The sequence below is a fragment of the Chryseobacterium arachidis genome (assembly GCF_900129245.1).
Lineage (GTDB): Bacteria > Bacteroidota > Bacteroidia > Flavobacteriales > Weeksellaceae > Chryseobacterium > Chryseobacterium arachidis.
Genome location: NZ_FQUT01000002.1, coordinates 227932 through 285602 on the forward strand (window position 1 = coordinate 227932; position 57671 = coordinate 285602).

At 36.7% G+C, this 57671-nt stretch carries 55 protein-coding genes, 3 tRNA genes and 2 riboswitches (2 of these 60 only partly in view); of the genes, 29 read left to right on the forward strand and 29 right to left on the reverse strand.

Annotation, left to right across the window (positions count from 1 at the left end):
* The 6 genes from pncB to BUA89_RS04830 form a co-directional block, all read left to right on the forward strand.
* Positions 1 to 570, forward strand: partial view of a nicotinate phosphoribosyltransferase gene (gene pncB, locus BUA89_RS04800; protein ID WP_072953610.1) — the 3' portion only. It extends 609 nt beyond the left edge of the window; the window shows 570 of its 1179 coding nt (coding positions 610-1179); its start codon lies off the left edge, out of view; its stop codon occupies positions 568 to 570.
* 4 nt (positions 571 to 574) lie between these two features.
* Positions 575 to 1039 carry a YciI family protein gene (locus tag BUA89_RS04805; protein WP_072953611.1) on the forward strand — a complete coding sequence of 155 codons (465 nt, stop codon included), beginning with the start codon at positions 575 to 577 and terminating at the stop codon, positions 1037 to 1039.
* A 323-nt stretch (positions 1040 to 1362) separates the two neighbouring features.
* Positions 1363 to 1773: a hypothetical protein gene (locus BUA89_RS04815; protein WP_072953616.1), complete on the forward strand. Its 411-nt coding sequence runs from the start codon at positions 1363 to 1365 to the stop codon at positions 1771 to 1773.
* Between the two features lie 59 nt (positions 1774 to 1832).
* Entirely contained in the window at positions 1833 to 2588 is a 756-nt protein-coding gene (locus BUA89_RS04820; RefSeq protein WP_072953618.1) for a DUF5995 family protein, read from the forward strand.
* Between the two features lie 74 nt (positions 2589 to 2662).
* Positions 2663 to 4171, forward strand: a complete 1509-nt coding sequence (gene rmuC / locus BUA89_RS04825; protein ID WP_072953620.1) for a DNA recombination protein RmuC — start codon at positions 2663 to 2665, stop codon at positions 4169 to 4171.
* A gap of 103 nt (positions 4172 to 4274) precedes the next feature.
* Positions 4275 to 5042 (forward strand): TrmH family RNA methyltransferase, encoded by a 768-nt coding sequence (locus BUA89_RS04830; RefSeq protein WP_072953622.1) that lies wholly within the window; start codon positions 4275 to 4277, stop codon positions 5040 to 5042.
* 109 nt (positions 5043 to 5151) lie between these two features.
* Here the strand turns inward: BUA89_RS04830 and BUA89_RS04835 are convergent, their stop codons facing one another.
* On the reverse strand, positions 5152 to 5403 hold the full coding sequence (locus BUA89_RS04835) for a hypothetical protein (RefSeq protein ID WP_072953624.1): 252 nt from the start codon (positions 5401 to 5403) through the stop codon (positions 5152 to 5154).
* Positions 5404 to 5588: 185 nt separating this feature from the next.
* On the opposite strand from BUA89_RS04835, the gene BUA89_RS04840 reads away from it, so the two are divergent.
* The gene (locus tag BUA89_RS04840) at positions 5589 to 6758 is read left to right on the forward strand and encodes a hypothetical protein (protein ID WP_072953626.1); all 1170 of its coding nucleotides are present in this window, start codon (positions 5589 to 5591) and stop codon (positions 6756 to 6758) included.
* Positions 6742 to 7323, forward strand: a complete 582-nt coding sequence (locus BUA89_RS04845) for a hypothetical protein (protein ID WP_072953628.1) — start codon at positions 6742 to 6744, stop codon at positions 7321 to 7323. The genes BUA89_RS04840 and BUA89_RS04845 overlap by 17 nt, the downstream gene beginning before the upstream one ends.
* Here the strand turns inward: BUA89_RS04845 and BUA89_RS04850 are convergent.
* Together BUA89_RS04850 and trhO are read right to left on the reverse strand one after the other, a co-directional pair.
* Complete coding sequence (locus BUA89_RS04850) at positions 7272 to 7847, reverse strand: 5-formyltetrahydrofolate cyclo-ligase (RefSeq protein WP_072953630.1); 576 nt, start codon at positions 7845 to 7847, stop codon at positions 7272 to 7274. The genes BUA89_RS04845 and BUA89_RS04850 overlap by 52 nt on opposite strands.
* Before the next feature lie 15 nt (positions 7848 to 7862).
* A complete protein-coding gene (gene trhO / locus BUA89_RS04855) occupies positions 7863 to 9230 on the reverse strand; it encodes an oxygen-dependent tRNA uridine(34) hydroxylase TrhO (protein ID WP_072953632.1) in 1368 nt (455 codons plus the stop codon).
* 681 nt (positions 9231 to 9911) lie between these two features.
* Between trhO and BUA89_RS04860 the strand changes: the two genes are divergently transcribed.
* Positions 9912 to 11438 carry a trypsin-like peptidase domain-containing protein gene (locus BUA89_RS04860; protein ID WP_072953634.1) on the forward strand — a complete coding sequence of 509 codons (1527 nt, stop codon included), beginning with the start codon at positions 9912 to 9914 and terminating at the stop codon, positions 11436 to 11438.
* A 64-nt stretch (positions 11439 to 11502) separates the two neighbouring features.
* Here the strand turns inward: BUA89_RS04860 and BUA89_RS04865 are convergent, their stop codons facing one another.
* From BUA89_RS04865 to BUA89_RS04875, 3 genes are all read right to left on the reverse strand, one after another.
* A complete protein-coding gene (locus tag BUA89_RS04865; protein WP_072953636.1) occupies positions 11503 to 11955 on the reverse strand; it encodes a hypothetical protein in 453 nt (150 codons plus the stop codon).
* Positions 11955 to 12335, reverse strand: a complete 381-nt coding sequence (locus BUA89_RS04870) for a RidA family protein (RefSeq protein ID WP_072953638.1) — start codon at positions 12333 to 12335, stop codon at positions 11955 to 11957. The genes BUA89_RS04865 and BUA89_RS04870 overlap by 1 nt, the downstream gene beginning before the upstream one ends.
* Before the next feature lie 68 nt (positions 12336 to 12403).
* Entirely contained in the window at positions 12404 to 14992 is a 2589-nt protein-coding gene (locus BUA89_RS04875) for a putative LPS assembly protein LptD (RefSeq protein ID WP_083531619.1), read from the reverse strand.
* A 65-nt stretch (positions 14993 to 15057) separates the two neighbouring features.
* On the opposite strand from BUA89_RS04875, the gene BUA89_RS04880 reads away from it, so the two are divergent.
* The gene (locus BUA89_RS04880) at positions 15058 to 16344 is read left to right on the forward strand and encodes an N-acetylmuramoyl-L-alanine amidase family protein (RefSeq protein WP_143152265.1); all 1287 of its coding nucleotides are present in this window, start codon (positions 15058 to 15060) and stop codon (positions 16342 to 16344) included.
* Positions 16345 to 16401: 57 nt separating this feature from the next.
* Positions 16402 to 16476 (forward strand) — tRNA-Glu (locus BUA89_RS04885).
* A gap of 130 nt (positions 16477 to 16606) precedes the next feature.
* On the opposite strand, the gene BUA89_RS04890 is transcribed toward BUA89_RS04885, so the two are convergent.
* Positions 16607 to 17056: a PA2169 family four-helix-bundle protein gene (locus tag BUA89_RS04890; protein WP_072953640.1), complete on the reverse strand. Its 450-nt coding sequence runs from the start codon at positions 17054 to 17056 to the stop codon at positions 16607 to 16609.
* A 364-nt stretch (positions 17057 to 17420) separates the two neighbouring features.
* Between BUA89_RS04890 and BUA89_RS04895 the strand changes: the two genes are divergently transcribed.
* The 17 genes from BUA89_RS04895 to BUA89_RS04965 all read left to right on the forward strand — a co-directional run bounded on the left by BUA89_RS04895 (position 17421) and on the right by BUA89_RS04965 (position 30478).
* The gene (locus tag BUA89_RS04895; protein WP_072953642.1) at positions 17421 to 18017 is read left to right on the forward strand and encodes a Crp/Fnr family transcriptional regulator; all 597 of its coding nucleotides are present in this window, start codon (positions 17421 to 17423) and stop codon (positions 18015 to 18017) included.
* A gap of 154 nt (positions 18018 to 18171) precedes the next feature.
* The gene (locus BUA89_RS23065; RefSeq protein ID WP_178362429.1) at positions 18172 to 18321 is read left to right on the forward strand and encodes a hypothetical protein; all 150 of its coding nucleotides are present in this window, start codon (positions 18172 to 18174) and stop codon (positions 18319 to 18321) included.
* Between the two features lie 230 nt (positions 18322 to 18551).
* Positions 18552 to 19400 carry a KGG domain-containing protein gene (locus BUA89_RS04900; protein ID WP_178362430.1) on the forward strand — a complete coding sequence of 283 codons (849 nt, stop codon included), beginning with the start codon at positions 18552 to 18554 and terminating at the stop codon, positions 19398 to 19400.
* Between the two features lie 79 nt (positions 19401 to 19479).
* Positions 19480 to 20121, forward strand: coding sequence for a ferritin-like domain-containing protein (locus BUA89_RS04905; protein ID WP_072953646.1), 642 nt, complete (start codon positions 19480 to 19482; stop codon positions 20119 to 20121).
* A 66-nt stretch (positions 20122 to 20187) separates the two neighbouring features.
* A complete protein-coding gene (locus tag BUA89_RS04910) occupies positions 20188 to 20505 on the forward strand; it encodes a hypothetical protein (protein ID WP_072953648.1) in 318 nt (105 codons plus the stop codon).
* Between the two features lie 71 nt (positions 20506 to 20576).
* Positions 20577 to 22712, forward strand: coding sequence for a catalase (locus BUA89_RS04915; protein WP_072953650.1), 2136 nt, complete (start codon positions 20577 to 20579; stop codon positions 22710 to 22712).
* Between the two features lie 32 nt (positions 22713 to 22744).
* Positions 22745 to 23923, forward strand: a complete 1179-nt coding sequence (locus BUA89_RS04920; RefSeq protein ID WP_072953652.1) for a zinc-dependent alcohol dehydrogenase — start codon at positions 22745 to 22747, stop codon at positions 23921 to 23923.
* 24 nt (positions 23924 to 23947) lie between these two features.
* On the forward strand, positions 23948 to 24745 hold the full coding sequence (locus BUA89_RS04925; protein ID WP_072953654.1) for an SDR family NAD(P)-dependent oxidoreductase: 798 nt from the start codon (positions 23948 to 23950) through the stop codon (positions 24743 to 24745).
* Between the two features lie 31 nt (positions 24746 to 24776).
* A complete protein-coding gene (locus BUA89_RS23070) occupies positions 24777 to 24950 on the forward strand; it encodes a hypothetical protein (protein ID WP_178362431.1) in 174 nt (57 codons plus the stop codon).
* Positions 24951 to 25002: 52 nt separating this feature from the next.
* Entirely contained in the window at positions 25003 to 26526 is a 1524-nt protein-coding gene (locus BUA89_RS04930) for an FAD-dependent oxidoreductase (protein ID WP_072953656.1), read from the forward strand.
* Between the two features lie 10 nt (positions 26527 to 26536).
* On the forward strand, positions 26537 to 27193 hold the full coding sequence (locus tag BUA89_RS04935) for a DUF6766 family protein (protein WP_072953658.1): 657 nt from the start codon (positions 26537 to 26539) through the stop codon (positions 27191 to 27193).
* A 390-nt stretch (positions 27194 to 27583) separates the two neighbouring features.
* Complete coding sequence (locus BUA89_RS04940; protein WP_072953659.1) at positions 27584 to 27904, forward strand: hypothetical protein; 321 nt, start codon at positions 27584 to 27586, stop codon at positions 27902 to 27904.
* Between the two features lie 67 nt (positions 27905 to 27971).
* A complete protein-coding gene (gene rpsT / locus BUA89_RS04945) occupies positions 27972 to 28226 on the forward strand; it encodes a 30S ribosomal protein S20 (RefSeq protein ID WP_072953661.1) in 255 nt (84 codons plus the stop codon).
* A 10-nt stretch (positions 28227 to 28236) separates the two neighbouring features.
* A tRNA-Glu gene (locus BUA89_RS04950) sits at positions 28237 to 28308 on the forward strand.
* A 69-nt stretch (positions 28309 to 28377) separates the two neighbouring features.
* A tRNA-Glu gene (locus BUA89_RS04955) sits at positions 28378 to 28449 on the forward strand.
* A 126-nt stretch (positions 28450 to 28575) separates the two neighbouring features.
* A complete protein-coding gene (locus BUA89_RS04960) occupies positions 28576 to 29229 on the forward strand; it encodes a FadR/GntR family transcriptional regulator (RefSeq protein ID WP_072953663.1) in 654 nt (217 codons plus the stop codon).
* A 52-nt stretch (positions 29230 to 29281) separates the two neighbouring features.
* Complete coding sequence (locus tag BUA89_RS04965) at positions 29282 to 30478, forward strand: MFS transporter (RefSeq protein WP_083531601.1); 1197 nt, start codon at positions 29282 to 29284, stop codon at positions 30476 to 30478.
* Between the two features lie 52 nt (positions 30479 to 30530).
* Here the strand turns inward: BUA89_RS04965 and BUA89_RS04970 are convergent, their stop codons facing one another.
* The 18 genes from BUA89_RS04970 to BUA89_RS05055 form a co-directional block, all read right to left on the reverse strand.
* Entirely contained in the window at positions 30531 to 31286 is a 756-nt protein-coding gene (locus tag BUA89_RS04970) for an NADPH-dependent F420 reductase (protein ID WP_072954267.1), read from the reverse strand.
* A 106-nt stretch (positions 31287 to 31392) separates the two neighbouring features.
* The gene (locus BUA89_RS04975) at positions 31393 to 32319 is read right to left on the reverse strand and encodes a helix-turn-helix domain-containing protein (RefSeq protein ID WP_083531603.1); all 927 of its coding nucleotides are present in this window, start codon (positions 32317 to 32319) and stop codon (positions 31393 to 31395) included.
* A gap of 177 nt (positions 32320 to 32496) precedes the next feature.
* On the reverse strand, positions 32497 to 34116 hold the full coding sequence (locus BUA89_RS04980) for a DUF5074 domain-containing protein (protein WP_083531604.1): 1620 nt from the start codon (positions 34114 to 34116) through the stop codon (positions 32497 to 32499).
* 35 nt (positions 34117 to 34151) lie between these two features.
* Positions 34152 to 35348 carry a cell surface protein gene (locus tag BUA89_RS04985; protein ID WP_083531605.1) on the reverse strand — a complete coding sequence of 399 codons (1197 nt, stop codon included), beginning with the start codon at positions 35346 to 35348 and terminating at the stop codon, positions 34152 to 34154.
* A gap of 12 nt (positions 35349 to 35360) precedes the next feature.
* The gene (locus BUA89_RS04990; protein ID WP_072953667.1) at positions 35361 to 36497 is read right to left on the reverse strand and encodes a YncE family protein; all 1137 of its coding nucleotides are present in this window, start codon (positions 36495 to 36497) and stop codon (positions 35361 to 35363) included.
* A complete protein-coding gene (locus tag BUA89_RS04995; protein ID WP_072953669.1) occupies positions 36494 to 38524 on the reverse strand; it encodes a TonB-dependent receptor plug domain-containing protein in 2031 nt (676 codons plus the stop codon). Before BUA89_RS04995 ends, BUA89_RS04990 begins: the two co-directional genes overlap by 4 nt.
* Before the next feature lie 111 nt (positions 38525 to 38635).
* A riboswitch (cobalamin riboswitch) is annotated at positions 38636 to 38819 on the reverse strand.
* Between the two features lie 276 nt (positions 38820 to 39095).
* The gene (locus BUA89_RS05000; protein ID WP_072953671.1) at positions 39096 to 40040 is read right to left on the reverse strand and encodes a transporter family protein; all 945 of its coding nucleotides are present in this window, start codon (positions 40038 to 40040) and stop codon (positions 39096 to 39098) included.
* Positions 40041 to 40051: 11 nt separating this feature from the next.
* A complete protein-coding gene (locus BUA89_RS05005; protein WP_083531606.1) occupies positions 40052 to 41098 on the reverse strand; it encodes a cytochrome-c peroxidase in 1047 nt (348 codons plus the stop codon).
* The gene (locus tag BUA89_RS05010) at positions 41091 to 41918 is read right to left on the reverse strand and encodes an MbnP family protein (RefSeq protein ID WP_083531620.1); all 828 of its coding nucleotides are present in this window, start codon (positions 41916 to 41918) and stop codon (positions 41091 to 41093) included. Before BUA89_RS05010 ends, BUA89_RS05005 begins: the two co-directional genes overlap by 8 nt.
* 252 nt (positions 41919 to 42170) lie before the next feature.
* Complete coding sequence (locus BUA89_RS05015) at positions 42171 to 42539, reverse strand: hypothetical protein (RefSeq protein ID WP_072953673.1); 369 nt, start codon at positions 42537 to 42539, stop codon at positions 42171 to 42173.
* A 4-nt stretch (positions 42540 to 42543) separates the two neighbouring features.
* On the reverse strand, positions 42544 to 43218 hold the full coding sequence (locus BUA89_RS05020) for a superoxide dismutase (protein ID WP_072953675.1): 675 nt from the start codon (positions 43216 to 43218) through the stop codon (positions 42544 to 42546).
* A gap of 116 nt (positions 43219 to 43334) precedes the next feature.
* Positions 43335 to 44015, reverse strand: a complete 681-nt coding sequence (locus BUA89_RS05025) for an SCO family protein (protein ID WP_178362432.1) — start codon at positions 44013 to 44015, stop codon at positions 43335 to 43337.
* Positions 44002 to 44277, reverse strand: a complete 276-nt coding sequence (locus BUA89_RS22690) for a YHS domain-containing protein (RefSeq protein ID WP_083531607.1) — start codon at positions 44275 to 44277, stop codon at positions 44002 to 44004. Before BUA89_RS22690 ends, BUA89_RS05025 begins: the two co-directional genes overlap by 14 nt.
* 224 nt (positions 44278 to 44501) lie before the next feature.
* Positions 44502 to 44864: a hypothetical protein gene (locus BUA89_RS05035; RefSeq protein ID WP_072953677.1), complete on the reverse strand. Its 363-nt coding sequence runs from the start codon at positions 44862 to 44864 to the stop codon at positions 44502 to 44504.
* A gap of 339 nt (positions 44865 to 45203) precedes the next feature.
* Entirely contained in the window at positions 45204 to 47156 is a 1953-nt protein-coding gene (locus BUA89_RS05040) for a heavy metal translocating P-type ATPase (protein ID WP_072953678.1), read from the reverse strand.
* A gap of 43 nt (positions 47157 to 47199) precedes the next feature.
* Complete coding sequence (locus BUA89_RS05045; protein ID WP_072953680.1) at positions 47200 to 47619, reverse strand: Fur family transcriptional regulator; 420 nt, start codon at positions 47617 to 47619, stop codon at positions 47200 to 47202.
* Between the two features lie 128 nt (positions 47620 to 47747).
* The gene (locus BUA89_RS05050) at positions 47748 to 49241 is read right to left on the reverse strand and encodes a RagB/SusD family nutrient uptake outer membrane protein (RefSeq protein ID WP_072953682.1); all 1494 of its coding nucleotides are present in this window, start codon (positions 49239 to 49241) and stop codon (positions 47748 to 47750) included.
* A 16-nt stretch (positions 49242 to 49257) separates the two neighbouring features.
* A complete protein-coding gene (locus tag BUA89_RS05055) occupies positions 49258 to 52167 on the reverse strand; it encodes a SusC/RagA family TonB-linked outer membrane protein (RefSeq protein WP_072953683.1) in 2910 nt (969 codons plus the stop codon).
* A gap of 83 nt (positions 52168 to 52250) precedes the next feature.
* A riboswitch (SAM riboswitch) is annotated at positions 52251 to 52349 on the reverse strand.
* A 320-nt stretch (positions 52350 to 52669) separates the two neighbouring features.
* Here BUA89_RS05055 and BUA89_RS05060 point away from each other — a divergent pair.
* Positions 52670 to 53080 (forward strand): type II 3-dehydroquinate dehydratase, encoded by a 411-nt coding sequence (locus BUA89_RS05060; protein ID WP_072953684.1) that lies wholly within the window; start codon positions 52670 to 52672, stop codon positions 53078 to 53080.
* 138 nt (positions 53081 to 53218) lie between these two features.
* Here BUA89_RS05060 and pckA read toward each other — a convergent pair whose 3' ends face one another.
* The 4 genes from pckA to BUA89_RS05080 all read right to left on the reverse strand — a co-directional run.
* On the reverse strand, positions 53219 to 54835 hold the full coding sequence (pckA, locus tag BUA89_RS05065; RefSeq protein ID WP_072953686.1) for a phosphoenolpyruvate carboxykinase (ATP): 1617 nt from the start codon (positions 54833 to 54835) through the stop codon (positions 53219 to 53221).
* A 128-nt stretch (positions 54836 to 54963) separates the two neighbouring features.
* Positions 54964 to 55869 carry a GYDIA family GHMP kinase gene (locus BUA89_RS05070; protein WP_072953688.1) on the reverse strand — a complete coding sequence of 302 codons (906 nt, stop codon included), beginning with the start codon at positions 55867 to 55869 and terminating at the stop codon, positions 54964 to 54966.
* A gap of 16 nt (positions 55870 to 55885) precedes the next feature.
* Positions 55886 to 56761: an ACP S-malonyltransferase gene (fabD, locus tag BUA89_RS05075; protein ID WP_072953690.1), complete on the reverse strand. Its 876-nt coding sequence runs from the start codon at positions 56759 to 56761 to the stop codon at positions 55886 to 55888.
* Between the two features lie 72 nt (positions 56762 to 56833).
* Positions 56834 to 57671: the 3' end of a LysM peptidoglycan-binding domain-containing protein gene (locus tag BUA89_RS05080; RefSeq protein ID WP_072953692.1), read on the reverse strand. Its footprint extends 1094 nt past the window's final position; only the last 838 of its 1932 coding nucleotides appear in the window; the start codon falls outside the window, past its right edge; it ends in the stop codon at positions 56834 to 56836.

Genomic DNA, 57671 nt, shown 5'->3' on the forward strand with positions numbered 1-57671 from the left:
AAATATGGAGTAAAGCCAATTGGGACACACGCCCATGAATGGTTCATGTTCCACGCTGCAGAATATGGTTTTAAAATGGCAAATGAATTAGCACTGGAACATTGGGTAGATGTTTACCGTGGAGACCTGGGAGTCGCTCTATCCGATACATATACTACAGATGTTTTTTTCCGACAGTTTGACAAAAAGTTTGCAAAATTGTTTGACGGAGTTCGACATGACAGTGGAGATGCGCTGGAATTTGCCGATAAAACAATTGCTCATTATCAGCGCCATGGAATCAATCCTTTATTTAAATATATTATTTTTTCTGATGCTTTAAATCTTGAAAAAGTAGAAGAAATCACCAATTACTGCCGAGGAAAAATCGGAATCTCATTTGGAATCGGAACCAACCTTACGAATGACGTGGGTTTAAAACCAATGAATATCGTGATGAAATTAATAGGAGTTCAGGCTCCAAACAAAGAATGGATTCCAACCGTAAAATTATCTGATGAACACGGAAAATATACCGGAGATCCAAAAATGATTGAACTGGCAAAAGAATTTTTAGCAATAAAAAATTAACACCATGAAAAAGAAATTTATCTTAACAGCTTCCCTTTTTGCAGCATTTTTTTCATTTGCTCAAAAAACAGAAAAACCGAAATTCAATCAGGAATTAGCCACAAAGTTAGGCGCTGATAAATATGGCATGAAACCTTACGTCATCATCATGCTGACAGCCGGAACCACAAAAATTGAAGATAAAGCCAAGATGAGCGAAATCATGAAAGGACATATGGCAAATATTCAAAAATTGGCCGATGAAGGTAAAATTGTTGTTGCCGGACCTTTTATGGGAGATAATAAACAAAATTTTGAGGGCATGTTTATTTTCAACACAAAATCAAAAGAAGAAGCTGAACAATGGGTAAAGACAGACCCGTCCGTTAAGGCTGGAGTTTTCAATTATGAAATTTTCCCATGGTATGGCTCGGCGGCATTACCTTTATATTTGAAACATCATGAAGAAATTTCAAAGGAGAATCCTTAAGTATGAGAATCTCCCCTATCCTCTTATTATTTTTTGCCTTAAATAGTTGCAATAAACAATCATCAATTTTTAAAATTGAAACAGAAAATGTCGATAAAAATCTTGTTGATGACGAATTAAAACAAATCAAATATTTTGATCCCCCAGGATTTCTTTACAAAGATGAAAAATATGAGGTTTGGAAAAGTTGTTCCGGAGAATAGGGAGGAACAATCTATTTTAAAAATAAACAAACCGGAATTATCCATTATGCTATTGCAACCTGCCCCGTTTCTGTAAATAAGATTGGTGGAAAATATTATGTCTCAAGCTCTTTTAACCATATGATTGGAAGTTCTAGTATTTTAGAAATTGTTGATCCAGAAAAAATGGAGACAACAAATAAAATTCCAACTTTTCATCCAGACATTATCACCAGAGAGTACGAAGCAAAATCTCACTTAGGAACAAGAACATTGCTTGATTCAAGCGGAATAGAGATTGCAACAAGTTTCGTTTATAATAAAAAATTATATTCAATTGTTTCAAATAGGGATGCTTCGGAAACAACCATATCCGAATTGAAAAATAATAAACTTTATTCTGTCGCCAAACTTCCTGAGAAGTTATTTTACTCTGAACCCATCATTATAAAAGAATCTGAAAATCATCAAAAATTATATTTTCAAAACACCAAAAGTGGAATTTTAGAAATAAAAGATGATACGATCAAAATAACTTATTACAAGGAATAATTTAAGCCTCACAAAATTATGTGAGGTTTTTTATTATCTTTAATTAAAACTAAAACCCAATGAAAACCATAGAAGAAGTTCTAAAAAAATTAGATGAAATTATTATCTGGGCTAAAGAAAACCAAAGCCCCATCGGATATTTTGCCTGCACTTACAGAATCATGACCGCACAGGTTTTGAAAGGTATTCAGCAGAAAAAATTTGAAGATAATCCAAGAATGACCCAATTGGATATTGCTTTTGCCACACGTTATCTCGAAGCTTGGGAAGCCTATTCGAAAGGAAAAAAATGCACAAATTCCTGGTATATTGCTTTTGAAGCGACAAAAAATAAAAATTATCTAATCTTACAGCATATCTTTCTGGGGATGAATGCACACATCAACTTAGATTTAGGAATCTCCGCAGCATCGATCATGCCTTACCGCAAAATCACTCCTTTAAAAAAGGATTTTGAAAATATCAATAATGTTATTGCATCCATTAACCAAAAAGTTCAGGATTCATTAAATAAAATCTGCTATCCGGTTGAACTAATTGACAAAATTTCCAATGGAAAAGATAATGCAGTATTGGATTTCGCCATTTCAAAAGCCAGAGACACTTCTTGGGCAACAGCAGTTATTGCCTCTAATACCCCTAATTTTCTAAGAGAATCCGTTATTGGGATTGTAGATTACGCCGCTGCAAAAGTCGCTACTCAAATTTTAAACCCTAAAATTCTGACACCAGCTTTATTGAAAGAATTAAAAAAATGTGAAAGCAATAATGTAGTGAAAAATATTGAAATTCTGGCTTCCACGAAAAATGTTTAATATTTATTATTTTTCAAATAAATATTACGGTTTCCCATAAAACAAATCGTTTTTTCTTTTTGTAATTTTGGAGAATGGAGATGATATATTTAGTGACAGGCTTCATTGCCGGAGGGATTCTTGGGGCAATCATCGTTTATTTTGTATTGAGATCTTCAACGGTTTCGAGAAATTCTTATAATGAACTTAATCATGTATTCATTAAAAACAAAGCCGATCTGGAAAACTATCAGTTGAAAATTCAGGAGCTGAGCCATCATCTGAGCCAAGAGAAAGAACTTTATTTACAGCAATATGATGTCTTTAATGATTTTAAAAATGAGTTTGCAAAGATTTCCGCGGAACATTCTTCTTTAAACGCTCAATATTTAGAACAGAAACAATTGAATGCAAAACAGTCCTCAAACATAGAAAATCTTATAATTGAGAAGCAGAATCTATTTGCAAAGAACTCCGAACTTTCAGCGATTAATGAAAGTTTGCAGAAATCTTTAGCAACTCAGAAAGAAGAAATTTCAAAAATTCAGGAGGAGTCGAAACTGCAGTTTGAAAACCTTGCCAACAAGATTCTGGAGGAAAAATCAGAGAAATTCACCACATTAAATCAAACTCAGCTAAAAACAATTCTTGAGCCTTTTCAGGAAAGAATTTCAGAATTGAAAAACAGAGTTAATGAGGCGTATGAAAAGGAAAATAAAGAACGTTTTTCCCTGGCTGAAAAAGTAAAAGAATTAGCCGAACTGAACCAACAGATTTCCGAAGATGCCAAAAAGTTAACCCGTGCTTTAAAAGGCGAAAGCAAAACCCAGGGAAACTGGGGTGAAATGATCTTAGAAAGTATTCTGGAAAAATCAGGATTAGTAAAAGGAAGGGAATATTTTCTCGAGCATGAGCTTCGTGATGAAGACAACAAAGCACTTTTCTCAGAATTTTCGGGCAAGAAAATGCGTCCTGATGCAGTCATAAAATATCCGGATGAAAGAAATGTCATCATCGATTCCAAAGTCTCTCTGACTGCTTTTACGGAACTTGTTGATGAAAACGATCAGGATGTGTATCACATAAAGCTGAATCAGCATTTATCTTCTATTAAAAACCATATCAATCAGTTAAGTCAGAAAGCATACGACGATTATGGAAAATCACTGGATTTTGTCATGATGTTTATCCCGAGCGAACCCGCCTATATTGCAGCCATGCAGGCTGATCAAAATCTTTGGAACTACGCCTATGAAAGACGAATTTTATTATTGAATCCAAGCAATTTAATTACTTCATTAAAATTAATCGCAGACCTTTGGAAACGTGAGTATCAAAACAGAAACTCAATGGAAATTGCCGAAAGGGGTGCAAAACTGTACGATAAATTTGTAGGATTTGTTGAAAACTTGGAAAAAGTAGGAAAAAATCTCGATCAGGCTAAAAACGTATACAATGATGCTTACAAACAGCTTTCTACAGGAAATGACAACCTTGTTAATCAAACCCAAAAGCTAAAATCTTTAGGGATTAAAAACAAAAAAGATCTTCCTCCAAGCTTAATTGACAATTCTCAAATGTCGCTTGATATTTCGGATGACTAAAACCTTAAAAACAATATGAACCCTGGTCTTTCGATCAGGGTTTTCTTTGCTTAAAATATAATTTTAAAAGAATCTTCATAATAATTTTGCATAATTTTGCAGCATGTTAATAGAAAGCTTTCAAAACGAAAAGGTAAAATACATCACTAAACTTCTTACAGACAACAGATTCCGCAAAAAATCAGATGTTTTTGTGGTGGAAGGTCAGCAGGAAAATGAGCGTGCTCAGAAATATCATTTCGAAGCTGTAGAATTTTTTATCTGTGAGAATATTTTTCAGAAAGAATTACCCAAAGGAAAAGTCCATCTGGTCAATGACAAAGTGTATGAAAAAATTGCCTATCGTGGAAGTTCAGAAGGAATTATCGGAGTTTATAAAACAAAAGAATCAGATTTAGCTTCTTTTAACCCAAAAGAAAATTCCACGATAATTATTGTAGAAGGCGTTGAAAAACCTGGAAATTTAGGTGCCATTTTACGCAGTTGTGAGGCTTTCGGAGTTGATGCATTAATTGTTTCCGATGGCAAAACAGACTTCTATAACCCTAATGTCATCAGATCGAGTGTAGGCTGCCTTTTCGGAATGCAGGTTTTTCAGGCAGAAAACCCGGAAACCTTAGCATTTCTTCAGAAAAATAAATTCAATATCTACACGACAATAATGGATGAAACAGCGGAAGATCTTTACAGAAGAGATTTTACACAAAAATCTGCAGTATTATTCGGAACGGAACATTCCGGGTTAAGTGAGTTCTGGATCGGTAAAGGAAAAAATACTTTGATTCCCATGGCCGGAAGCATTGATTCTCTAAATCTGAGCAATGCCGTAGCCATTACCTGCTATGAAACATTGAAACAGAAAAAAGGATAATTTGGATGATCGTTATTACTCATCGCCCATTATTTATTACTCATAAAACAAAGCGCATAAAAAAACCGTTCCACTGGGTGAAACGGTTCTTTTATTTTTAAAGCTAAAATTATTTCTTAGCTTCTTCTTTAACTTCAGTTTTAGCAGCATCAGCAGCAGCATCAACTTTAGCAGTAGCTGAATCAGCAGCAACTTTTACTGAATCAACAGCAGCAGTAGCAGTAGAATCAACAGCAGCAGCAGTAGAATCGATAGCTGTAGTAGCAGAATCAGCAGTAGCTTCAGTTGAAGTAGTTTCTCCTTTTTTACAAGCAACTAGAGAGATTGCAGCGATAGCAGCTACGAATAATGACTTTTTCATAATAAATTAAATTTAATTTTGTTAATATTGTTTTATAAAATCTTTTTCTCTGTTCGGTTATTTGAACAAGACAAAGGTATAGCAGATAGAAAATTTGTTTAGGAAAAATAATTGTAATACCTTTGTAAAATAGTTTTACAAATAAATACAACTGATAATCAATAATTTAATTATTTTAAAATAAATTGACGGATTTAGATCTATTACACTTTGAGCAGCTAAAAAAGGATGTACAGGCTCAATATTTGAAAGAACACACCCCTTCTTACGATGATATTTCAAAGTGGAAGGGTATTGATATTATATATTTTCAGGAAGATCTCAGAAAAAAGGCCAAAGGAAACATCAGCGAAAAATCTTTTTACACCTATTTTAAAAGTTCGCCGGTTACTAAATTGCCAAGAATCGATATGCTCAATTTACTGAGTATTTATGCGGGATACGATTCATGGTATGATTTTAAAAAACAGCATCTTTTTGCAGGCGAATTATTACAGGACAATGAAGATTTGGCAGATGATACACTTCAGGAATTAGAAAAAACAGTTTCAGCATCCCTGGAACTACCTAAAACTGAGAAATTACCTAAAATCCCAGAATACCAACCTATCGAAAACAATGATTTACAAAAATCAAATACTGAAAATCAATTAATTAAACAAAATTCTGAAATTTCAGAAATCAGAAATTCTGAAGCCGAAAATCCAAAGAAAAATTTCTTTAAAAAGAATATTTGGGTCATCGTAACTTCAGTTTTGGTAGTTCTTACCGGTCTGCTTGGTTTTAAAGATGTTATTTTCCAGAAAACGTATGTGTACTGCTTTACGGATGCAGACAGAAACCTGAGTATTCAGCGCGAAATTGAAATAAAAGTAATCAAAGAAAATGAGTCTCCTATTTTATACAGAATAAAACCGGGAGAATGTTTCAGGTATGCGACCAAGGATAAGACACTTAAAATGCAGATCAGCTCCACTACTTATGAAAATTTGGAAGTGAACAGGAATCTGGAAAATGCTCCGGAAGAAGAAACCATCGAACTGAAGCCTGATGATTATAAAATGGCGCTTTATTATTTCTCCATCAAAGATATCAACGGAGAAAACTCTGAACAGCTTATCAAGCAGAAAAGAAAGCAATTGGAAAATATTATCAGCAATACAGCGGTCATTACACAGGTATACGACAGTGATATTTACGGTCTTGAAAGCCTGGATAAGGAAGACTACATCACATTGGTCACCACTCCGACCACCTCTCTGAAAAATCTGAACGTTATCGAAATGAAAAAAGATAATAAGGGAAAAATCGTATCTATTAAATTTAAAATCTCAACGCATGAAAACAATAAATAACATTTTGTTTTTAATCATACTATCAGGAATCATTGTAACGGCCTGTACAAAAAAAGATAACACCAACAACATTAGTGACTTAGAAAAACTGAGAAATACAGATAATATAAGTGTACAAATGGACAGTGCACAGGCGATCAACTCCATCACCATGCAAAAAGTTCAGGACGTGCTTGATCTTTCCACACTTTATCTTTCCGGAAAAAGAAATACGGAGATCGATAAAGCTATTTACACCAAAATTGAAAAATATTTTCAAAAATCGGACTCCACAACATTCAATGATCTTTTTAAAGAACTTGAAAGCCTGAATGTAAAGAAAGTCCGCGTGAGCAACATCAATGTTTTTCAGAAAATAAAAGAGAAAGACACGTTGAATTTTGCTAAGTTCAATGTAGAATATATAGGCGATAAAGACAAATCTGTAGGTAGTTTTGAACGCAACGCACAATACACACTTGTATCAAAGCCCGACCAGAAAAATAAAGAGTTTAAGTTCTATTTTATTAAATTCTATTCAGATTCACCGGAAAAAGACAGCACATCAGTCGGCGTGACCAAATAGTCCAGCGGAATATCATTTTCCCAGACATCATCGATATTTTCATCGGGGTTAAAGTAATTGACTCCGATTTTTTTTACTTTTTTGGATATACTTTCAAAGAAGCTGTCATAAAAACCCTTTCCGTAACCTATTCTATTACCTTTATCATCACAATATAAAAGTGGAGTTATAATGTAATCGAAAAAAGTCTCTCCCGAATCTTCATTAGAAATTGGTTCCGGAATACCCCAACTGCTGGTTTCGAAAATGGTATCTGCGAAAATTTCAATATTGATTAATTGATCTGCTACGATTTTCGGGACAAAAACCCGAATATTATGCTTCAAGAAATAATGAATAAAAATCTGGGTATTGATTTCTTTTCTTGCCAAAATAGGAATAAAAATATGAACTTTTTCCGCTTCTTTTGGTTTGAAATAATAGATGAAATTTTCAAAAATCTTTTCAGATAACGAAAAAGCCTCATCAATCGACAAGGCTTTTCTTTTTTGCATATATTTTTTTCTAAGTTCAGCTTTTAACATCTTAATGATATGTTTTTACGCTTCCAGAATTTTGTATAATTTGTCAGACAAACGAACTCTGAATGGTAATTCAAAAGTAATTTGATCTCCTACTTTCGCCGTATTGCTGAAATCTCCGTTCACGAAAATCTGAGTAATTGTTACCTCCTGATCTCCTGTTGTCGGCCCCGAAATCAAAACTTTGTCTCCAACAGAAAGTTCATTATTTTCAATTAAAAACTGTGCAATTTTTGACTTTGAATAATAATGCTCAGCTTTTCCGATCAAAGTTTTCTTAATTTTTATTTTCTGACGAATGTCTTTTGTTTCTGCCTGTGTTGCTTTTGCCAACGTTTGAGTTGATAAATCTCCTGAATTTTTAAATTTCAAAGCTTCGGATTTTCCTTTTCTGAACACTTTATTTCCAACCTGTAAACCTTTTCTTTTTGCAACCTGCTCTTCCCAAGGCAAATGGATAGTTTCCAGACATTCCGTAGAACATGTATTTTCCATTGCTGCCTTACATTCATCACATTGAATGAAAAGTAAATGACAGGCATCGTTGGCACAATTGGTATGGTTATCACACGGTTTTCCACACTGGTGACATTGAGAAATAATGTCATCTGTAATTCTTTCCCCTAAACGATGATCGAATACGAAATTTTTACCGATGAACTTACTTTCAATTCCTTCTTCTTTAATCTGACGCGTATACTCTATAATTCCGCCTTCTAACTGGAAAACATTTTTAAAACCTTGATGTTTGAAGTAAGCACTTGCCTTTTCGCAACGAATTCCACCTGTACAATACATCAACAAGTTTTTATCTTCTTTAAAATCCTGTAATTGTTCGTTAATAATCGGTAAACTTTCTCTGAAATTTTCAACATCCGGAGTAATGGCACCTTCAAAGTGACCGACTTCACTTTCGTAATGATTTCTGAAATCCACAACAATCGTATTCGGATCAGCAAGCATATCATTAAACTCCTGAGCTTTCAGGTGAATTCCTTTGTTGGTAACATCAAAAGTTTCGTCATTCAAACCGTCTGCAACGATTTTGTGTCTTACTTTTATTGTTAATTTTAAAAAAGAGTGATTATCCTGCTCAACTGCGACATTTAATCGAATACCTTTCATGAAGTCATAAACTTCCAGCGTATCACGAAATGCTTCAAAATTGTCTGCCGGAACACTCATCTGAGCATTAATTCCTTCGTGTGCTACATAAATACGGCCTAATGCATCCAGAGCATTCCAGGCTATAAATAATTCGTCGCGAAATTTTTTGGGATCTTCAATTTTGGCATACGCATAGAAAGACAATGTAAGGCGTTCCTTACCGGCTTCATCAATAAGTTGAGCTCTTTCTTCTGCGCTTAAGGTGTTGTACAGTTGCATGCTATAAACGTTATAAGTGAGAAAAATTTTTGCAAAGGTAAGAATTTTTAAATTAAATCGTCCTTGATTAACCTTAAAGCAATTTTCACAATCCTTGTCAAGGTTTAAACCTTGACAAGGATAACTAATAAGATTTTGCTTTTTATTTGAATATGTTGATTATAACAGCAATTCGCACTTTCGCTACTCTTTTTTTATAGTTTCGGCGGCGGCTTTGCCGCCGCCGAAACTATAAAAACGCTAAAATATAGCGCTCAATCGTGAGTATGGTCGAATTCATTCAATTAATTTTTGAAAATAGCCGGACGGATTGTCTTATCATAGGAATCTAAACACGAATTTTACACAATATTTTGATTAGGCTTAAACAACCCTACGGGAAGGCAAGCTCTGGTAAAAAAAATCATGTAAAATTGGCGGGAGCAATCAAAAATTTATTCATAAAATTTAACTTTTGTCACCATCGATTCATCATACATATGCCACTTTGACATTTAATAAAATTTTAAGATCAGTTAATAGTGACAAATAATTACCACTTAACACATAAAATAATGTTATTGTAGTTAAATTTTAGTTAAAACTGAAACATTTAATACCAATTGCATACCTATTTAGCATTAAATTTGTTTACTATAAAACGAAAAGATAAATAACATAAATAATTAAGAAAGATACACAATGAAGAGTACTTTAAAAAAACTATTACCATTTGCCGTAGTAGGAGTGATCTCAGGAGCTACTACCGTTGGAGGATTACAATACTTAAATCATGATTCCAACAGCGCAGACCAATCATACTTTACAAAAGCTTCAAACGTTTCTTTCGCAGGAATGAATTCTGCGGCAGTAGGAGATGATTTTGTAAAAGCAGCAAAAACGACAGTTCCAGCTGTCGTAACCATTAAAAACTATCAAACCAGAACGACAAGCAGAGCTTCTGAACAGGATATGTTTGATTTCTTTTTTGGAGATCCGTTCGGAGGACGAGGACAGCAAAGACAGAAACAACAGCAGGTACCGGAGAACATGCCTTCAGGAATGGGATCGGGTGTCATTATTTCGCCGGATGGTTATATTATTTCCAATAATCACGTTGTGGCCGGAGCTAATAAGCTTGAAGTTGTTTTAAGCAATAAAAAATCATATATCGCTACTTTAGTCGGAACTGACCCTAATACAGACATTTCATTACTTAAGATAGAAGAAAAAGGATTACCATTTTTAAATTTTGCCAATTCTGACAATATTGAAGTTGGACAATGGGTTCTTGCCGTAGGAAATCCATTGGGATTGAATTCTACAGTAACCGCAGGGATCGTTTCTGCAAAAGGCAGAGGTATCGGAATTTTAAGTTCACAAGGAAAAGCTGCCAACCCAATTGAAAGCTTTATTCAGACCGATGCAGCAATTAACCCTGGAAACTCCGGAGGTGCATTGGTAAATACAAATGGAGATTTGATCGGTATAAACTCTGCCATCCAATCTACTACAGGATATTACCAAGGTTATGGATTTGCCGTTCCTGCCAACTTAGCGAGAAAAATTGTTGAGGATATCAAGAAGTTCGGTATTGTGCAAAGAGGATTCTTAGGAGTAACATCTTTAGATCTTTCCGATGACCAAATGGTTGCAGCTTATAACAAACAGAAAAAGACAAATTATAAAGCAGGTTCAGGAATTTTGGTAACAGGATTCGGAGAAAGCAGCGGTGCTGAAGATGCAGGCTTGAAAACAGGTGATATCATTACTAGCATCGACGGAACACCAATCACTGATTTTGCAGATCTATCAATGTCTGTAGGAAGCAAGAGACCTGGGGATAAAGTAGTGGTAACGTATCAGAGAAATGGTAAAGAAGCGACAACCACTGTAACGCTGAAAGACCAAAAAGGAGGAACTTCCACAAGAACAAAGGCTGACTTAACAGTAACAGAAAAAATTGGGGCAGAATTCAAGCCATTGGATGAAAGATTTAAGACTGATTACGGATTGAACAGCGGCGTAATTGCCAACAATGTGACAGAAGGAAGCGAAATTGCCAAAATCGGAATCGTAGATAATTATATCGTGATAGAGATCAATGGTAAGCCCGTAAATTCACAGAAAGATGTTGAGAAAATTCTTGACAAATATTCAGGAAATGTCTCCGTGAAATTTGTAGATGCTTACGGACAGATCTATACAAGAGGTTTCAAAATGCCTTAACAGAAGAACTAAACTTCACATTCATATCAACAAAAAACGCTGCAAATTGCAGCGTTTTTTATATTTATGATTTATTCATTTTTTCAGCGATTCTTCTTTTCTTTTTCCGTTCATAAATGACTTCTACAATTTTACCTCCGATCCACGAGAAAGGGAAAAACGTAAGGAAAATAGAGATTTTATAAAACGTAGGATGATATGGGAAAACAATAACATCCAGCATCGCTATAAAAAGCATAATGAAACCGATAAGAATAGCATACGCTACTTTAGCATACTTTACAATGATTGCTGTTGCAACCCCTCCGATTGTAGTTCCTAATCCGGAAACAAACAAAAGAAAGCCGAAGAAAGCATCATTATTCTGCATGCTCTGAAGAAATCTTTGCCAATGCTCGAACGGAGCAAAAGCTTCGAAAGTAACCCATTGCGGAAACACCCTTATACCAAGAGTAATGATAAGTCCGGCAATTCCAAGACCTACAATAACCGCAATTGTATTTCTTATAAAATTCATTAATCCTGATGTGCGATCATAGAAATTTCGATATCAACATTTTTTGGCAGGCAAGAAACCTGTACTGTTTCACGAGCCGGATAGCTTTCTGCATCTAAATACGAAGCATAAATATCATTCATTACTGCAAAATCATCCATATTTTTAAGGAATATCGTTGCTTTTACAACATTTTTAAATGTCATTCCTGCTTCTGTAAGAATAGCCTCAAGGTTTTTCATTACCTGATGCGTTTCCTTTTCAATTCCTTCCACCAATTTACCGGTTGCAGGATCTACAGGGATCTGTCCTGAAATATACAGAACACCGTTTGCCATGTTTGCTTGTGAATAAGGCCCGATCGCTGCAGGAGCATTTACCGTGTTGATTACTTTTTTCATTTAGATTTTATTTTGGGTGCAAATATAAAATTTATATTCTATTTCTATTATCAAATATTAATCCGAAATTAGAAAGGTGCATTAGGCTGTGTGAAACTTCTGTCTTTATATTTCAATGCATCACTTAAGATGTTGGCTTTTATACCGATAAAGAAGTCATACACCTTGTACTGACCAAACGGAACCCAGTTGAAATTAATGGTAAAACTTCGCTGGTCTCTCGAAAAACCAATCCTTGTATATGCCAATTCTCTTGTCACCATATCATAGTGAGTACTTCCATTGATATTCCAGTAAGGGGTTAACTTAATACTTCCGTCCAAACCCACTGAAGCCAATTTAGTAGGCGTTCTCGATGCTGTACTTCTTGTGTAGGCATAGTTAGCATTCACATTTAATGTCCAGGCCTGATCGAAATGGGCGTAATTATCATCATCAAAATAATAATTTTCATTCCTTACCTCCCCTTTCGATTTGTATTTTTTAGCATAATCTGTTTTTTCTCCAAAAATCTCACTGCTTAAAGGATAAGACAACTGAACGTTGAAACCCTGCACACTGAAATGCCCGAAGTCCTCTGTTCTGATACCTACTTCCTGTCCCGGAATAAAAATGATTTTGTATGGATCTAAAGATAAGCTTGTATTGACACTTAATTTATTATTGAAGAAAGAAGACTGCCCATTAACCGTAATAATTGAGAAAGGATGATCTTTCGCCGCAAAGTTGTAACTTCCCGAAAGGTTTAAAGATTCAAAAAGCTTCACCTTTTTTATTCCGGTTGAATCGCTTTTAGACTTTACTTTCATCTCGATATTGTTCCCGATATTGAATCCTAAAGCACCCACCAATCCGCTTGAAGGTGATCCGATAATTCCTCCTTCAAAAATTGAATAAGGTGTTAAAGCTCCAGTGGCATCATAATAATTTCTGTAATATCCATAACCTGAACCCCCGAAATCAGGAGAATATGTGAAACCGATACTTGGCGTCATCATGTGTCGGATGGCTTCAATGGCAGAACCTTTCTTAAAATTTGCCTGTCCGTATAATGTGGTCTGTAAACTTGCCGTTGTAGAAAATGTAGAATATCCTGTAATACCTTTGTTTGTTTCCGTAACCACTTTATTATTTACAGGATCGTAGAACTTTTCAACACTTTTTGTTGTTAAAGCATTATCAATATTAGCGCCTAAACTGAACGTAAAATATTTAGCAACCGTTGTATTGGTTCCTAATGTGATGTTGTTTTTTAGACCGGTCTGCATTTTATCCCACATTTCTTTCTTAAAAAGCTCTCCTTCATTTGTCTGTACAAAGTTCGTCAGGTTAATCCCCGTATTGACCGTAATATTTTCCAGTAACCCTTGTCTTACCCCCGTTTTAGATCCGAATAAATAAAACTGGTTGATTGCAATATTCATTTGTGGTAAACGAAGATCGGATAATCCTGTGGCAAAGTTCTGGGAATAAGAAGCGGTTCCTGTAATAGTCGCAGGCAGTTTCAGGAATCTTTTAGTAACCGTTACCGTAGAGTTCTGCTGAGTATTTAATACATTCTGATTTAAAATATAATTATTATTCAGCGTATTGTTGTAAAATTTTGTACTTACAATGTCTACAGACGCGGAAAAATTCAGAAACGGATTGGATTTTGTGTCCTGACTGTGTCTCCAAGCGATTCGGTATGTTCCGGTTTTACTGTAGTCATCAAGCCCTTTAATCCCTCTGACCATTGATCCTATATCTGCAGAGAAATTTCCGCTGTAACGGTATTTCTTTACATAATTCATTTCAGGCCTTAAGTTCCAGCTTCCTTTGGTATAAATATCAGAGAGAATTTTAAGGTCGAAATGTTCCCCTATCGGTTGATAATATCCTAATCCATTCAGGAAAAACCCGACATCCTGTCTTTCCCCAAAACTCGGTATCAAAATACCCGCAGACCTTTTATCGGAAAAAGGTAAAATCGCAAAAGGCATAATCAAAGGGGTCGGAACCTGCTCAATATACATCTGAATAGGTCCTGAAATGATGGAAGATTTATTTTTAGTCTTCACTAATTTGATATTGGATGCCCGTAAATGGTAATCCGCTGCCGTATCTTTTTTCTTAATAAAATAGTCGTCGGTTGTGTAATTCGCCCGTCTCATGGCAAACACAGAGTCATTGTATTTTTTCGTTTTTTCAGCAACAATTACCCCTTCACTTTCTTCCGTTCTGGCATTGAAAGCAATAGCCTGCCTTGTTTTGGTATTATACTGAAATTCATCAGTTTCATACTTTTTTCCGGCTTGTGTGGTAATAACAGGCTCAATAATCTTCCCTAACGAATCTAGTTTTCCGCGAGCGTACATTAGACTTTTCTGCTCGTCGATAGAGATGTAATCTGCATCAATCTGCATATCCTGATATTTTACCTGAGCATTTTTGTTCAGATAAACCATTTTTTTCTTGAAATCCCTCCTTTTGAAATCTGCTTTTGTATGAAGAACATCTTCCAGAGCCTCTTTTTTTAAGGCAATGGTATCTTGTTTAGGGATAGTATCATTAACCGCATTTTCAGGCAATTTTCCAGGCGTTTGCTGTGCTAAAAAATTGTTAAAAATTAGGATAATTAAAATTTGTAATATATTTTTGGAGACGGTTTTGACCAATTTTTTTGTTATATTTAATGTATACAATTAAGGCTCAAAATTAATATAATTTTTAAAACTGTAAGATGCACAAAGTAAATTTTAAAATAATTTTATCATTTCTCCTGATCCTTGCCAGCAACTTTATTTTCTCTCAGAAGAAGTTTACGGTTGTTTTAGATGCCGGACACGGAGGTAGTGATCACGGAGCAAACAGAACGTATTCAGACATTGGAAGGGTGACAGAAAAAGAAATTACTCTTGCCATCACGCTAAAAGTGGGTGCAATGCTTGAAAAAAATAAAGATTTCAAAGTAATTTATACCCGAAAAATAGACGAATACCCTTCATTATCAGATAGAACTAACTTAGCTAACAGAAGCAAAGCAGATTTATTTGTTTCTATCCACTGTAACTCTGCGGTAAGAAATACAGCTTACGGAACAGAAACTTATGTACAGGGACCGGATCAGAACGATACCAATCTTGAAGTGGCAAAAAGAGAAAATGATGTAATTTTTCTTGATGAAAAAGATAAGCAGACCTTCGGTTCTTATGATGCAAGCTCACCGGAATCTTTAATTGCCCTAAAACTTCAGCAAAGCAAATATCTTGAGGCCAGCATGCTTTTGGGAGGATTGGTTGAGAATAATTTTGTAAATAAAGATAAAAGATCTTCCAGAGGTGTTTTCCAGAAAAACCTTCACGTGCTTCGTATGAATGCGATGCCTTCGGTACTTATCGAAACAGGATTTATCAATCACCCTGAAGAAAGTCACTATCTGGCATCAGAAAAAGGTCAGGACGAGATTTCACAAAGTATTTATGATGCGATCATCGATTATAAAAAAGCCATTGACAGAAAAGCAGGAGTTTCTGCCCTAACGAAAAAACCTGAACCGGAAAAGCCGGCAGAAGTTGCTTTGAAAAACGACTTCAGAATCTTACTACTGAGTTCTCCAACAAAATATAACGATGGAGATCCTGCATTAAAAGGATTAAACTACATTTTGCCTATTAAAGAGAACGGACAGTACAAATATTATTACGGGGTCACCAATATGGCATCGGTAAGAGATATTAATATTAAAACGGCGAAAGATGCAGGTTTCAGAAATGCATATGCCGTAGGATTTATGCCGAACCAGAAGCTGAGTACAGGCTATTATACACTTGAAGTACACACAGGGGATAAACTGAACGGAAATTCGTTGGTAATGCAGGCTCTGAAAGATGTTGAAAGAAACAAAGAAAACGGAGTTTTCTACTACACTTACGGAAAAGTTTATACTTTGGAAGATGCCGTAAAACTTCAGAAAGAGGTTGAAGCTAAAGGAATTAAAAACTCTATCATTCAAAAAGTTTTCAGATAGCAAAAAATAAATTTTGAGTTTCAAAAGTTTATCATTATTTTTGCAAACTCAAAATTTGGCCTATTCGTCTAGTGGTCAGGACTCAAGGTTTTCATCCTTGCAACAGGAGTTCGATTCTCCTATAGGCTACCAATTTTCAACAATATTAAAGCCCTTTTTAAAGGGCTTTTTCATTTCCAATTAATACTAAGGTTAACTTATTTCCACAAAACAAAAGACTACCCCGATGTGGGCAGCCTTTAATTTTTATTCGGTGAAATTGTTAATTTCTTTCTTCTAAATTTTCAAATTTAGCGTATGAAGATTTTAAATGATGCAGCTGATCCGAAACCAGTCTTGTACTTTCCGGACAAAGATCCCCACTGTCCAGCGCATCCTGATAAGCATCAATAGCAGCTCTTTCTCCGAAAACTACATTCTCTAAAGTAGATTCATCCTTGTCTGCCACGAAAGAATTTTTCACATCTATCCAAGCTCTGTGTATAGCTCCTGCCGTACTTGTTGTATTGTCGGCTTCCCCGCCTTTTCCATTAATTAACTGAATGAGATCATTTTTCATAGTCTGGGATTGAGCAACCATTTGGTCATAGTCAGCTTTAAGTGAAGAATGGGTATCCCATACTTTGTCTTCTACTTTTGAAAATCCTTCAATTCTGTCGTTGGTAATGTTCAGTAAATCATTAAGCACTGAAACTGTGTTTTCGTTGTTCATACTAAATTTTTTGGTGTGATTGATAATATTTTAATTGTGATTTAAATACAAGTATAGTGCATAAGAACTTACAACTATAAGACCATAATGACCAAAAATAGACAGATGTGGTACCTAAAGTCACAATTTCTACTTATTTGATTCTGATCATAACTACGAATAAAAACCGGTTTCAATTTTGTGTGAACCAAAAGAAAATTTAATAATGAAGCCGAAACAGATTCTTGTCGAAGATTATTGGATTTTTTAAATAGAATCCGTTATTATTCTAAATTAATTATATTCCTTCTTTCATAAAACCTTATGATTCAAGTCATAGAGAAGCCTGCTTTTTAAGGCTACTTTTATTAATATTTTAATACTTATGTTAATTCCAGAACAACTTCTCTTATCGTACGGAGCCGAAACAGAAACCCTTGAGCCTTCACATATTATTTTTAATGAAGGAGAAAATCCAAAATATTATTATCAGATCATCGAAGGCAGAATTAAGCTGAATCATTATAATGATGAAGGAAAAGAACTTATTTTAGCCATTCTGGACAAAGGTTTAAGCGTTTGTGAATTATTATTGTTTATTGACAAAACATATCCGGTAAATGCTGTGACCTTTGAAACCTGTACTATTCTAAAACTTCCGAAAAGCCATTTTACAAAATTACTGGACGAAAATCCCGCAATCTCAAGAGATATCAATAAGTTTTTGTCGGAAAGGCTCTATTACAAATACATCATGCTGGAAAATAATTCTTCTCTTCGCCCCGAAACAAGAATTACCGGCATGTTGGACTATCATAAAAGTTTCTATGAAGATCAGACAAAATTTTCTTATGAAGTTCCGTTAACAAGGCAACAGATTGCCGCCCTGACAGCGTTGCGTGTTGAAACCGTAGTAAGAACTGTCAAAAAGCTGGAAAAAGAGAACTATCTAAAAATTATTAACCGGAAAATCTACGTATAATGACCATAAAAGAATCCGAATAAAATAAAACACTAAAAAGTGATAAAATGTGGTATTTTTTGTCAATCTTTTTCTTCTGTTTGGTTCGCAATTTGGAAATCTTTAAACACAATATTCATTTTATTCATTTTTTTAACCATAAAATTTTCTGATTATGACAATAGCCGAAAACGCATTAGTTTCTTATGGAACAAAATCATTAAATTATAAAGTAAAAGCCATTTTTGACAAGGAAACAGCTTGCGAAAGTTATCTGAAAAATTGGGAATATCTAAGTCTTTTCATTTCCAACCCAACTCAATGAAAACAATTTATTTTAATGTAATTCACTGATTATGACTCGAGTCATATACAATTTAATAAAGTCATTGTACATTTGAGTAAATAATTATCCACTGTCTTCGCTCTTTTTTTTGAGCAATATTTTTCAAAGCACTTAGCTTTTTTCAATCATCAATATAATTAAACATGTTGCTGTCTAATACTAGTCACGGCCAGCAACAACCATCACCAAATATTAATAAAAATTCTATTATGAACACTAGAAATTCAGGAAACCGTAGCTCAAGAGGAAACTCACAATCAAGCAGCAATCTTGAGGAAATTTATCAATTAGGTTATGACCACGGTTATAACGATGCGCAAAATGATGAAGATTACGATGACGACTTCTCAGAATATGAAGATTATTTTGATGACGAAGACTATGACGACGAAGATTATGATGATGAAGACTACGATGACAACGAAGACTATGATGATGAAGATTACGACGAGGAGGACGACGACGACGATGATGATAACAGAGGCCGCGGAAGAGGCAGAAGCAACAACGGGAACCAGCAGAGAGACAGCCAGGGAAGATTCTCTTCAGGAGGCGGAAGAGGCGGTTCACGAAGTGGCTCTGGAAGAGGTCGAAGCTCAAATTCAAACTCAGGAAGATCGGGTTCTGGTTCGGGATCAGGATCAGGCGGAAGAGGCAGGTCATCTTCTAGAAACTCATCAAATGATCACAATTACGACCACAGACACGATAACCCGGGAAGACCAAGAGGCAGCAGAAATAGCAGCGGAGGGTCATCAAATTCAGGAAGATCGGGTTCTAATTCAGGATCAAGGTCAAACTCAGGTTCAAATTCAAGATCAGGCTCTGGAAGCGGAAGAGGAAACTCCGGTTCTGGCTCAAGATCAGGTAACAGCAGCGGTTCTGGTCGAGGTTCCAACTCAGGATCTGGCAACGGAACATCAAAAAGAGGTTTCGCATCAATGAGCAAAGCCGAACGTACGAGAATTGCACGTATGGGCGGACAGGCATCTCACGGAGGCGGAAGATCTTCAGGTTCTGGCAGATCGGGATTTGGAGGCAGACGTAATAATTCATAATTCTTTTCCAACGATTACCTCTTTTGATTTGATTATTTAAAGGGGTAATCTTTTTAAACCCAAACACCACTTTCACATTATGGCAACAAAAACATTAGATACTAAAACAGGTACCGCAGGTACGGAAACAGCTTCAACTTCTACAACAACATCTTCAGGAGAAACAGCAGCATCGAAAAAAACAACGTCAGTAGACAACGCAACAGTTAATGAAGATGAAATGAAAAGTTCTCCTCTTCATAAATTTTTCGTTTCTGCACTGAAGGACATTTATTTTGCAGAAAATGCCATCATCGATGCTTTGGAAAAAATGCAGGAAGCAGCCACTACTGAGGAGTTAAAAGAAGCTTTCGAAGACCATCAGCTACAGACTAAAAAACACGTAAGCCGTCTTGAAAAGGTATTTAAACTCATTGATGAAAAGCCCGAGCAAAAAGAATGCAAGGCGATTAAAGGAATTATCGAGGAAGGCGAAGAAATCATTAAATCTACAGAAGAAGGTTCTATGACCCGCGACGCCGCCCTGATTATTGCAGCTCAAAAAGTAGAACATTACGAAATTGCCACCTACGGCGGGCTGGCGCAGCTGGCCATTACAATGGGACACGATAAAGCTGCAGATCTCCTCGAAAAGACATTACAGGAAGAAGAAGATACAGATTATGATCTCACAGAAATTGCTGAGACCTACATCAACTTCGATGCAGAACAGGAAGATTAATACATTGACAGAGCCATACGGAGTTTTCTGTATGGCTTTTTACTCATAAATAACCATCTATATACTATGAATTGCAGAGACATTGTAAAAAAGTTGGAATCCGAACATTTTACTACAATTAAAAATCAAGGAAGCTGGTTTGAGGAAGGTTCTGTTATGTATACCAAAGAAATAAAGGAGAACATTTTTTTACTTTTTATCCTCCTGAAAGACTTGAAAACAGAAAGCATCCGTGCTCTGATTGCCAGATTCGACGAAGCGGAAAATATTGGTAAAAAAGAACCTCAACAGATCATGTTTTATCTTTCTATAAAATGCATAGAAGACCTTCACTACTTTGAAAAGTACCTGAAAGCGACAACCGACGAATTAGCTGCTTTTTAAACAAAATCAGATACAATTTTTTATAACATTGTTTGCAAAAAATCACCACCACATCACAAAATATTAGAATTATGAAAGACCAGAAACCGTCTAATGAAAAGCTAGATCAGCTAGAATCACACATTACTTCCAACGAAGACTCAAAACTAACAACCAACCAAGGTCTTAAGATCAATAACAATCAGGATTCCTTAAAAGCAGGAGACAGAGGGCCTACCCTATTGGAAGATTTTATCTTCAGAGAAAAAATAACCCATTTCGATCACGAAAGGATTCCCGAAAGAGTGGTTCATGCCCGTGGTTCAGGCGCACACGGAGTTTTTACCTTAAACAAGAGCCTTGAGAAATATACCAAAGCAAAATTTTTAACAGAAGTGGGAAAAGAAACACCTGTTTTTGTAAGATTTTCTACCGTTGCAGGGAACAGAGGAAGTACAGATTTAGCAAGGGATGTAAGAGGATTTGCTATAAAGTTCTATACAGAAGAAGGTAATTACGACCTCGTAGCCAATAATATTCCGGTATTTTTTATCCAGGACGCCATTAAGTTTCCGGATTTGGTACATGCAGTAAAACCCGAGCCTCATAATGAAATTCCTCAGGCGGCTTCAGCACACGATACCTTTTGGGATTTTATTTCTTTAATGCCCGAAAGCACACATATGATCATGTGGCTGATGAGTGACAGGGCAATCCCGAGAAGCTTCAGCAGAATGGAAGGTTTTGGCGTACATTCTTTTAAATTTATTAATGATGAAGGAAAAGTACATTTTGTAAAATTTCACTTTAAACCGAAACTGGGAGTTCACTCCGTTGCCTGGGACGAGGCGCAGAGAATTTCAGGAGTAGACCCCGATTTCCACAAAAGAGATCTTTGGGAATCTATAGAAAATGGTGATTTCCCGGAATGGGACTTCGGAGTACAGCTCATCCCGGAAGAAGATGAAGACAAATTTGATTTTGACATTCTTGATCCTACCAAAATAATCCCTGAAGAAGAAGTTCCCGTAGAAATTTTCGGAACATTAACCTTAAATAAAAATCCTGAGAATTTCTTTTCAGAAACTGAGCAGGTGGCTTTCCATCCGGGGCATATCGTTCCGGGAATTGATTTCAGCAACGATCCGTTATTACAAGGAAGATTATTCTCATACACCGATACCCAATTAATACGACTAGGCGGTCCCAACTTCCACGAGATCCCGATCAACAGATCAATAAAAACCGTCCACAATAACCAGAGAGACGGATATATGAGACAGCAGATTGCCAAAGGAAAAGTAAGCTACGAACCCAATTCTATTGGTGGAGGATGCCCTTTCCAGGCAATGATGTCCGAAGGCGGATTTACTTCTCATCAGGAAACTATTTCCGGCCCGAAAATCAGACAGAGAAGTGAAAGTTTCGTCGATCATTATTCTCAGGCAAAATTATTCTACAACAGCCAGTCGGCTCCGGAGAAAATACATCTTCAGAATGCATTGATCTTTGAATTGTCTAAAGTGACCATTCCAGCCATACGTGAAAGAATGGTAGGTCAGCTCAATTTTGTGGATAAAGTATTAGCCCAGAAAGTAGCAGAAAAAACAGGCGTTGAAGTAACAGAATTGGAGTTTCCCAACCAGAGTCTCCCTGCAGACAGCAATCATATAGATCTTCAGAGTGAAGAAAGAGAAGCCCACACGAAGATTTCAGATGCTTTAAGCATGGAAAATACGGTAAAAGATACTATTAAAAGCAGAAAAATTGGTTTTATCTTAGCCAATGGTGCTGATGCAGGCAGTGTTAATGACTTAAAAGCGAAACTGGAAGATGAAGGCGCTACAGTAGAAATTATTGCGCCAAGTTTAGCACCTATTACCACCAATGATGGATCGGCGTTAACACCCAAACATTCATTAACCAGTACAGCGAGTGTATGTTTCGATGCTTTATTCATAAGTACAGGTGAAGATTCTACCAAAGAGCTGCTGGCTCCGGACAACAAACATAAGGTACTGCAATTTATTAATGAAGCCTATAAACACTGCAAAACCATTTATTTTGGAGAAGGTACAGAACCGTTGTACATGAACAGTAATGTGGGATTAAAAAGCCATATAGATCCAGCTATTGTTTCCTGGGAAGATGAAAATCCTGAAAGCAAATTTATCGATGCCATTGCCCAACACAGAGTCTGGCACCTTGAACAGGAACGAAATAATTAAACACACCTCACACCACATTAAATATTAAAATTATGAAAGCTGCAGTTATACACTCACCCGGTATTATTACTTGCGATACCGTGGATGATCCGATCATTAAAGATCAAAATGATATTATTTTAAGAGTTACTTCCACCGCTATCTGCGGAAGCGATTTACATATGTACTCAGGAGGCATTCCTCAAGCCCGGCCAATGGTAATGGGACATGAGTTTATGGGAATTGTGGAAGAAACCGGCAAAAACATTACCAACCTTAAGGTTGGAGACCGTGTTGTAGTGCCATTCCCCATTTCATGTGGAAGCTGCTTTTTCTGTCAGCACGATCTTCCAACAGCCTGCGAACACAGCAATCCAGAACATTACGGTCCGGAAGGAGGAATTTTGACCGATAAAGGCGGCGCCCTTTTCGGGTACAGTGATCTGTACGGAGGCTACGACGGCGGACAGGCCCAATATGTAAGAGTTCCCTACGCTCACGTAGGCCCCAGAAAGGTTCCCGATACGCTTACCGACGAGCAGGTTTTATTCCTTACCGATATTTTCCCGACAGGTTATACAGGTGTAATGTGGGGAGAGCTTAAAGGAGGCGAAACGGTGGCCATTTTCGGAGCCGGGCCCGTAGGATCAATGTCTGCCAAAAGTGCCATTCTCCACAATGCCAAAAAAGTAATTGTAATAGATACCCAACAGTACAGACTGGATCAGATTAAATCATTAACCGGTTGTGATACCATTTTATGGGAAGACGGACAGGAGGTAATCGACCAAATAAGAGATATGACAGATGGCCGAGGAGCCGATCTCTGTATTGAAGCAGTGGGTTTCGAACCGGATAGAAATTTATTGGATAGAGCAAAAGCCATTTTAAATTTTGAAAAAGGCTCTATAAAAGTTCTGGAAGCATGCATGAGCGCGGTAAGACGTGGCGGTATTGTTTCTATTTTAGGAGTGTATCCTGTTAATTACGATAACTTTAAACTAGGGCAGATTTTCGATAAAGGAATTACCATCAAGGCAGGCCAGTGTAATGTCCATGCCATTATAGACCAGCTGATGGATCATGTTCAGAGCGGAAGAGTTACTTTAAATGACATTATTACCCATCGTCTTTCTCTAGAAGACGTGGCAAAAGGATATCAGATTTTCGATAAAAAAGAAGACGGCTGCGTAAAGGTAGTTCTCGATCCCTGGAAAACTTCAGCATTTTAGATAATTACCAAATACCAAAGAATTATGGAACGCAAAAATCAATATGCACTGATAACAGGAGCCACCAGCGGAATTGGCTATGAATTGGCAAAGCTGTTTGCCAAAAACGGCTACGACTTGGTGATTGTCGCCCGCAATCATGATGAATTATCAGCAAGAGCGGACGAGTTTAAAAGTTTTGGAATTAATGTAATTACCATTGCCAAAAACTTGTTCCAACAGGAAGATGCCTATTCATTATATTCTGAATTGAAACTGAACGGCATAAGCCCGGAAATCCTTGTCAACGATGCAGGACAGGGTGTTTATGGAAAATTCGAAGAAACGGATATTCACCGCGAAGTAGATATTGTGAATTTAAATATTGTTTCTGTTATCATCCTTACTAAGCTGTTTTTAAAAGACAGACTTGCAAAAGGTTCCGGGAAAATATTAAATCTGGCATCTATTGCAAGTAAAGCTCCCGGGCCTTGGCATTCGGTATATCACGGTACAAAAGCATTTATTCTGTCCTGGTCTGAAGCCATCAGAGAAGAGCTTAAAGACTCTGGGATTACCGTTACAGCATTGCTGCCGGGTCCTACAGATACCGATTTCTTCAACAAAGCAGATATGAATGAAAGTAAAATACTCGATGATCCGGATAATCTGATGTCTGCAGAGGAAGTTGCTGCTGACGGATACAATGCTTTGATGAACGGTGACGACAAAGTCATTTCAGGATTAAAGAACAAATTATCTGTAGCCATGACCAATCTTTCAACAGACAGCATGGCCGCGCACAGGATGGGAGAAATGCAGAAGCCCAGCTCAGAAAAGTAAAAAATATTATAAAAAGATAACTGAAAAAGATATGAGAACAACAGCAGCAATGCTTTTAGGACTTTTTTGTCTTGCAGCATCTACTTCATGTAAATGCGATTTTGATGAAGATGAGCCTAAAAATAAGTATGATCATCCTTCTGAAGGTCAAAAATCCAGGAATGGTAATCCAACAGAAAACGATTCTATCCCTTTAAACAAATAGAGCTTGATTTTCAGGCTCTATTGTTCTCTTGTTAAACCATAAAAATAATTGTATGTACAGAGACGGAGCAAGAAAAAGTATATGGCAGGAAGAAACAAAAAAATTTACTTCTACTGCCGATTGTAATAAAATATATGATGTTGCCATAATTGGCGGAGGTATTACAGGAGTCTCCACCGCCTTACAACTGCAGCAGTCAGGAAAAAAATGTATTATTATTGAAGCTTCAAACATTGGCTTTGGAACCACCGTCGGAACAACCGCTCATCTTAATGATTTCTTTGACACCACTTTTCCGCAAGCCATCAGCGATTTCGGACTGGAAAATGCTAAATTGTTTGCTGAGGTAGGCCAGGAAGCCATCAGTATGATCGCTAATAACATCCATCAGTTTACTATAGACTGTGATTTTGAAAGGAAGCCGGCCTATCTTTTCGCCCTGGATGAAAAACAGGAAAAAGAACTGAAAGATATTGTCGCCGGTGCTGCAGAAGTAGGTCATGTCATGAATTTCACTCATGAAATACCATTTCCGGTTCCGTTTGTAAATGCCGTAATTATTCCTGATCAGGCACAGTTTCATCCCGTTAAATATATCAAAGCTTTATGTGAAGCATTTCTGAATTTAGGCGGCGAAATTAAAGAAGACTGTGTCTGCGAAAGCCACGATGAGCAGGATGAGGTTGTCATTTTAAATACATCGCAGGGTGAAATTAAGGCTAAAAATGCAGTCTATGCAACCCACATTCCGCCGGGAATTAACGTTCTGAATTTTATTAATGCTCCTTACCGGAGTTATGCTTTGGCATTCAGCTTAAAGAATAACGACTATCCTCAGGCATTAGGCTACGACCTTACAGATCCTTATCATTACTACAGAACTCAGGAAATCGACGGAAAAATGCTTTTGATAGCGGGAGGAGAGGATCATAAAACAGGTCATGAGGAAAATACAGGAGAATGCTTTTCAAGGCTTGAAAATTATGTACGCGATCATTTTGATGTAGATACTGTATTTTACAGCTGGTCGAGCCAGTATTACGAACCCGTAGACGGATTTCCTTACATTGGAAAGCTTCCCGGAAGCAACGGAAAAATATTTACGGCTACAGGTTTCCGCGGAAACGGTATGATTTTCGGCACCCTCTCGTCACAGATTTTATCTGACCTTATTATTAAAGGAGAAAATAAATATGCGGATATTTTTAATCCTTCCCGAATAAAGCCTGTAGCTGGATTTACAGATTTTGTAAAGGAAACAGCCGTGGTCGCTTTTGATTTTATTAAAGATAAACTCTTTGCAGAAAAAATCAGGTCGCTGGCCGAAGTAAAAGAAGGAGAAGCAAAAGTTGTAAAGTACGAAGGTGAATCATATGCTCTATATAAGGAAGCCAACGGAAAAATCCATCTTGTAAAAAGCACCTGTCCTCATGCAAAATGCGAAGTTCGCTGGAACTGTGCCGAGCTCAGCTGGGATTGCCCGTGCCACGGCTCCAGGTTTAATGTAAACGGAAAAATGCTGACAGGGCCTACCGTGAAAGATTTGCAGAGAATTGAATCCGAGTCTGAATCTTAATTTTTACATCATGTCTAAATCAAGCTTTTTATATAGAAACAGCTTAAGTATTGTTTTACTTATTCTTATGCTTTTATGTCTCCTGGGACAATTTCTGACGGGTTGGAAGACAGAAAACAAGGAATTGCTGGAACATGGCAAAAATATGTTAACCCTGAAGCAATATCTTCAAAGCGGACACTTTATTCAGGCAACTTTTGAAAATTGGGAAAGTGAATTTCTGCAGATGATGATTTATGTGCTTCTTACAGTTTCTCTTAGGCAGAAGGGTTCCAGCGAATCTAAATCTCTGGACAAGGAAGAGGATGTGGATAAAGAACCGAAGCCACACCCAAAAGCGCCATGGCCGGTGAAAAAAGGAGGTATCTATCTGAAGATTTATAAACATTCTTTGTCAATTGCTTTTGCGGTATTGTTTTTGGCAAGCTTTATCCTACATTTTTACGGAAGCCTGAAAGATTATAATGAGGAACAGGTGATGAAGAACGAGAAAATAGTGACTGTATTTCAATACATGGCAGAATCCCGCTTCTGGTTTGAGTCTTTTCAAAACTGGCAGAGCGAGTTTCTGGCGGTTTTTTCGTTGGTTTTCTTATCAATCTGGCTGCGTGAAAAAGGCTCTCCGGAATCCAAACCGGTTGATATGCCCTACAATGAGAATTCTTAATTCCATAAGATTTATTTAAAAGTCCTCTTTATGAGGGCTTTTGTTTTAGTGGATAGCCCAAACAGGGTTTTAAATCATTAATAAAACTTGATTAAAGAAATATTTGATATCCTATATAAAGCCCCGGCAAGGGTTTAAAGAAATTTTCTGAGAAATAGCAAATTCGTTATCAGACAATTACCTATTAATAAAAATAAATTCCACACAAATATTTTGAATAAAAGAAAAAAATATTACCTTTGCACCACCTTAAACGGGAGATTTATTGATCTTTGATTTTGTTTAACAAAAAGGTTTGTTGATGTTTTATAATTTAAAATTTTGACTTATCTTTAATTTAAATTAATAAAAGACCATGACAATTTCTTATTTAAGATTGCAAATTATATCATGCCGGATTTAAAAATACAAGAAGCTAAACTGCTTTTTAAGAAAATCCACTCTAACCCAAAAAGTTATGATTTAAAAATCAATGAAGACGGGATTACAGGCAGGGATGATAAAATAAGTTTCAGACTAGACAGGACTGGAGAGAGGGTGACTTTTGAAGTAACAATTGACGGACTTACCTTCACCAATACCACTGGAGAATGGAACAATGCGCTGGTAATGCTTACGAGCACTATCAAAAAATTAGAAAGAGAAGAAGAGAATATTAAAATAGAACAGGCAATAAATAAACTGAAAAAATATTTATCAGAAGAAAATTAAAAATTTTTGAAAATAAATTTGGTAGATAAAAAAATAGTTTATACTTTTGCACTCACATTTGAACGATATGGCAAATCATAAATCAGCTTTAAAAAGAATTAGACAAAACGAAGTAAGAAAACTTCGTAACAGATACTATCACAAGACTGCTAGAACAGCAATGAAAGTGTTAAGAAACGAAGAGAACAAAGCAGCTGCATCTGAGCAATTACCTAAAGTTATCGCTTTATTGGATAAATTAGCTAAGAAAAACATTATCCACAAAAACAAAGCAGCTAACTTGAAAAGTAAGTTAACTAAGCACGTTAATAAATTAGCGTAATTATATAGTTGGCCCGTTCGTCTATCGGTTAGGACCTCAGATTTTCATTCTGGTAAGAGGGGTTCGATTCCCCTACGGGCTACTAATTTAAGAGTTGTAAACTTATAAAAACAAAAACTAACACATAATCTTCGGATTGTGGAAGATAGCGGGCCCGTTCGTCTATCGGTTAGGACCTCAGATTTTCATTCTGGTAAGAGGGGTTCGATTCCCCTACGGGCTACAAAAGAGATTTCAATTCGAGATCTCTTTTTTTATTTTAAATATGTCAAAAATCATCGATACACTTACTTGAAATAAACTTCAAAATCATATCTTTGTAATTCGTCAGATGATATGATGTTTTAATATGCAGATTCAAAGAAAAACTTTAGCGGAAGAAGTGGCAGAACGATTATTCGAAGGTATATCTGACGATGAATATGCTATTGGAGAGAAGCTTCCTATTGAACCTGAGCTGATGAAAATCTATGGTGTTGGCCGTTCAAGCATTCGTGAAGCCATAAAAATTTTATCGATCAAAGGAATTTTGAATGTGCAGCAAGGTGTAGGAACTTTTGTGGTTTCTAAAAATGCAGAAGAATCTTTAGAATCGCAAATGAATAAAGCTGAACTTGAAGAAGTGCAGGAAGTCCGTTCTTTGCTTGATTCTAAAATTGCAGCAAAAGCAGCCTTGAACAGAACCGAAAAAGATTTAGCGACAATAAAAAATTATTTAAATCTTAGAAATCAGTTTGCGGAAGAAAATAAAGCATCAGAATGTTATGAAGCAGATATTAATTTTCATCTAGCGATTGCTGAAGCCTGCGGAAACAAACTCTTAAAGGAAATTTATAAAGTTGCCACAAAACATATTATGAGCTCTTTCCGAACCAGACATCATAATACGGAATCATTTAAGATTTCTCAGAAAATCCATACAGAACTTTACCTATCTATTGCAGATAAGAATTCAGAAAAAGCAGCAGTGATCGCACAAAAAATTGTTGATCAGATTTATTAAAAATTTTTTAACAAAATTCATCAGATGATATGATGAATAATTATTTAATATTATGGAAAATATAAATACCAAGACCATTGACACCAACAAGATTGTTTATCCGATTTTGTTTATGATCAGCTTCTCTCATTTTTTAAATGACCTCATCCAATCCACAATTCCTTCACTTTACCCTATTTTAAAAGGTGAATTCAGATTATCATTTGCACAAATTGGAATCATCACTTTGGTATTTCAACTTACAGCTTCTATTTTACAGCCGTTTGTAGGAATTTATACCGATAAAAAACCAAATCCCAGATCTTTAGCCATCGGCATGGGATTATCAATGACAGGATTATTATTGCTTTCCGCAGCGCATCAATATTATGTTATTCTTATTTCGGTAGCCTTAATTGGGATGGGCTCATCCGTATTTCATCCTGAAGCATCAAGAGTGGCACAATTGGCATCGGGAGGACAAAAAGGTTTGGCACAATCGATATTTCAGGTTGGTGGAAATTCGGGAAGTGCGATTGGACCTTTGCTGGTTGCTTTAATTATTCTGCCTTTAGGACAAGGTTATGTTGGGTTATTTGCCATCGCAGCTTTTATCGGAATCATTGTTTTGTGGAGAATCGGAAATTGGTATGCAGAAAGATTAAGTTTAAAAAAATCAGCGAAACATCCGAGTGATGTTATTCATATTAATCTTTCAAAGAAGAAAGTTATTTTCTCGATTACGATTTTATTGGCGTTGGTTTTTTCGAAATATATTTATCTGGCTTCGATGACGAATTATTTTACCTTTTTCTTAATTGATAAATTCCATCTTTCGGTACACGATTCTCAGCTCTGTCTATTCATGTTCCTTGCAGCAGTTGCAGTGGGAACGATATTAGGAGGAAAATTAGGTGACAAATACGGAAGAAAAAAAATCATCTGGATTTCGATTTTGGGAGCAGCGCCGTTTACGCTTTGTCTTCCTTATCTTTCTTTATTCTGGACGATTGTCTTTGCTGTATTAATCGGGTTAATTATCGCTTCTGCATTTTCAGCGATCTTAGTGTATGCAACAGATCTGATGCCTAATAAAATCGGTTTGGTTGCCGGATTATTCTTTGGTTTTATGTTTGGAATGGGAGGAATTGGTTCGGCTGTTTTAGGAGCTGTTGCAGATGATACAAGTATTGAATATGTTTTTAAAATTTGTGCATTTTTACCATTAATGGGAATCATCACGGCTTTTTTGCCCAACCTTAAAAAATAAATAAAATCCTCTATCAAAATTAAGATAGAGGATTTAAAATTCATGAAATTTTCTACCTTTTCGGATTCGTTGGAAATAATGATCGGAGTATATTCAGAACATATTCATGAGTTGGAGGTTCAGTCAGACTAATAAAAATCTCCATTGATTTGTCTCTTAAAGTTGCTGCTTGCCTTTTTATTTCATCTTTATCTGCCAAAGCCAAAGTAAGTTCTTTTGCATTTAATTCTGTACAGTAAGAAGGCATTCCGGGTTGGTGTCTCCATGATTCCGAAAGATTACCGCTATCAACAGCATCAAATCCAACCTCATCGATAAGCTGAGAAATAATTTTTTTGGCGTTTTCATCATCTCCCGAAATTGCCATTGCCACTCTATTATCTTCCGCGTTTGGTCTTCCTTCATTTTCTAAAGAATAAGCCAATAAATTATTAAAAGCTTTAACAACTGGTCTTCCCAATTGTTCTGAAACCCAAACACTTTCCAGTTGATTATCAAAAACAGGCATAATTCCATCTCTTGTAGGATAATAATTGCTTGTATCCACAACAATTACCTTATCTGAAATTCCTTCAAATAAATTCTTAGGCAAAGTGGGAATTGCGCTTGTTGGAATCGCAACGATCACAATATCAACATCTTTTGCAATATTTTGCAGACTCGAATGTCCAACACCTAATTTTTTTGCGGTTTCTGAAAGTTCATGTTCTGAGCTTTTACTTGTGACTTTAATTTCGTGCCCCGCATTTCCTAATTTTTTGGCCAGAGTACTTCCAATCGGGCCGGTTCCAATGATTCCTATTTTCATATTATTTTTAAATTTTAAACATGTAATTTTTAAAATAATCACTAGAGCAAAGTTAGATTGAAGTCAGAAAAATAAATTTTTCATGTCAAATCGAAAATTATTCAAATCAAATATTCTGAATATTGGAAAACGAATTTTTACGGAAAGATTTAGGAGTTTCTTTTGTATGTCTTTTGAAGAATGTAATGAAGTTTGAAGGATATTCGAATCCAAGTAAATATGCTATTTCAGAAATATCAAAATTACTGTGGTTTAATAATGCTTTTGCTTCGGTAAGAACTCTGGAAGCAATAATTTCGGAAGTGCTTTTGCTTGTAACTTCTTTTATCACATAATTAAGATGATTAACATGAATGGAAAGCTCATTTGCAAAATCATTTGGTGTTTTTAATTTTAAAGAATGTTCTAAAGAATCGATTGGGAACTGATTTTCAAGCATATTTAAAAATTTCGAAGTTAGTCGTATTGCAGCGGGTTTATTCGCTGATGATTTTTCTGAAATATTCTGAAATTTGTATGCTTTCTGTAAAAGTAACTGAAGATAAGTTGCAATAATATCATATCTATAATGATATTCACTATTGATTTCCAATAACATAGATTCAAAAATCCTGCGAACATCTTCTGCCTGTTCATCCGTTAATGAAAATATCGGATTCATGCTTGATGTAAACAATGCCGACTTTTGAAAGTAATCTTTATTCAATAATTTGGTTTGAAACTGATTATCAAAATAACAATAATAAGACGGAGTTTCTTCTGCTAAAGTCTGCCAAAAATAAGGAACAGTAGGATTAAAAAATATCAATACATTTCCATTGATTTCAATTAATTCATCTCTTACTTGCAATATTCCTCGACCTTTTATTAATGAAATTTTATAAAAATCGCTTCTATGCAAAGGCTGGGTTTTTTCACAGATTTCAGAACGATTAAAAACATTGAAATGGTGAACCTGAGATAATAATAAATATTCCTCAAAACACTCCGGATCATCCATCAACAGATTCTTTAATTCGTATATTTCTTGCATGTAGCAAAGTTATTCAAATAAAAGAACTGAACATTTATTTCTTAATAGATTAAAAAAGTGGAAGCCAATAGATAATTATAAATTATCAAAATATTCTAACTTGGTATTTAATATAAATAAGCCTCCACCAAAGGCAAAAGGTGGAGGCAAAACAAAATTAGGATATGCTACTAAGATCTAGTTTTTAATAACTTTCTGCTGATAGACCGCTTTTTCGGTTTTTGCTGTAAGAATATACACTCCTTTCGGAAGCATACTTACATTGATCTGCCCATTACTGAACGGAGCATTAACCAATTTGCCGGACATATCGTACACAGAAATATTTAAAACCTTCTCCTGAGTTCGAATGTTGAGAATATCAGTTACCGGATTAGGGTAAATACTGAATTCTAATTTTTTTACCTCAGCCGTTGCCAGCACCGAAGTAGAGCTTGTTATAGACAAAACCTTATCAACAACTTTACCATTTGAGTTGAAACTTACCACAATCTCAGCATTTCCATTAGAATGAGGCGTTAGCACCAATTCTTCACTGTCATTGATCACCGCAGAAACTGCATTTGTATTGCTGTTAGACTTTACCGTTTTAACAATCGCCGCTGACAAGTTATCTGTATCTGAAATTACGGTTTTTAAATCAATTGTCGTTAAACTATTTACACTAATTTGTGAAGGAAGCAAATTATTGATAACCGGAGTGGTATTATCCGGAAAAACAGCCACCGCCGGAAACCAGTAATAGTCATCTAGCTTAATGGTGTTTGTTAAATTTCCGGTGTTGTCATACGTATGAATCCAATTGTTCAGATAATGGGTTCCGTAGCCGCTTTCCGTGGTATTAACGATCAATTGGTCGGTTACAGGGTTTACTCTCAATCCTGCACCATAAGGAATCTGTTTAAAACTTCCAGTCTGTCCCGGAAGAACAGCAAAGTTTTCGTTGAATGTTTTCGTTGTTACATCAAACTTGATAATCTGAGCTCCTGAAACAAAACTATTCACAGAATTCATCCAGTACAAAGTATTGTTCAGAGTGCTTGCTGTAAAGCTTCCCGCATTCCATGCTCCCCAACTTCCCAAATATTGAGTGGTCGGAATATTGTAGGTGGTCGTAGTAAAATTAGTTGTATTGATATTTACCAATTTCTGATTCTGAATGGCCCAAACACTTCCGTCTTTTGCTTGCACTACAGAGTGAAAAGACCCCTGTATCGTAGTAATAACAGCATCCGTATTCGGATTGATCACCAAAATACCCGCAGCCTGCTTTACGGCAAAAACATGCTGGGAAGTCCTGATCATATTTCCGATCTGTCCGCCTCCCGTTCCGGAAATTAAAGCTCCGACCTGTAAGTTATCAATATCAAACGTATAAATCCCGTTAGAAGCTCCGATGTATCCTTTGTGCTCATTAACACCGATAAAAGACCTTCCGTCTCCTCCGATCGTATTAAATCCAGCAATTTTCTGCATAGTCTGTGCATTGGCAACTACTAATCTTCCTCCCGCAGTATATTGTGTATCTCCACCTTCAGCAGCCTGTTTAGAGATAAAATAAAATTTATCCCCATAAATCGTACCATATTGGGTGGTAGCCCCAAAAGCCTGATTGTTATTGGCATTGCTATAAATTCTGTAGTTGACGCTTCCATCGTTTTGGATAAAATTTACCGAACCGTTGGTGTGGCCAAACCATTCTTCATTAACCATGAAATATCCATTGGTAAAAGCAGATTGCGCCTTCGAAAGACCACACGCTAAAAGAAGTGATGTAAAAAGGTAAAACTTTTTCATTTTTGATTTAATTATAACTATTTATTATTGAATTTTTAATTAAGGTGTAAATCGTAGGCTCCTGCAACTTCCGTAGAAACCTCTCCTACCCAGCCTGCTTCCTGATTCACTCCGGTGTAGATCTTTATAAAATCGATTCCCGGAAGCTTTACATATTTTCCGCTTCTGTCCACCGCCCACGAGATATCGATGTTTGAAGCTTCATCATTGTTCGGGGCATTGTCTGCGTAGCCGTAGTCATACGATTTTCCTGTCCAATAAGATCCCGTTCCGCTCTCGTCGTAATAATTATTCGCAAGCTTAGTTCCGGTAAAACTGTAAGACGCGTCGCCGATCCATAACGGATAATAGCTTTGTGCGTGGAAAGCATTTTTTGTTTTAAACCCTGAATTTCCCAGATTATCCTGCCATTTGATATACTCAATATCAGTCTGCCAAAATTCGGCTCCGGAAACAGGAGGTTTACTTTCATTAGGCTTGAAGTAGGTAATACTGTAATCTTTTACGGTTGTATTTTTAAAATATTCGCTGCCTGCAATTTCGTACCATTCGTTGTCATCTGGCTTTCCGTTTTTATTTCTGTCGTAAGCCACCATGATAATTCCAGGCTCACAAGAACCCGAACGCGGATCAGTTGATGAATTTCCAAAAAATGCATTTCCAAGGATTTTAAAATCTTTGCCATTCATGTTCGGAATGGTATGGTCAAAACCGAAAACAATATAACCTCCATATCCACCCAGTGTAATCATTGAAGAGCTTCCGCCTACCAAAGATTCTTTTGCCTTCTGAAGCATCTGGCTGTAGGAATTCCCCGTTTCATATTCCGGCATTTCATTGGTAAACTGCCCGACTGCCGGACGGAAATCGAAAACATTGGAAATGTATTTGCTGTATGTTCCCGCTTCCTGCTTCACAATAATTTTCGACTGATACGTTTTTATATCGGCTCCCGTTCCTATTTTTAAAGTTAAAGGATACGTTTTCACCACCGGACTAATGAATTCCAGCTGGGAATCCTGAGAAATAATAGAATCATTAATGCTCCAGGTAATATTTCCAGAAACATTGGTAGGAATACTTAGTACTTTGAAACGGTCAATTGTATAAGATTCTTCCAGTCCGTTGAAGTTGGACTCGTCTCTGGCATCATCATTTTTACAGCCGATGGTTCCGATCAATACCGCTGAAAGAAGTACGGTTTTAATACTGTTCAAAAATTTTTTACTCATATTAGATTTGATTTATTTATATAAAAAAACAAAGTGCGCAGGAATGTTTCCGCCTTCTGTCTTCCATTTGAAGTGCCCGTTTTTATCAAAGCAGTAGACATATCCCGTCGAAACATAATTTCGCGCATCCGTCAGATAGATGTCTTCAGTAATCGGGTTGACAGCAATTCCATAGGGAGCTTTAATTCCATCCACATATTCCTGATCAATGATTTTATTGGAAATAATTTCTTCGGTCTTCACATCGATAATTCCAAAAGTCTTTGTGGAAGTATGGGTGTTATAATTAAATTCGTTGCCATAATAATACAGTTTGTCGTTCACAATGGTCATTCCGCTTACTGCCATATGAAAATCTTTTTTCACCACTCCGGTTGCGGCATCCACCAAAAACAAACTCGACGGAACGCTGTAATAATCTCCTCTCGAACTCACATACAAATCACCGTCGCTGTCTTTTTTAAGTCGGTGAAGATTGATGGCGACATTGATTTTTTTAGTTTCGGTAAATGAATTCAAATCAATCACAGAAACCGTTTTATCATAGTTAGGAACCATATAACCACCAGAATTCGCCACGAAAAGCTGATTGCCTACAATTTCCATTTCTTCCGGCTGATAACCTACAGTCACCTGACGTTCGACAACAAGGGAAACCGTATCAATTTCAACTACTTTTCCTTTCGGAGCATTCGGATTGATGTCTACAGGCCCGGCATAGCTACTTGCGTATACTTTTCCGTTTTTAAAGGTGATGTACCTGCAATTCTGTAACGGAATTGTCTTGATGCGTTTCGCTGTTTTCGCGTCCAGAACTTCAATTTTATTGGAAACATTTATTACGGCATACATTTTACCGCCGTAGATCTTAATATCATTTCCCACATCACCCAATTCTTTTATAACATTAGGATTGATTTCTGCATAAATATTACGGTGATAAGTCCCGGTTGTATAATCAAAGAAATCAAGCGTACACTTATTGCTGCCCATATTTCCTTCATTCAAAACATAGAAACCTTTAATGGCTGTATTTTCAGGCTGGGCAAGCCCTGTTTCCGTTTCCTCACGAGGAATGTATTCATCGGTTCTACATGAAATCAGCGAAATCAGGGTAAAAATCAGGATATAAAAGTTTAGTTTTTTCATAATGTAAAGCTTACAATAAGTTTAAAATTTCTTCCCGGCATCGGATAATTCAACACCACATCATAATACTGGTTGAAAACATTATTCACTTCAAAACTTGCCTTAAACTGATGCTCTCCCCATTTTATTTTTCGCTGCACAGACAAATCGTGCGTATACCACGGCTGGATATAATTAAACTGAATATTATTCTGCTGGCCATCATAACGTTCTCCCACATACATAAAACTGTAATTGAAACTCCAGTCTTTGTAATCTGCCATCATTACAAAATTTCCGCTGTGCCACGGCGTGTAAGGAATCTGGTCTCCAAAATAAGATTCGCCTCTGTCTGAAAAATCTCTTGCGCTCTGAAATGTATAATTGATTTGTGGCTTTAAAGTGACTTTTCCCCATTGCAGGTTTGCCTGAACATGAACATCGGTTCCGAGGATTTCCACATCACCCAGGTTCATCATCGTCCATCGGAAGAGATTTCCGGTCGGAGCCGCTATGATTTTATTTTCTACTTTATTGAAATATACATCTGCTTTAGCATAAAGAAGCTTTAAAAACCTTCCGTTAAATTGTTTTTCGTAGGTAAAACCAACGTTGTACTGATTGGTAAATTCAGGTTTCAGCATCACATTTCCGATGACCGTATAATACAAATCGTTGAAGGTCGGCATCCTGAAAATCCTTTTATAAAAGGCTCTTACCGTGAAATCTTTTTTGGTAAAAGGATTATAAGAAAGGAAAGCGGCGGGCGTCCATTCGGTTTTATCCGGTGACTTTGAATTCATTTCAACTTCCTCATGCACAAAAGTTCCTAAGATACTTCCCAGAAATTTTAATTTCCCTACTTGATATCTCGTGGCAAAAGACACCAAAGAAGTATACCGCACAGGATAAGAAAAATTATAAAGATCCGCATCCAAAGTATTGTACTGAAAATCCGCACTCGCACTTACATCCCAGTCATTGTTGATAGAATACAGATTAGAGGATGAAACAAAAAATTCTTTCTGAATATAGGTATTACGAGCCGGGTACGCCGTTTCCGTTGAAAGGGTATCCGCATAAAAAGTATAGTCATAAGCAAATTTGGCCTTCAGCTGAGTTTCAAATTTTGGGAATAATTTCTTTCTGAAACTTCCCTGAACAAAATAGTTTTCGTCTGTTAAACGCTGTCCCCTTCCGCCGAAACGGTTGTTCACAATCGCCGCCGGAATTCCTCTGTCTGAAAGGTAGCCGTAACCACGAACCGACCATTCTCCGTCTTTCATTTTACCGTGGAAAGCTGTTTCAAAGCGTTTTGATTTTATATCAGAATCAAATCTTTTAGCAATCGTATCATTGGCAATCGTACCGTCCGGATATTTCTTTTTATACCTGAATCGGTAAATCCCGTCACTCTGTAAAAATTCTGAACTGAAACTTGCCGAAATTTTATCCGAAATTTTCTGTTCCAAGCGGAAAGACGGATTAAACAAATCAATCGAACTGTTTTTGAATTTAACAACCAGATTCGTTTTTCGATTAGCTTTAAAATCGGGAACTTTAGGCTGTAAATAAATAGAGCCTGATGAACCGAAATCTGTAGCCGGCTGAAAAATTTCACTTTTCTGCCCGTTATACAGGGAGATTTCTTCCATATCATCCAGCGAGAATCTTCCCAAATCCACAATTCCGTTCTGAGCGTTTCCCATTCTGATGCCGTCATAAAAAACCCCGACATGCTGGCTTCCCATGCTTCGGATATTAATAGTTTTCAGGCCGCCGATTCCTCCGTAATCTTTAATCTGAACTCCTGCAAAATAACGCAAAGCATCGGCAACCGACTGGCTGTTCAGCCTTTCCAACTGTTCGCCAGATAAAACCTGAGCAGGCAGGATTTCTTTAAAATTCTTTTTCTGAAGATTAACAGGTAAAATCGCCTGCTCTTTTGTAGAATCTTTTTTGGTTTGTGAAAATATAAGAGAAGCCGTTAACACAAAAACTGCGAAAACAACCTTTTGAAGTTGAGATGTAAAAACTGTAGTCACCATTAGCTCATTCAGAATAATGATGACGCTGATGGATATAAGAATACACCGACAAAGCACAGCCTTAAACCGCACAAAATCAATGATGTCCTAAGCTTTATTCCACGAAAGCGTCAAACGTTAAATCTTCTGGCAGGTCTTCTGACTTACTCCGTTTTTGAAATCCTTCCCATTAAAAACAGTGGATATAAACATCAAAAACTTTGGTATGGAGCTTACAGCAGCGGGTCTGTTCCGGATTTTCACCGGATTCCCTTTTAAGCGCTTTTTATGGCTCACCAGATTGCGGCAAAGATAGAAAATAAATCACAGAATCAAAATTGAATTTAATTACATGATTTTCAATTAAATATATTTAAAAATAGAATTATTAAAATGCTTTTTTTTAACGCAAAGTTTTATTTTTTTGTTGTGTCTATTTTTAAGGAGCAAAGAATGAATCAATTAAAATTGATTTGACTAAGCGAACGTTTTTACATAGCTTCATCAAACAGCTTCGCTGTTCATCTTTGCTCCTTTAGGTAAAGTGTTTTTGAATAAAATCTTTGCGTTTAAAAACAAATAGAAAATTCAATTAAATCCCAAAATTCAAGAAAATACTGAATCTTGATTTCGCTTCAATATCTCCTCCTGCTAAATTGGAATACGTTGGAAGCATCAATTCAGTTCCCAAACTGAGTTTTTTGTAAGATGCTTCAAAACCCAACTTTCCATACAGAGCACTTCCGGCTGTGTTGGGTAAAACCTCATCGAATTGTTTGTTTCTGTCATAAAATTCACCTTGAAAACCTGCTTTTCCGGAGAAAATGATTCTATCATTTGACAAAATCTGATAAAATCCTGTTGCAGAATAATTCCACTGATTGCCGAACTGGTAATGCTTTTTGTTCTCAGTTTTAAGAGTATAATCGGTATTGAGAAGCACAGCCAGTTTATTTTTCTGGAATCTGTAATTCAAAACCGCCTGATAATCCCAACTTCCTGTTCCTAACTGAAAACTCGGATTGACACCTGAAATTCCTTTTTCATCAAATTTTCCGAGCGTAACTTTCACACCTACTCCACCGTTCAGCTCGTGCGTATTGTCTTTTGAATTGATTAATTTATAAATCCCCATCAGATTAAAATCTCCGATTCCATTGATACTGATGTCGCCCTGCAAAGTTTTCTTTTCGTGAAAATGAAATGGCAAACTTGCATAAACACCTAATTTCTGAGTCAAAGGAATTTTAGCCCAAAGCTGAATCGTATTGAAATATTGATCTTGCGTTAAATCATTGACAAATAAGTTCTCTTTCGCTTTGTAATGCTGGGCAAAATATTTAATTCCGATAAATTGGGGATTCAAAAGAGATTCGAAACCTGAAGAGCCATTTCCGGCAGCGCATCCGCAAGCATCACATTCGTTAAACAAAATTTCATCATGAAAATTATTCGGACTAAATAAACTGTCGTTGATGGTTTTTGCCTGATTCAAATTAAATAGAATCAGGCTTATGATAAAAAATAATTTCTTCATTTTAAATAAAATTATTCCGCAAACTTCGGATTGGTAATAAAATTTTTGTCTGACAAAGTTTTGAGAAACGCTATGATGAATTGCTTTTCTTGAGCATTCATTGTAATTCCGATATGGTTGTTCTGTTTCAGTTGCGGGTCGAGATTAGGATTGTCTTCTACACTATCCGAATAGAAATTGAGCACCGCTTCCAATGTGTAAAATCTTCCGTCGTGCATATAAGGTGCGGTGTATTCTACATTTCTTAAACTCGGAACCCGAAATTTCATCCAATCTTTTTGCTCCAGTGTTACCCGATGCCTTCCTGCATCTTTAAACTGCGGATTGTAATACATTCCCGTATTTCTGAAACTTTGGTCGGTAAACAATGCTCCGCTGTGGCACGAAGCACATTTCTGCTGAAACAAAGCCATTCCCTGAGATTCTTCAGAACTTAGATTTTCTTTTCCCTGTTTGAAACGGTCGTATTTTGAATCTGCTGAAATCAAAGTTGCCATAAACTGTGACAGTGCTTTCAACACTCTTTCTCCGGTAATATTTTCATCGCCGTAAGCTTGTTTAAATAACCTTTTATATAAGTCATCTTTGCTGAGTTTTGTAATGACTTCAGGCATTGAACTGTCCATTTCATTCGCATCTGTAATCGGAATAATCGGCTGTTCATTTAAATTATGAATTACTCCGTCCCACATATACCGTTTCAGGAAAATTATATTCTGAATGGGTGGAGCATTCCTGATTCCCAATCGGTCATCGATTCCGTGGCTTACATTGTGACCATGATGGGTAAATGCATTTTCCTGAATATGGCAGAAGCCGCATGAAATCGTATTATTTCTTGAAAGTCTTCCGTCATAAAATAATTTTCTACCGAGCTCCACCCCATTTTTTGTGATGGGATTTTCTGATTTGTCGAAAGTCATTTCCGGAAAATAAAGCGGAAACTGAAGATTAACTGCTTCGTCTTTTTCCAAAGGCTGAATAATTTCTTCAGAACATGAAATGAAACCCAGAAAAGAAACAATAAGAATTCCTGTTTTAACAATCTGCTTAATCATTGTGAACGTGGTCTACTTTAAACATTTTTATCAGATTATTTGTCACATTGACCAAATGTTGATTGGAGCCCATCGCCATATCATTTGCTGTGGAAAGACTTATTGCTGTTTCTCCGCTTAAATATTGGTTTAAATCGGCAAGAATATGAATCGATGGTTTTATCGTTCCCGAAACTCTTGCGGTTGTCGGAAGATCTAAAGTTACTTCACGATACAAATCCGGGGTATTGTTTGCGGTTACATTTCCCATGTTTCCGGTGTGGTTCATGAATTCTGTGTTGGCAGAACCTGTTCCGTATTTTCCTTCGAGTTTTACGAAAATATATCCTGCAGCCCAAGACCAGGTGAGACTTTCTTTTTTAGCTTTTTCCCAGAATTCTGCCTGTCCGTTCTGTCCGAGCAGATAAGCGTTCTGACTGATTCCTAATCCGAATTTTATCTTTTTATAATTGTTTTTCGGAACCTCATCTAAATCTACGTAGACAATTCCCGCAACGGCGTTTTCCTGATTGATGATGAAAGCGCCTTTGTCGGGATTATTTTCATGGTATTTGAACTCGTTTCCGCTTTCGTCGATTAAGCTGATGTTGCTGATGACGTATTTTAAGGTTGAAAACTGATGTTTCTGTCCGCTCGACGAAGTTTGTGTGGTTTGGTTGAGTACAATATTTCCGAGATTGTTGAATCCGTTTTCAAATTTGAGCTGAAGTTTTCCTTTGGTTTCTGATGATGAATCGTTGTCATCATTGTTTCTACATGATGTAACAGTGAAAAAAGTAAAGGCAATAAAGAAAAATGATAAAAATTTATAAATTTTCATTTTTGATTTTTTAAGTTGAAATTTTTTAATAGAAATGATTATTGAATGATGCAACATTCAGTTTTTTAAACTGCAAAAGTTCGCACAACCTAAAGCCCACTTTGTCATTCCGTAGGAATCTAAGCGGAGTTTTTAAAATTATTACGTGAAAATCCTTGCTGAGATTCCTACGGAATGACAACTACACGTTTAATTTCTAAAAATTTAACTATGAAAACTCTTGCAGTAAAACAAGATTTGAAAAATATTAACTTAAAAAACCGGTGGTCTGAAAATGTGTTTTAAAAACAGAAACGAGTAGCCTGTTTTGTAAAGAAAACTGCAGTGGGAAAAGAGTGACTTTTCTGTGGTTTTGACTGCGGTGATTTCGGGAAGAATGTAAATATCAAGTAATTTCTGTCCCGAATTTTTTGTTTTGTGTAGAGGTGAAGAATCTGTATCAGTTGTTTTGGATAATTCTTTGGCCAAATAACATTTTCCGTTACAGTGGAGCGTCACATTTTTCCTATTGACGCAGAGTTCTTTGCTGATGTACTGATAATTTACAGCATACTCCACCAATGGAATCAGAGGCCTGAAAACCGTAAAAAAGGTGAGAAATATGCTGCAAATTAGGTTCAAAAGATTATTTTTTGCTTAATGCTTCGTCGTATCTTCTACTGATTTCTTTCCAGTTGGTTACATTCCAGATTGCAGTCAGATAATCAGCTCTTTTGTTCTGATATTTCAGGTAGTAAGCGTGCTCCCAAACGTCTATTCCGAAGATGGGTGTACCTTTTTCTTCCACAACATCCATCAAAGGATTGTCTTGATTGGGTGTTGAAGAAACGAATAATTTCCCGTTTTTATCTACAGAAAGCCAAGCCCATCCCGAACCGAAACGGTCTGCTCCCGCTTTTGCCATTTTCTCTTTAAAAGCTTCCATGCTTCCGAAAGTATCGTTGATGGCTTTTGCTAATTTTGCAGAGGGCTGCGTGTTTTTTTCCGGTGTTAAAACTGTCCAGAATAATTCGTGATTGTAGTGACCACCTGCATTATTTCTTACCGCCATCGGTAAAGTTCCCGCTTTTGAAAGAATCTGAAACAACGTCTGCTTTTCTTGGGGAGTTCCTGCAATGGCTTTATTAAAATTGGCAACATAAGCTGCTGCGTGTTTTGAATAGTGAATTTCCATAGTCTGCGCATCTATATTTCCCTCCAATGCATTGTAAGCGTACGGCAAAGGCGTCTGCTTGAACTGTGCCAACGCAAACTGCGCCGCGAAAACCGCACTTAGTGCAGCGATTTTAAAAATCTTCATAACTTTTTGTTTATATGGTTGAACATTTGTCTGTTTTGCTGGAAGATGGGTGTTGGATGATGGAAGTTTTTATAGCCTGTTATTGACTTCCCTCATCCAGCTTCAGGCTTCCTGCCTTATTTCAATAATTTTTTTATATCCTCGATCAAGATTTCTCTGTCAGGATGGTACTTCCCGTTTAATTTGGGCATTGTTCCTTCTTTTTCTTCATAATTCAATCCTGAATAGTACAGAATCGGCATATTTTCTTTGTTGTAGCGGCAACGGATATTTCCTTCCTGGTCGACAAGCGCAATCATTCCGCTATGATTGAGATTTTCGCTTTCGTCTTCTTTATCTCCTACATAAATATCGAATTGATCAGCCAAATTTCCAATGTAATCCCGGTTTCCTGTCAGAAAATGCCAGTTCGCAGATTTTGCTCCAATCTTTTTGGCATGTTGCTTTAATAATTCAGGAGTATCATTTTCCGGGTCGATGCTGATGGATATAATTCCGAAATCAGGACTGTTGATTTCATCCTCAATATGTCTCATATTGGTATTCATCACCGGACAAATCGTAGGACATTTGCTGAAGAAAAATTCGACTAAATAGACTTTTCCAAGCATATCTTTATTGGTAATTTTTTTATTGTTCTGATCCGTCAGTTCAAAATCCGGAACTTTCATTACCGTGTAAAGATTGTTCTTAAAATAGCTCATCCCTATCCCGATTCCCACAAACAACAAAGCAATCACTGCAATCGGAATAATGATTTTGCTTTTCGTATTGTTCTGCTTTTTATTTTTGGGCATACTTCTCAGGATTTTTCTTGAATTCGTCTTTACAGTAAGCACTGCAAAAACCGTACGTTTTTCCTTTATACACCGCTGTATCTTTCATATCGGATTCCGTTGGCATGTTGCATATCGGGTCTAAGGAATTGGCAAACTTTACTTTTTGAGCGGTTGTTTTTATAGGAGTATTTTTCTTTCTATGCTTTACTTTCGGGGTTTCCTGCGCACAGGCTAATAATGAAACAGACAAAAATGCCGTTAATAAAATCTTTGATTTCATTTTATTTTTAAATTGAAATTAATAATCGTATTGAATTAAATAATTGGTTTTTAAACTAAATTTAATGTTGGATTGCTGAAATTTGAACCATTAAGATATTTAAGTGGTTATGATCATTTAAGGAAATCTGATCGATTTTTAAGCAGACTGCATAGAATTTATCGTATTTATAAGAATTTAAATTGATAGATAAATCTAAACGAAGAATTTAGTTTAAATAAAGTTTATGCTAATGGAGGGTGGAATATTCGGGAGAAATATTCTGAAGTGTGAAAATCAATATAATCCGAATTGGGATTTTTTAATTGAATATTTGATTGAGAAAATTCTGAGAAAGAGAGAATTTCGTGAGACAGAAATACATCCAGACCCACAAGTTTTACATTCTGACCATTGTTGGATTGCTTTTCTGTTTTTGCCAGTTCTTTTCCGACATAACATTTTCCTTTACAGTTGGAATCTGCGACATTTCTGTTTTCACAAAGATTTTTTACGATATAATCATAATTAATCACATAGTTTAACATCGGCAAAACAGGACGAATGGCGATGGTAAAAACAATGAAAAAGGATATGAAAAATTTCAAGTATCAAATCTTTAGCACAAATATAGTGTAGAAAATTGAGTTGAGCTGTAATTTATGATGAAAGTCAGGAAAGATGGGAGAAGTTGGAAGCGGAGAGTTAAGAGATGGACGTTTTTTGTCTCCCACAGATGGCACGGATTTGCACAGATGTTTGCGTTGATTATTTTAAAATCTGCGTAATTAGCAAAATCTGCGAGAGATAAGATAAGTTTTGGCTAAAGCCAATTGAAATTATCTTCTTTTTAGGTGGGCTAAAGCCCACCCCTATTGAATAATAGCACCAATTCGATATTTGTAACTCGCTCGTAAACTTCCAGCACCCAGCTTCCATCATTCCGCCTAATGAAACTTCATTCTCTGAATTCTCACTGCATTTAAAATCGCCAACAAAGCGACACCAACGTCTGCAAAAACCGCTTCCCACATCGTTGCCAAACCTCCGGCTCCGAGGGCGAGAACAATACCTTTTACCGCAAATGCCAAAATAATATTCTGCCAAACGATTTTCTTTGTTTGTTTTCCGATGTTGATTGCCATGGGAATTTTTATGGGTTTATCATCCTGAATCACAATATCTGCTGTTTCAATGGTGGCATCACTTCCCAATCCGCCCATCGCAATTCCGACATCGCTGAGCGCAACAACAGGAGCGTCATTGATTCCGTCGCCAACAAAAGCAACCGACTGATTTTTTGATTTCAGTTCTTTCACTTTATTGACTTTATCTTCGGGTAGCAAATCGCCGTAAGCATTTTCGATTCCTAATTTTTGGGCAACAAAGTCTACCACTGAAGTTTTATCACCGCTCAACATTGTTGTTTTCACATTGAGGGATTTCAATTTATCGACGGTTCTCTGTGCATCGCCTTTAATGGAATCTGCAATCGTAAGGTAACCGACAAACTTTTTATCATAAGAAACGGCGATTAAGGTATACACAATATTTTCAGCGTTTACATCATACGAAATATTGAACTGTTTCATTAGTTTTAGATTTCCAACCAGCAATTCCTTTCCGTTGATTTCAGCTTTCAGACCTTGCCCGGCAATTTCTTCCACATTTTCCAAGTGAATAGAATGATCGATTTCGCCAACAAAATCATGAATGGCTGTTGCAATCGGATGCGTGGTTTTACTTTCCAGAACATTCACCCATTTTAAAATTTCATCTTTATTAAAATCATCATTAAAATGAACTTCCTGAACTTTAAAAACGCCTTCCGTCATCGTTCCGGTTTTATCCATCACAACGTTTTGTATGTTAGCAAGTATGTCTAAAAAGTTGCTTCCTTTAATTAAAATTCCGTTGCGGCTTCCTGCTCCGATTCCTCCAAAGTAACCGAGCGGAATAGAAATAACCAATGCACACGGACAGGAAATCACCAGGAAAACCAAAGCCCGGTACAGCCAACTTTTAAACTGATATTCTTCAACGAAAAAATACGGTAAGAAGGTTATTCCAATAGCCAGAAAAACAACGATTGGGGTATAGATTTTCGCAAATTTTCTGATGAAAAGTTCTGTAGGTGCTTTTTGAGCCGTTGCGTTCTGAACAAGTTCTAATATTTTACTCAGCTTACTGTCTTTATACGCCGCCGTTACTTTTACCTGACTCACTGAATTAAGATTGATCATTCCTGCTAAAACGGTTTCACCTTTTGTTTTTGTGTCGGGATTACTTTCTCCTGTCAACGCCGATGTATTGAATGAAGCTTTTTCGGATAATAGTTCGCCATCCAATCCTAATTTCTCACCAGATTTCAACTGAATAATTTCTCCGACATTGACTGATTTTGCTTTTACGACTTTCGGTTGTCCGTTTTCCAAAACTGTTACCTCATCGGGACGCTGATCTAAAAGAGTTTTGATATTGGTTTTTGCTTTGGTCACTGCCATTGCCTGAAAAACTTCCCCCACAGAATAAAACAACATTACCGCAACTCCTTCCGGATATTCGCCGATGGCAAAAGCTCCGATTGTTGCGATTCCCATCAGAAAAAACTCAGAGAAAACATCGCCATTTTTAATACTTTCAAAAGCCTCTTTTAAAACGGGAAAACCAACCGGAATGTAAGCTATTAAATAAAAGACAAGGCGAATCCAGCCTATAAACCAAGTGTTTTGTATGAAATTATCGAGACTAATTCCAATCAGCAATAAGACAAAAGAAACGATTGCCGGAAGAAACATCCGGAAAACAGACTGATTTTCCACATCATGAGAATGCTCATGGTCGTGACCTTCGTGATGATTATGTTCTTTTTTGGTTTTTGTACTGCAACATTCTTCCATAACTTAAATTTTTATCAAAATTAGGCCAAACGAGAATGCAACACTATTGCAAACTTTCGAGACAGCTTTCACAGATTCCTTTAGCGAAAAGCCGTATTTCATCAATCCTAAAATTGGTCTGCAAATTTTCGGGAAAGGAAATATCTTCTTTACAGGTGGTTTGTTTACAGATTTTACAGTAGAAATGAAGATGCCAGTCTTTGTGGGTACTTTCGTCGCAACCATCGTCGCAAAGTTTATATTTCGTTGTCGTATTTTCCTGAATGCTGTGAACAATTCCTTTTTCTTCGAAAGTTTTTAAGGTTCGGTAAATGGTTGTCCGATCTGCATTTTCAAAATGATTTTCAATTTCAGACAAAGAAAGAGCTGCTTCCTGAGAACTTAAAAGATCGTAGACCAAAATCCTCATGCTTGTGGGTTTGGTGTTTTTGTCGATGAGCTTGTTTTCGATGTCTGTTTTCATCAGGAGATTTTTAAATATTACTATCTCAAATTTAGCTTTTTTAAATGTTTTTCAGTCTGATTAATCTCAATAAAGCAAAAAAGCCGCTACAATAAATGCAACGACTTTCTTGAAAAATTAAAACTAAACTATAAATTCGGATTATTCTCAATCTCTTTCTGCGGAATTGAGAACAAATAATATCTGCTGTTCGGAACAAAAGCCGATTGGTCAGGAAAAGCAAAGATGGTGTGGCCTCTTCCGTTCACGGTTTTCACCGTTCCGTCGGGAATAGTAACCTGTACCTGGATCGCTTGTCCGCTTGCGTCTGTATAAGGTTTTCTTACGACAGTTCCCTGCGTTCTGATGATGTCGGATAACGAAAATCCTTCACCGAACAATTCTTTTCTTCTTTCAATTAAAACTTCTTTAATCACCTCATTCTGTGCTAAAGAACCGCTGTAAACATTTGCATTTCTTGCGGATTTCAACTGATTTAAAACCGTAACCGCATTCGAAACATTTCCATTTCTGGCTTCGGCTTCAGCTTCAATTAAATACATTTCGGCAGCTCTCATGTAAACGATATCGGCAATTAAATTGGCTTTAAATTTAAACTTGGCATATCTCAGCAAACCTTCTCTTCCCGGAAGTCCGTCCCATGAAAACAAAGAATAACGGATATCATTGGTATCAAACAAATCTTTAAAATAAGGATCTGCCATGAAGCTGTAATAATAGCTTCCCGACGAAGAAACGTCTAAAAAATGGAACGCATAACTTTCACCCGACTGCTCCTGTGTTTGTCCGTGGCCCCAAATCCATTCTCCGTTGCTGATGTCGTTGAAACCTTCTTTGTATTTTTCCGGAGCCATTAAAGCGTAACCGTTTCTTGCAATTTTTGCAGACGCAGCAGCATTCGCCCAATCCCCTGTGTTTAAATACACTCTCGCCAACAAACCGTTCACGACCGACCTGTCGATTTTATCTTTATTATTTCTTGAATAATTCTGAAGCAATTGATCGGCATCTGTTAAATCACTTTTAATTAAAGTATACATTTCTTCAAGACTTGCCCTTTTCTTCCCTAGCGAATTGGTTGTAGTAGGCTCTGTATAAATCGGAGCCGTTAAAGCATTTTTATCTTTCAAATAGCTGAACTGATAAAAGCTTGCCAGATTTAAATAACAAAAAGCTCTCAACGCTTTTGCCTGACCTTTGACCTGATTTTTCTTCTCCTGACTTCCTTCTGCAGCATCAATTCTCGCAATAACATTGTTCATATTATTAATCGTAGAATACAGCAAACTCCAGATAAAAAGCGGTCTGCTTCCCGCATTATTGACCAAATCTGTGAATGCATAAGCCGCCGGAAACCCATATTTGTTGGTTAAAACTGCCACATCACTTCCCATCGCATCACTCGTTCTCAGTACCGTTGAGTAACCGATATTGGCATACGTGGTTCCGTCATCATTAAACTTCGCCCAAGTCCCGTTTATGACTGTTTCTGCACTTTCTGTCGTTTTGAAAACTTCCTCTTCACTCGCCTGGTTGGTAGGAGCCGTTTCCAAATCGTTTTCACAGCTTACGAATGTGAGTGCTGTGATTAAAGCAAAAGATAAATATTTTAATTTTTTCATTGTTTTTATTTAAATGTTAAAGCGTTGCCTGTAAACCGAAAGTGATGGTTCTCATCGCAGGATAACGGTAATACGTTGTTCCGTCTAAGGTCTGTTCAGGGTCCATTCCTTTGTGCTTGTAGAATGTTAGAAGGTTTTCTCCCTGAACATACAATCTGAATTTCTTCACGCCCCATCTTTCAAAATATTCGGTTGGAAGCGTGTAGCCTAAACTCATATTTTTCACTCTCGCATACGTTCCGGAATATAAAAACCTTGATGATGCTGAAGTCCAGTTATTGGTCGTTGTACTCAAAGCAGGAACGTCTGTGTAAGGATTTTCAGGCGTCCATCGGTTCAGCATTTCTGAACTCCATGCTCTTCCGGCTGCACTTCCGTTATGCATAATCATCGTGTAATCGGTATCTAAAATTTTTCCGCCGATACTGAATGTTACCAGTGTTGAAAAGTCGAAATTTTTATACGCTAAACTTGTCGTTAATCCTCCCAGAACTTTCGGAAGTGACGAACCTTGCAACGTTTTTGTGGCTTTTGCATATTCCGAAGTCGTTCCTTCTACCGTATTTCCGTTGGCATCGGTTGTAATTGTTTTCCAAAGCGGATTTCCGTTGTTTGGGTCTACTCCTGCCCATTCAGGAATGAAGAAATCATAGATAGATCCTCCGACTTGCAATAATTTTGTTCCGCTTACGATGGAACCTTTTGGAAGTTTGGTAATTTTGTTATTTAATGTGCTTAAATTCAAATCAACATTCCATTCAAAATCTTTCGTTTTAATTGGTGTTGTGAATAATGAAAACTCAAAACCTGTGTTTTTCAGCTCACCAATATTTGCCTGAAATCCGCTGAAACCCAATGAAGGAGCCAAAGGCATATCAAACAGCAGATCCTGGCTTTTTCTTTGGAAATATTCTACGTTACCTTTAATTCTGTTGTTTAAAATTGCAAATTCCAATCCTACATTTAGATTTAAATTCGTTTCCCATTTCAAGTCGGGTGTTGGTAATTTACTTGCAACCGTTCCGCCTTCACCCAAATTGTTGTAAAAAGCATACAGACTCTGGTAAGCATAATACGTGCTCAACTTGTCATTTCCCTGCCCCCCGTAACTTGCACGAAGCGTTAACTGATTAAAGAAATTCAGTTTTCTGATAAAATCTTCGTTGGAAGCTTTCCAGGAGCCACCAACTGACCAAAACGTTCCCCATCGATTCTCCGGAGAAAATCTGGAAGAACCGTCTGCTCTCACCGATCCTGAAACGAAATATTTATTCTGATAATCATATTCCGCTTTTCCCAAAAAGCTCAGCAAACCTAATTTATCACTGTTCCCGCTGAAACTTCCTAACAAAGCTGCAGCATCCGGCTCATAGTAATAAGGCAGTGAAAACTGGCTTCTGTTCCCGGAAATTGTCTGATATTCGTAATGATAAAATTCCTGACCACCCAAAACATTGAGGTGATGTTGCCCGAATTTTTTATCGTAGGTTAAAATATTACTCGTTGTATAAGAAAGCGTTCTCGAATTGGTTTTTGTGACAGAACCGCCGATTTCAGAGCCTTCGCCCAATAAAGGATTGGTATAATAATGACCATTATAATTCAGCAAGTCAACCGAAAAATTAGTTCTGAATTTTAATTCCGGTAAAAAAATAAATTCTGCAAAACCTTTTCCTGAGAAGTTGTCTTCACGGTTTTCGTTCTTGTCTAAAGGTAGAGTCGCTGCTGCATTTTGATTCTGCAAAGCACTTGTCGGGCGGTATTTTCCGAAATCATAGATATAATTTCCGCCTGCATCCAATTTGTAGCTTCCATCCGCATTTCTTTCATAATAAGGATAGAAAGACGGTATCACTCTCGCCGCATTGATGATATTATCCGTTCTGGAATCTGATGAAGGCGGCGCTTCCTGAAGACTGTTGGTGTAGGCTAAATTTGCTCCGACATTCAACCATTTTTTGACTTCAGAATTGATTTTCAATCTTGAACTATATTTCCTGAAGCCGGAACCTATCGCAATTCCTTTATCATCCAAATATCCCAAAGAGAAAAAATAATTGCTTTTTTCATTTCCACCGCTAAAATCAAGATCCACCTGATTTCGGGAAGCAACACGCTGTAATATATCCCTCCAGTCGTCGTTCCACAAAGGAGTGGCTCCGGACAAAAGTTTGCCATCTGTACCCACCGGTTTCGGAAATTTTGAACCGTAAGGATTGATGCCTAAGGCATTAACCAAATTGTCGGTTGCCATTTGCGCAGCCTGCTGAGAAGAAACCTGGCTCGATTTATACCCGTTCCTTAAGGCTTCCCAATACAATTGGAAATACTGATCTGTGCTTACCTGCTCATAATCCTTTACCGCTCGGCTCGAGAAACCCTGGCTTATATTAAAGTTAACTCTTGCTTCGCCTTTTTTACCGGATTTTGTGGTAACAATGATCACCCCGTTTGCTCCTCTGGAACCGTATAGCGAACTCGCCGTAGCATCCTTCAAAACACTGATTGACTCAATATCATTGGGGCTTATAGAGTTGATATTTCCGTCAAAAGGCATTCCGTCGACTACGAATAATGGGTTGCTTGATGCACTTACAGAACCGATCCCTCGGATTCTGATGGAAGCTGTAGAACCCGGCTGTCCCGAAGAACTTACTGCCTGAAGACCAGGAACCTGTCCTTCCAAAGCTTTTGTGATATTTGTAACGGGTCTGTTGTTGATTTTTTCGCTAGAAATCGTTGCTACAGAACCTGTATAACTTGTTTTCTTAGCTTTTCCGTAAGCCACTACCACCACTTCATCAATCTCTTTTTCCCTAAGAGTGTCTTTTTTAGTTTCCTGTCCGTTGACATTCGCAATTCCGAAGAAAAATGCGGCAACAGGCGGAATCCAAATTTTAGAATTAATTAAATTTTTGCTAATCATAATCCATTTTATTTACTGCTAATTAAATTTTAGCCTTTTATAAAAAAGACAGCAAACAGCATCAATAATCATGATTAACACTTTGCTCATCTTTCCTTTTTCAAGGCTGAATGTAACACCTTACTTAATGCAGGTTGTTAAGATTTCATCGGGTCAGTTCCCTCCATCTTTCTTTATAAGCCGTTGCAAATCTAAAAACAAAAAGTCTACAAAACAAGTAGACTTTAAAAATTTAAATATAATTTTTATAAAAATTAACGTAATTTTATTTTAAAAACATCAATTATAGACAGTTATAAAAAATGTTAAATTTTCAAATATGAGAAATATCATTAAAAATAATGTAATGGTAAAATTGATTTTTAATGCAGCTTTTAGTTATGACTTCAACTAAAGTTTTTGAATTACGAGTAATTATGTTTCTAAAAGTTCTCGATACATTTTTCTTCATTTCATTTCGAAAAACACTCGAACTGACGGAAAAACTTTTTAATTTTATAGAATGAAAGTTTTAATAATAAACGGTCCGAATCTGAACTTGTTGGGAACGAGAGAACCAGAGATTTACGGAACGACTTCAATGGAAGATTATCTGGAAAATTTAAAATCTGAATTTTCTTCCCATGAAATTCAATATTATCAGTCGAATATTGAAGGAGAGCTGATTAACAGATTGCAGGAAGATGATTTTGATGCATTGGTTATTAATCCCGGAGCTTTTACGCATTATTCTTATGCGATTGCGGATTGTTTAAAAAATATTCAGAAACCAAAAGTGGAAGTTCACATCAGCAATATTTATAAAAGAGAAGAGTTTCGTCAGAAATCTGTAACGGCGGCGAATACCGATGCGGTTTTATCCGGTTTTGGAATGGATGGATATCGATTGGCAATTTTTAGTTTGAAATCTTGATTTTATTTCCCACAGATTACGCAGATTTACACAGATGATTGTGTAAATTTTTCTCGCAGATTTTGGAGATTGCACAGATCATCTTCATCATAAAATAAAAAAGGCTCATCAAATTGATGAGCCTTTCTTTCACTATTTCTAAATGGTCTGTTCCTGCAATTGAGGACCAGAAGCAATCAGCTTTTTGGCTTCGTCATTACCGCAGTACTGCTCGAAGTTTTTGATATATTTTGCAGCAAGATCTTTTGCTTTTTCTTCCCATTCTGCAACATCGTTGTATGTATCTCTTGGATCAAGAATACCTTTAGAAACATTTGGTAATGTCGTCGGAATTTCAAGATTCATAATCGGAAGCGTTGTTTTTTCAACATTTTCGATTGATCCGTCGATGATCGCATCAATAATCGCTCTTGTATCTTTTAATGAAATTCTTTTTCCAGTACCGTTCCAACCCGTGTTTACCAAGTATGCTTTAGCACCGTGCTCTTTCATTTTTCCGATCAATGTTTTTGAATACATTGTTGGGTGTAATGTTAAGAAAGCTTCACCAAAAGCCGGAGAGAACGATGGTTCAGGTTCTGTAATTCCTCTTTCAGTTCCTGCTAATTTTGAAGTGTATCCGCAAAGGAAGTGATATTGTGCCTGGTCTTCATCTAAAATTGAAACCGGAGGCAACACTCCGAAAGCATCCGCAGAAAGATAGACAATCTTGCTTGCGTGACCTGCTTTTGAAGGTAAAACGATTTTATTAATATGATAAATCGGGTAAGAAACTCTCGTGTTTTCTGTGATTGATCTGTCTGTATAATCAGCAATTCCGTCGTTTACGACAACGTTTTCAAGAAGAGCATCTCTTTTAATTGCTCTGAAAATATCTGGTTCTTTTTCTTCTGATAAGTCGATTACTTTAGCATAACATCCGCCTTCGTAATTGAAAACACCGTTGTTATCCCAACCGTGCTCGTCGTCACCAATTAAATATCTTTTAGGATCTGCAGACAAAGTCGTTTTTCCTGTCCCTGAAAGTCCAAAGAAAAGAGCAACATCTCCTTCTTCGCCTACGTTTGCAGAACAGTGCATGGATGCCATACCTTTCAATGGAAGGTAATAGTTCATCATTGCAAACATTCCTTTTTTCATTTCTCCACCGTACCAAGTTCCTCCGATAATCTGAAGTTTCTGAGTAAGGTTGAACATCACGAAGTTTTCAGAATTCAATCCCTGAGCTTCCCAATTAGGATTTGTTGTTTTAGAACCATTGATTACCGTAAAATCAGGAGTTCCAAAGTTTTCCAATTCATAATGAGAAGGACGGATAAACATATTAGTAACGAAATGCGCCTGCCATGCCACCTCAACGATGAATCTCACTTTTAATCTCGTATCTGCATTGGTCCCACAGAAAGCATCTACCACATAGATTTTTTTTGCATCAGAAAGCTGGTTCAGCACTAAGTCTTTACAAGATTGAAAAATTTCCGGAGTTGTCGGCAAATTTACTTTACCGTCCCAGAAAATCGTATCTTTTGTAACATCATCCTGAACAATGTACCTGTCTTTAGGTGAACGACCTGTGAAAATTCCTGTTTTTACTGATACTGCACCAGATTCCGTAAGCTCAGCTTTCTCAAAGCCCTGATTTTCAGGAGAAATTTCAGCCTGATACAATTCTTCATACGAAGGATTGTAGACGACTTCATAATTTCCTTTAATCCCTAATTTTTCTAAATCCTGGATGATTTTAGCGTGTTTCATTTTACTTATATTTTCTATTTCTTTTTTGGGGTTTAACGGAATTAATATTAATTAATTGTTAAAAGTGGTTTAAATATAAACATATAAGTCAGAATGGCAAATAAAAAAACAACTTTATAATCTACTGATTATAAGTTAATTAAATCCGACCATTCAAAAATAGTGGTAAAATCTTTTCCCCAAAAATAGTCCTTAAAGCCATCAAATTTTGAGCTCATTACAAAATCTCCCCCCCAGGCACCCAAACTTTTAACAAAAACGGGGCAATCTGCGAAAAATTTGGCCTTAACTGCAGGAATTTCAAGAAAATTTGATATTTTTTGCTCATGAATTAACATTAGTTCAGAAAAATTTTCCAATTCATTACATACTAAAATATTTCTTGTAAGATTCGAAAATTCATCAACCAGTTTTTGAGACTTCTTTTTTGACTTGTAAAAGTTGATTCCTTCGCGACTATCCTGTTTCTGATTGAGATGAATAAAAATCAGTTCATTTTTAAAAGAAGGATTAAAATCTACCTTTTCATATTTAATCTCAGGAACGCTTTGATACAGAACAGCAGATTTCTCTTTTGCCACCGCAATATCATAACCGCTACCGCCTAAACTTATCGTATTTAAATAGAAAGGATTAACCTGTGCCCATTCTGCAAGATTGTTCATTAACGTAGAGCTGCTGCCCAAGCCGTAATCTGCCGGAAACTGAAGGTTGGTGGTAAGATGATAGGTAAAATTATCTTTGAATTTAGTTTCAGAAAGATTCTGAACATTTTTGAGAGTTTTTAGAATAAACTCTGCGCTTGAAATAATATTGGTTTCTAAAATCTGCCAGTTTTTATAATCGATGACAGCTTTTAACCATAATTTGTTCTGATGATAGGCCTCCCAAAAGATCAGGGATTTTTCATCATTTTTTTCTTCAAAAGAAAACTCTTGTCCCAGCCTGGTAGGTACCGCTAAGACAAGAGCTCCGTCTATGGCAAAATATTCTGAAGTAAGCATCAGCTTTCCCGGTGAAAATATCTCGCCCATATTTTTTTGTATTTAATTAGATTGCAGATGCAACGTCTACAGAACCGTCGATTTTTTTGATCAGTCCCTGAAGCGTTTTCCCCGGACCAACTTCTAAGAAGTTTGTAGCTCCATCTTTAATCATATGCTGTACAGACTGAGTCCATTTTACAGGTCCCGTTAACTGCGCAATAAGGTTTTGTTTGATTTCTTCCGGATCAGTAACCGCTGTAGTGGTGATGTTCTGATATACAGGAATAGTCGCTTTTCTGAATTTTGTCTGCTCGATCGCAGCTGCCAGTCTCTCCTGTGCAGGCTGCATCAATGGAGAATGGAATGCTCCGTTTACCGGCAATACCAAAGCTCTTTTTGCCCCGGCTTCTTTTAATTTTACACAAGCCTCTTCAACTGCTACTGTTTCTCCGGAAATTACCAGTTGTCCCGGACAGTTATAATTTGCTGGAACCACAACACCACTGATTGTTGCACAAATTTCTTCAACCTTAGCATCTTCCAATCCTAAAATTGCAGCCATAGAACTTGGATTAGCATCACAAGCAGCCTGCATAGCTTTTGCTCTTTCGGAAACCAATTTCAGACCGTCGTCAAAAGATAAAACTCCATTGGCAACCAAGGCTGAAAATTCGCCCAAAGAATGTCCTGCAACCATTTCAGCTCCAAGACCGTTCACTGCTTTAAGGGCAGCAACCGAATGTATAAAAATAGAAGGTTGGGTAACCTCCGTTTTTTTAAGATCTTCATCCGCTCCGTTAAACATAATCGAGAGGATGTCGAACCCTAAAATTTCGTTGGCAGATTCCATCAAGTCCTTAATGTCTTTTCTAGAATCGTACAATTCTTTTCCCATTCCTACGAACTGAGAACCCTGCCCTGGAAATACAAGTGCTTTCATGTATTAATTTAAAATATTATGCAAATATAAATATAATGTTAACAATATTCTTTAAAAGCGATTTAAATCATTTTAGGGAACCAGTCTAATCACACGGTAACCTGTATTTACATACGCACCGTTCGCTTTAGATTTTACAAACTCAAACTTTGTAGCTAACTGAGTCTGAACTTTATTCATCTGTTTGAAGATCTCTCCTTTTTTGTTTTCTCTGGTCAGCATATCATTCAAGATATCAAAACCTACGATTGCAAATTTCGGAGGGGTTTTACAATATTTACCTTTATAGGCAGCAAGAATTTCTTTTTCGAAATTACCGTCTGTGTTGATCTTTCTGTCCATCAGGTACACTAAGTTTGCCTGACTGAGATCGTCCACTTTTTTCTCGAACACAGGAACGTAATGCATACTGAATGCTTTCACTCCCTGAACTTCTTTAGACAAAGCAATCACTTTATTGGCAAAAGCCTCCCCTGCCGCATCATTATCACTTGCTAAAATAGCAATTACCGGAGCCGACTGGCCTGTCATCATATTCTGATCAAGCTGAATATCCGTTGCGGAATTCACAATCGTCACATTTGGATTTTTCAGTATTTTTTCAAGACCTGCCTTGATATAGTTTGCATTGTCTTTCTTAGCATCCGCAACAATATAAATTTTCTGGTCTGAGAAGGCTGCTTTTACTTCCTCAACAATTTTATCAGCATAAATATTATCGCTTGTTTCCACAATAATCAGGTTGCTGTAATTGTATAGTTCCGGAGAATTGGCAAAAGGAGCTACAATCGGGATTTTCTGATTCTTTGTAAAGTCTAAGACATCAACAACGTTCGACTTGAAGAATGGTCCGATAATCAGATCCGTATTGTTAGGATTGATCTGAGTTAATGAATTCTTAAACGACGCT

Coding starts and splice junctions, on each gene's coding strand:
- BUA89_RS04900 (WP_178362430.1), top strand. CDS start 18,552: ATGAACACTAGAAATTCAGGAAACCGTAGCTCAAGAGGAAACTCACAA.
- BUA89_RS04990 (WP_072953667.1), bottom strand. CDS start 36,497: ATGAAAAAACTAAACTTTTATATCCTGATTTTTACCCTGATTTCGCTG.
- BUA89_RS04835 (WP_072953624.1), bottom strand. CDS start 5,403: ATGAAAAAGTCATTATTCGTAGCTGCTATCGCTGCAATCTCTCTAGTT.
- BUA89_RS04815 (WP_072953616.1), top strand. CDS start 1,363: ATGATTGGAAGTTCTAGTATTTTAGAAATTGTTGATCCAGAAAAAATG.
- BUA89_RS04895 (WP_072953642.1), top strand. CDS start 17,421: ATGTTAATTCCAGAACAACTTCTCTTATCGTACGGAGCCGAAACAGAA.
- BUA89_RS04850 (WP_072953630.1), bottom strand. CDS start 7,847: ATGTTAAAAGCTGAACTTAGAAAAAAATATATGCAAAAAAGAAAAGCC.
- BUA89_RS04830 (WP_072953622.1), top strand. CDS start 4,275: ATGTTAATAGAAAGCTTTCAAAACGAAAAGGTAAAATACATCACTAAA.
- BUA89_RS04925 (WP_072953654.1), top strand. CDS start 23,948: ATGGAACGCAAAAATCAATATGCACTGATAACAGGAGCCACCAGCGGA.
- BUA89_RS04930 (WP_072953656.1), top strand. CDS start 25,003: ATGTACAGAGACGGAGCAAGAAAAAGTATATGGCAGGAAGAAACAAAA.
- BUA89_RS04980 (WP_083531604.1), bottom strand. CDS start 34,116: ATGAAAAAGTTTTACCTTTTTACATCACTTCTTTTAGCGTGTGGTCTT.
- BUA89_RS04920 (WP_072953652.1), top strand. CDS start 22,745: ATGAAAGCTGCAGTTATACACTCACCCGGTATTATTACTTGCGATACC.
- BUA89_RS04960 (WP_072953663.1), top strand. CDS start 28,576: ATGCAGATTCAAAGAAAAACTTTAGCGGAAGAAGTGGCAGAACGATTA.
- BUA89_RS04905 (WP_072953646.1), top strand. CDS start 19,480: ATGGCAACAAAAACATTAGATACTAAAACAGGTACCGCAGGTACGGAA.
- BUA89_RS04910 (WP_072953648.1), top strand. CDS start 20,188: ATGAATTGCAGAGACATTGTAAAAAAGTTGGAATCCGAACATTTTACT.
- BUA89_RS04995 (WP_072953669.1), bottom strand. CDS start 38,524: ATGGTGACTACAGTTTTTACATCTCAACTTCAAAAGGTTGTTTTCGCA.
- BUA89_RS05045 (WP_072953680.1), bottom strand. CDS start 47,619: ATGAAAACAGACATCGAAAACAAGCTCATCGACAAAAACACCAAACCC.
- BUA89_RS23070 (WP_178362431.1), top strand. CDS start 24,777: ATGAGAACAACAGCAGCAATGCTTTTAGGACTTTTTTGTCTTGCAGCA.
- BUA89_RS04935 (WP_072953658.1), top strand. CDS start 26,537: ATGTCTAAATCAAGCTTTTTATATAGAAACAGCTTAAGTATTGTTTTA.
- BUA89_RS04970 (WP_072954267.1), bottom strand. CDS start 31,286: ATGAAAATAGGAATCATTGGAACCGGCCCGATTGGAAGTACTCTGGCC.
- BUA89_RS23065 (WP_178362429.1), top strand. CDS start 18,172: ATGACAATAGCCGAAAACGCATTAGTTTCTTATGGAACAAAATCATTA.
- BUA89_RS05060 (WP_072953684.1), top strand. CDS start 52,670: ATGAAAGTTTTAATAATAAACGGTCCGAATCTGAACTTGTTGGGAACG.
- BUA89_RS04985 (WP_083531605.1), bottom strand. CDS start 35,348: ATGAGTAAAAAATTTTTGAACAGTATTAAAACCGTACTTCTTTCAGCG.
- BUA89_RS22690 (WP_083531607.1), bottom strand. CDS start 44,277: ATGAAATCAAAGATTTTATTAACGGCATTTTTGTCTGTTTCATTATTA.
- BUA89_RS05020 (WP_072953675.1), bottom strand. CDS start 43,218: ATGAAGATTTTTAAAATCGCTGCACTAAGTGCGGTTTTCGCGGCGCAG.
- trhO (WP_072953632.1), bottom strand. CDS start 9,230: ATGCAACTGTACAACACCTTAAGCGCAGAAGAAAGAGCTCAACTTATT.
- BUA89_RS04915 (WP_072953650.1), top strand. CDS start 20,577: ATGAAAGACCAGAAACCGTCTAATGAAAAGCTAGATCAGCTAGAATCA.
- BUA89_RS04805 (WP_072953611.1), top strand. CDS start 575: ATGAAAAAGAAATTTATCTTAACAGCTTCCCTTTTTGCAGCATTTTTT.
- BUA89_RS04975 (WP_083531603.1), bottom strand. CDS start 32,319: ATGCAAGAAATATACGAATTAAAGAATCTGTTGATGGATGATCCGGAG.
- BUA89_RS05040 (WP_072953678.1), bottom strand. CDS start 47,156: ATGGAAGAATGTTGCAGTACAAAAACCAAAAAAGAACATAATCATCAC.
- BUA89_RS05005 (WP_083531606.1), bottom strand. CDS start 41,098: ATGATTAAGCAGATTGTTAAAACAGGAATTCTTATTGTTTCTTTTCTG.
- pckA (WP_072953686.1), bottom strand. CDS start 54,835: ATGAAACACGCTAAAATCATCCAGGATTTAGAAAAATTAGGGATTAAA.
- BUA89_RS04865 (WP_072953636.1), bottom strand. CDS start 11,955: ATGAATTTTATAAGAAATACAATTGCGGTTATTGTAGGTCTTGGAATT.
- BUA89_RS05000 (WP_072953671.1), bottom strand. CDS start 40,040: ATGAAGAAATTATTTTTTATCATAAGCCTGATTCTATTTAATTTGAAT.
- BUA89_RS04940 (WP_072953659.1), top strand. CDS start 27,584: ATGCCGGATTTAAAAATACAAGAAGCTAAACTGCTTTTTAAGAAAATC.
- rpsT (WP_072953661.1), top strand. CDS start 27,972: ATGGCAAATCATAAATCAGCTTTAAAAAGAATTAGACAAAACGAAGTA.
- fabD (WP_072953690.1), bottom strand. CDS start 56,761: ATGAAAGCACTTGTATTTCCAGGGCAGGGTTCTCAGTTCGTAGGAATG.
- BUA89_RS05010 (WP_083531620.1), bottom strand. CDS start 41,918: ATGAAAATTTATAAATTTTTATCATTTTTCTTTATTGCCTTTACTTTT.
- BUA89_RS04870 (WP_072953638.1), bottom strand. CDS start 12,335: ATGAAAAAAGTAATCAACACGGTAAATGCTCCTGCAGCGATCGGGCCT.
- BUA89_RS05070 (WP_072953688.1), bottom strand. CDS start 55,869: ATGGGCGAGATATTTTCACCGGGAAAGCTGATGCTTACTTCAGAATAT.
- BUA89_RS04890 (WP_072953640.1), bottom strand. CDS start 17,056: ATGAACAACGAAAACACAGTTTCAGTGCTTAATGATTTACTGAACATT.
- BUA89_RS05025 (WP_178362432.1), bottom strand. CDS start 44,015: ATGCCCAAAAATAAAAAGCAGAACAATACGAAAAGCAAAATCATTATT.
- BUA89_RS05050 (WP_072953682.1), bottom strand. CDS start 49,241: ATGAAAAAATTAAAATATTTATCTTTTGCTTTAATCACAGCACTCACA.
- BUA89_RS05055 (WP_072953683.1), bottom strand. CDS start 52,167: ATGATTAGCAAAAATTTAATTAATTCTAAAATTTGGATTCCGCCTGTT.
- BUA89_RS04965 (WP_083531601.1), top strand. CDS start 29,282: ATGGAAAATATAAATACCAAGACCATTGACACCAACAAGATTGTTTAT.
- BUA89_RS04860 (WP_072953634.1), top strand. CDS start 9,912: ATGAAGAGTACTTTAAAAAAACTATTACCATTTGCCGTAGTAGGAGTG.
- BUA89_RS04880 (WP_143152265.1), top strand. CDS start 15,058: ATGCACAAAGTAAATTTTAAAATAATTTTATCATTTCTCCTGATCCTT.
- BUA89_RS04845 (WP_072953628.1), top strand. CDS start 6,742: ATGAAAACAATAAATAACATTTTGTTTTTAATCATACTATCAGGAATC.
- BUA89_RS04820 (WP_072953618.1), top strand. CDS start 1,833: ATGAAAACCATAGAAGAAGTTCTAAAAAAATTAGATGAAATTATTATC.
- rmuC (WP_072953620.1), top strand. CDS start 2,663: ATGGAGATGATATATTTAGTGACAGGCTTCATTGCCGGAGGGATTCTT.